This window comes from Aeromonas sp. FDAARGOS 1404 (assembly GCF_019047085.1).
In the GTDB taxonomy this organism is placed as follows: Bacteria; Pseudomonadota; Gammaproteobacteria; order Enterobacterales; family Aeromonadaceae; genus Aeromonas; species Aeromonas veronii.
The window spans coordinates 2,960,075-3,015,366 of record NZ_CP077237.1; the positions used below are offsets into that span (position 1 = coordinate 2,960,075).

At 57.2% G+C, this 55,292-nt stretch carries 61 protein-coding genes (2 of these 61 running past the window's edge); 46 read left to right on the forward strand and 15 right to left on the reverse strand.

Going from position 1 to position 55,292, the window contains the following annotated elements:
* On the reverse strand, window positions 1–50 hold the 5' end (the start) of the coding sequence (locus tag I6L34_RS13755; RefSeq protein ID WP_005363043.1) for a D-2-hydroxyacid dehydrogenase. Its footprint begins 895 nt before the window's first position; the window shows 50 of its 945 coding nt (coding positions 1–50); its start codon is at window positions 48–50; its stop codon lies beyond the left edge, outside the window.
* Window positions 51–212: 162 nt separating this feature from the next.
* On the opposite strand from I6L34_RS13755, the gene I6L34_RS13760 reads away from it, so the two are divergent.
* The 5 genes from I6L34_RS13760 to I6L34_RS13780 all read left to right on the forward strand — a co-directional run bounded on the left by I6L34_RS13760 (window position 213) and on the right by I6L34_RS13780 (window position 4,489).
* Window positions 213–794 (forward strand): YjaG family protein, encoded by a 582-nt coding sequence (locus I6L34_RS13760; RefSeq protein WP_005335839.1) that lies wholly within the window; start codon window positions 213–215, stop codon window positions 792–794.
* Between the two features lie 139 nt (window positions 795–933).
* Complete coding sequence (locus I6L34_RS13765; RefSeq protein ID WP_042084306.1) at window positions 934–1,497, forward strand: NnrU family protein; 564 nt, start codon at window positions 934–936, stop codon at window positions 1,495–1,497.
* Between the two features lie 58 nt (window positions 1,498–1,555).
* Complete coding sequence (locus tag I6L34_RS13770; RefSeq protein WP_058057964.1) at window positions 1,556–2,092, forward strand: glutathione peroxidase; 537 nt, start codon at window positions 1,556–1,558, stop codon at window positions 2,090–2,092.
* Between the two features lie 82 nt (window positions 2,093–2,174).
* The gene (locus I6L34_RS13775; RefSeq protein ID WP_005340335.1) at window positions 2,175–3,110 is read left to right on the forward strand and encodes a LysR family transcriptional regulator; all 936 of its coding nucleotides are present in this window, start codon (window positions 2,175–2,177) and stop codon (window positions 3,108–3,110) included.
* Between the two features lie 182 nt (window positions 3,111–3,292).
* On the forward strand, window positions 3,293–4,489 hold the full coding sequence (locus I6L34_RS13780) for a NupC/NupG family nucleoside CNT transporter (RefSeq protein WP_216954852.1): 1,197 nt from the start codon (window positions 3,293–3,295) through the stop codon (window positions 4,487–4,489).
* Window positions 4,490–4,590: 101 nt separating this feature from the next.
* Here I6L34_RS13780 and I6L34_RS13785 read toward each other — a convergent pair whose 3' ends face one another.
* The 5 genes from I6L34_RS13785 to I6L34_RS13805 form a co-directional block, all read right to left on the reverse strand.
* Window positions 4,591–5,010 carry a DUF4426 domain-containing protein gene (locus I6L34_RS13785; protein WP_113740088.1) on the reverse strand — a complete coding sequence of 140 codons (420 nt, stop codon included), beginning with the start codon at window positions 5,008–5,010 and terminating at the stop codon, window positions 4,591–4,593.
* A 43-nt stretch (window positions 5,011–5,053) separates the two neighbouring features.
* A complete protein-coding gene (gene yggU / locus I6L34_RS13790; RefSeq protein WP_021230942.1) occupies window positions 5,054–5,356 on the reverse strand; it encodes a DUF167 family protein YggU in 303 nt (100 codons plus the stop codon).
* Window positions 5,356–5,907 carry a YggT family protein gene (locus I6L34_RS13795; RefSeq protein ID WP_005341416.1) on the reverse strand — a complete coding sequence of 184 codons (552 nt, stop codon included), beginning with the start codon at window positions 5,905–5,907 and terminating at the stop codon, window positions 5,356–5,358. Before I6L34_RS13795 ends, yggU begins: the two co-directional genes overlap by 1 nt.
* Before the next feature lie 11 nt (window positions 5,908–5,918).
* On the reverse strand, window positions 5,919–6,743 hold the full coding sequence (gene proC, locus I6L34_RS13800; RefSeq protein ID WP_216954853.1) for a pyrroline-5-carboxylate reductase: 825 nt from the start codon (window positions 6,741–6,743) through the stop codon (window positions 5,919–5,921).
* 142 nt (window positions 6,744–6,885) lie between these two features.
* A complete protein-coding gene (locus tag I6L34_RS13805) occupies window positions 6,886–7,587 on the reverse strand; it encodes a YggS family pyridoxal phosphate-dependent enzyme (RefSeq protein ID WP_216954854.1) in 702 nt (233 codons plus the stop codon).
* Between the two features lie 39 nt (window positions 7,588–7,626).
* On the opposite strand from I6L34_RS13805, the gene tapT reads away from it, so the two are divergent.
* From tapT to I6L34_RS13825, 4 genes are all read left to right on the forward strand, one after another.
* Window positions 7,627–8,661, forward strand: coding sequence for a type IVa pilus ATPase TapT (gene tapT / locus I6L34_RS13810; protein ID WP_005340354.1), 1,035 nt, complete (start codon window positions 7,627–7,629; stop codon window positions 8,659–8,661).
* 28 nt (window positions 8,662–8,689) lie between these two features.
* Complete coding sequence (gene tapU / locus I6L34_RS13815) at window positions 8,690–9,799, forward strand: type IVa pilus ATPase TapU (RefSeq protein WP_058057996.1); 1,110 nt, start codon at window positions 8,690–8,692, stop codon at window positions 9,797–9,799.
* Between the two features lie 47 nt (window positions 9,800–9,846).
* Window positions 9,847–10,620: a peroxide stress protein YaaA gene (yaaA, locus tag I6L34_RS13820; RefSeq protein WP_058057969.1), complete on the forward strand. Its 774-nt coding sequence runs from the start codon at window positions 9,847–9,849 to the stop codon at window positions 10,618–10,620.
* Between the two features lie 194 nt (window positions 10,621–10,814).
* Window positions 10,815–11,240, forward strand: coding sequence for a hypothetical protein (locus I6L34_RS13825; RefSeq protein WP_005340360.1), 426 nt, complete (start codon window positions 10,815–10,817; stop codon window positions 11,238–11,240).
* Between the two features lie 359 nt (window positions 11,241–11,599).
* Here the strand turns inward: I6L34_RS13825 and I6L34_RS13830 are convergent, their stop codons facing one another.
* Both I6L34_RS13830 and arfB read right to left on the reverse strand, forming a co-directional pair.
* Window positions 11,600–12,091 carry a methylated-DNA--[protein]-cysteine S-methyltransferase gene (locus I6L34_RS13830; RefSeq protein WP_058057970.1) on the reverse strand — a complete coding sequence of 164 codons (492 nt, stop codon included), beginning with the start codon at window positions 12,089–12,091 and terminating at the stop codon, window positions 11,600–11,602.
* Window positions 12,092–12,123: 32 nt separating this feature from the next.
* Window positions 12,124–12,540, reverse strand: coding sequence for an alternative ribosome rescue aminoacyl-tRNA hydrolase ArfB (gene arfB, locus I6L34_RS13835; RefSeq protein ID WP_021230947.1), 417 nt, complete (start codon window positions 12,538–12,540; stop codon window positions 12,124–12,126).
* Window positions 12,541–12,741: 201 nt separating this feature from the next.
* Between arfB and glnK the strand changes: the two genes are divergently transcribed.
* From glnK to I6L34_RS13860, 5 genes are all read left to right on the forward strand, one after another.
* Window positions 12,742–13,080 carry a P-II family nitrogen regulator gene (glnK, locus tag I6L34_RS13840; RefSeq protein WP_005341406.1) on the forward strand — a complete coding sequence of 113 codons (339 nt, stop codon included), beginning with the start codon at window positions 12,742–12,744 and terminating at the stop codon, window positions 13,078–13,080.
* Window positions 13,081–13,338: 258 nt separating this feature from the next.
* Window positions 13,339–14,346 (forward strand): Fe(3+) ABC transporter substrate-binding protein, encoded by a 1,008-nt coding sequence (locus I6L34_RS13845; protein ID WP_152985455.1) that lies wholly within the window; start codon window positions 13,339–13,341, stop codon window positions 14,344–14,346.
* A gap of 39 nt (window positions 14,347–14,385) precedes the next feature.
* Window positions 14,386–16,011, forward strand: a complete 1,626-nt coding sequence (locus I6L34_RS13850) for an iron ABC transporter permease (RefSeq protein WP_058057972.1) — start codon at window positions 14,386–14,388, stop codon at window positions 16,009–16,011.
* 81 nt (window positions 16,012–16,092) lie between these two features.
* Window positions 16,093–17,127 (forward strand): ABC transporter ATP-binding protein, encoded by a 1,035-nt coding sequence (locus tag I6L34_RS13855; protein WP_216954855.1) that lies wholly within the window; start codon window positions 16,093–16,095, stop codon window positions 17,125–17,127.
* 103 nt (window positions 17,128–17,230) lie between these two features.
* Window positions 17,231–18,136 (forward strand): Dyp-type peroxidase, encoded by a 906-nt coding sequence (locus I6L34_RS13860; protein WP_075116038.1) that lies wholly within the window; start codon window positions 17,231–17,233, stop codon window positions 18,134–18,136.
* Between the two features lie 90 nt (window positions 18,137–18,226).
* On the opposite strand, the gene argR is transcribed toward I6L34_RS13860, so the two are convergent.
* Window positions 18,227–18,697 carry a transcriptional regulator ArgR gene (argR, locus tag I6L34_RS13865; RefSeq protein WP_005340378.1) on the reverse strand — a complete coding sequence of 157 codons (471 nt, stop codon included), beginning with the start codon at window positions 18,695–18,697 and terminating at the stop codon, window positions 18,227–18,229.
* A 201-nt stretch (window positions 18,698–18,898) separates the two neighbouring features.
* Here argR and I6L34_RS13870 point away from each other — a divergent pair, with 201 nt between their 5' ends.
* From I6L34_RS13870 to I6L34_RS13895, 6 genes are all read left to right on the forward strand, one after another.
* Window positions 18,899–19,639: an ATP-binding cassette domain-containing protein gene (locus I6L34_RS13870; protein ID WP_043826109.1), complete on the forward strand. Its 741-nt coding sequence runs from the start codon at window positions 18,899–18,901 to the stop codon at window positions 19,637–19,639.
* A 24-nt stretch (window positions 19,640–19,663) separates the two neighbouring features.
* Complete coding sequence (locus tag I6L34_RS13875; RefSeq protein WP_058058358.1) at window positions 19,664–20,401, forward strand: transporter substrate-binding domain-containing protein; 738 nt, start codon at window positions 19,664–19,666, stop codon at window positions 20,399–20,401.
* Window positions 20,402–20,404: 3 nt separating this feature from the next.
* Window positions 20,405–21,055, forward strand: coding sequence for an arginine ABC transporter permease ArtQ (artQ, locus tag I6L34_RS13880; RefSeq protein WP_058058357.1), 651 nt, complete (start codon window positions 20,405–20,407; stop codon window positions 21,053–21,055).
* A gap of 3 nt (window positions 21,056–21,058) precedes the next feature.
* Window positions 21,059–21,721 (forward strand): arginine ABC transporter permease ArtM, encoded by a 663-nt coding sequence (gene artM / locus I6L34_RS13885; RefSeq protein WP_005348902.1) that lies wholly within the window; start codon window positions 21,059–21,061, stop codon window positions 21,719–21,721.
* A 221-nt stretch (window positions 21,722–21,942) separates the two neighbouring features.
* A complete protein-coding gene (gene mdh, locus I6L34_RS13890) occupies window positions 21,943–22,878 on the forward strand; it encodes a malate dehydrogenase (protein ID WP_005340384.1) in 936 nt (311 codons plus the stop codon).
* 395 nt (window positions 22,879–23,273) lie between these two features.
* On the forward strand, window positions 23,274–23,858 hold the full coding sequence (locus I6L34_RS13895) for a tetratricopeptide repeat protein (protein WP_058057997.1): 585 nt from the start codon (window positions 23,274–23,276) through the stop codon (window positions 23,856–23,858).
* A 100-nt stretch (window positions 23,859–23,958) separates the two neighbouring features.
* Here I6L34_RS13895 and hmpA read toward each other — a convergent pair whose 3' ends face one another.
* Window positions 23,959–25,152: an NO-inducible flavohemoprotein gene (hmpA, locus tag I6L34_RS13900; protein ID WP_058057977.1), complete on the reverse strand. Its 1,194-nt coding sequence runs from the start codon at window positions 25,150–25,152 to the stop codon at window positions 23,959–23,961.
* Between the two features lie 111 nt (window positions 25,153–25,263).
* On the opposite strand from hmpA, the gene I6L34_RS13905 reads away from it, so the two are divergent.
* Window positions 25,264–25,734: an Rrf2 family transcriptional regulator gene (locus I6L34_RS13905; RefSeq protein WP_058057978.1), complete on the forward strand. Its 471-nt coding sequence runs from the start codon at window positions 25,264–25,266 to the stop codon at window positions 25,732–25,734.
* A gap of 27 nt (window positions 25,735–25,761) precedes the next feature.
* On the opposite strand, the gene I6L34_RS13910 is transcribed toward I6L34_RS13905, so the two are convergent.
* Window positions 25,762–27,042: an HlyC/CorC family transporter gene (locus I6L34_RS13910; RefSeq protein ID WP_058058355.1), complete on the reverse strand. Its 1,281-nt coding sequence runs from the start codon at window positions 27,040–27,042 to the stop codon at window positions 25,762–25,764.
* 42 nt (window positions 27,043–27,084) lie between these two features.
* On the reverse strand, window positions 27,085–27,873 hold the full coding sequence (gene ccsA / locus I6L34_RS13915) for an inner membrane protein YpjD (RefSeq protein WP_005340390.1): 789 nt from the start codon (window positions 27,871–27,873) through the stop codon (window positions 27,085–27,087).
* Window positions 27,874–28,075: 202 nt separating this feature from the next.
* On the opposite strand from ccsA, the gene ffh reads away from it, so the two are divergent.
* From ffh to rplS, 5 genes are all read left to right on the forward strand, one after another.
* Window positions 28,076–29,452: a signal recognition particle protein gene (gene ffh, locus I6L34_RS13920; protein ID WP_216954856.1), complete on the forward strand. Its 1,377-nt coding sequence runs from the start codon at window positions 28,076–28,078 to the stop codon at window positions 29,450–29,452.
* 177 nt (window positions 29,453–29,629) lie between these two features.
* Entirely contained in the window at window positions 29,630–29,878 is a 249-nt protein-coding gene (rpsP, locus tag I6L34_RS13925; protein ID WP_005340392.1) for a 30S ribosomal protein S16, read from the forward strand.
* Window positions 29,879–29,902: 24 nt separating this feature from the next.
* Entirely contained in the window at window positions 29,903–30,424 is a 522-nt protein-coding gene (rimM, locus tag I6L34_RS13930) for a ribosome maturation factor RimM (protein ID WP_005340394.1), read from the forward strand.
* Window positions 30,425–30,458: 34 nt separating this feature from the next.
* Window positions 30,459–31,208, forward strand: a complete 750-nt coding sequence (gene trmD, locus I6L34_RS13935; protein ID WP_216954857.1) for a tRNA (guanosine(37)-N1)-methyltransferase TrmD — start codon at window positions 30,459–30,461, stop codon at window positions 31,206–31,208.
* Between the two features lie 32 nt (window positions 31,209–31,240).
* Window positions 31,241–31,588, forward strand: coding sequence for a 50S ribosomal protein L19 (rplS, locus tag I6L34_RS13940; RefSeq protein ID WP_005313505.1), 348 nt, complete (start codon window positions 31,241–31,243; stop codon window positions 31,586–31,588).
* Between the two features lie 108 nt (window positions 31,589–31,696).
* On the opposite strand, the gene I6L34_RS13945 is transcribed toward rplS, so the two are convergent.
* Together I6L34_RS13945 and mutH are read right to left on the reverse strand one after the other, a co-directional pair.
* The gene (locus tag I6L34_RS13945) at window positions 31,697–32,020 is read right to left on the reverse strand and encodes an isoamylase early set domain-containing protein (protein WP_005348910.1); all 324 of its coding nucleotides are present in this window, start codon (window positions 32,018–32,020) and stop codon (window positions 31,697–31,699) included.
* A gap of 80 nt (window positions 32,021–32,100) precedes the next feature.
* A complete protein-coding gene (gene mutH, locus I6L34_RS13950) occupies window positions 32,101–32,775 on the reverse strand; it encodes a DNA mismatch repair endonuclease MutH (RefSeq protein WP_042084339.1) in 675 nt (224 codons plus the stop codon).
* A gap of 733 nt (window positions 32,776–33,508) precedes the next feature.
* Between mutH and rppH the strand changes: the two genes are divergently transcribed.
* From rppH to I6L34_RS13990, 8 genes are all read left to right on the forward strand, one after another.
* On the forward strand, window positions 33,509–34,036 hold the full coding sequence (gene rppH, locus I6L34_RS13955) for an RNA pyrophosphohydrolase (protein ID WP_075116040.1): 528 nt from the start codon (window positions 33,509–33,511) through the stop codon (window positions 34,034–34,036).
* Window positions 34,037–34,050: 14 nt separating this feature from the next.
* Window positions 34,051–36,330: a phosphoenolpyruvate--protein phosphotransferase gene (gene ptsP / locus I6L34_RS13960; protein ID WP_075116041.1), complete on the forward strand. Its 2,280-nt coding sequence runs from the start codon at window positions 34,051–34,053 to the stop codon at window positions 36,328–36,330.
* Between the two features lie 67 nt (window positions 36,331–36,397).
* Window positions 36,398–37,222 carry a prolipoprotein diacylglyceryl transferase gene (lgt, locus tag I6L34_RS13965; RefSeq protein ID WP_058058352.1) on the forward strand — a complete coding sequence of 275 codons (825 nt, stop codon included), beginning with the start codon at window positions 36,398–36,400 and terminating at the stop codon, window positions 37,220–37,222.
* Window positions 37,222–38,016 carry a thymidylate synthase gene (gene thyA, locus I6L34_RS13970; RefSeq protein ID WP_019445582.1) on the forward strand — a complete coding sequence of 265 codons (795 nt, stop codon included), beginning with the start codon at window positions 37,222–37,224 and terminating at the stop codon, window positions 38,014–38,016. Before lgt ends, thyA begins: the two co-directional genes overlap by 1 nt.
* 223 nt (window positions 38,017–38,239) lie before the next feature.
* Window positions 38,240–39,430, forward strand: coding sequence for a Na+/H+ antiporter NhaA (gene nhaA, locus I6L34_RS13975; RefSeq protein ID WP_005348917.1), 1,191 nt, complete (start codon window positions 38,240–38,242; stop codon window positions 39,428–39,430).
* Window positions 39,427–39,834 (forward strand): hypothetical protein, encoded by a 408-nt coding sequence (locus tag I6L34_RS13980; RefSeq protein WP_021230961.1) that lies wholly within the window; start codon window positions 39,427–39,429, stop codon window positions 39,832–39,834. The genes nhaA and I6L34_RS13980 overlap by 4 nt, the downstream gene beginning before the upstream one ends.
* The gene (nhaR, locus tag I6L34_RS13985; RefSeq protein ID WP_005340434.1) at window positions 39,821–40,753 is read left to right on the forward strand and encodes a transcriptional activator NhaR; all 933 of its coding nucleotides are present in this window, start codon (window positions 39,821–39,823) and stop codon (window positions 40,751–40,753) included. Before I6L34_RS13980 ends, nhaR begins: the two co-directional genes overlap by 14 nt.
* 51 nt (window positions 40,754–40,804) lie before the next feature.
* Window positions 40,805–41,107, forward strand: coding sequence for a metalloregulator ArsR/SmtB family transcription factor (locus I6L34_RS13990; protein ID WP_013724128.1), 303 nt, complete (start codon window positions 40,805–40,807; stop codon window positions 41,105–41,107).
* A 49-nt stretch (window positions 41,108–41,156) separates the two neighbouring features.
* On the opposite strand, the gene rpsT is transcribed toward I6L34_RS13990, so the two are convergent.
* Window positions 41,157–41,420, reverse strand: a complete 264-nt coding sequence (gene rpsT / locus I6L34_RS13995) for a 30S ribosomal protein S20 (protein WP_005308808.1) — start codon at window positions 41,418–41,420, stop codon at window positions 41,157–41,159.
* Between the two features lie 191 nt (window positions 41,421–41,611).
* Here rpsT and murJ point away from each other — a divergent pair, with 191 nt between their 5' ends.
* From murJ to tapY2, 12 genes are all read left to right on the forward strand, one after another.
* Window positions 41,612–43,174: a murein biosynthesis integral membrane protein MurJ gene (murJ, locus tag I6L34_RS14000; protein ID WP_058057983.1), complete on the forward strand. Its 1,563-nt coding sequence runs from the start codon at window positions 41,612–41,614 to the stop codon at window positions 43,172–43,174.
* 155 nt (window positions 43,175–43,329) lie between these two features.
* Window positions 43,330–44,304 carry a bifunctional riboflavin kinase/FAD synthetase gene (gene ribF / locus I6L34_RS14005; RefSeq protein ID WP_058057984.1) on the forward strand — a complete coding sequence of 325 codons (975 nt, stop codon included), beginning with the start codon at window positions 43,330–43,332 and terminating at the stop codon, window positions 44,302–44,304.
* Complete coding sequence (ileS, locus tag I6L34_RS14010) at window positions 44,304–47,165, forward strand: isoleucine--tRNA ligase (RefSeq protein ID WP_058057985.1); 2,862 nt, start codon at window positions 44,304–44,306, stop codon at window positions 47,163–47,165. Before ribF ends, ileS begins: the two co-directional genes overlap by 1 nt.
* Window positions 47,165–47,662, forward strand: coding sequence for a signal peptidase II (gene lspA / locus I6L34_RS14015; protein ID WP_005340447.1), 498 nt, complete (start codon window positions 47,165–47,167; stop codon window positions 47,660–47,662). The genes ileS and lspA overlap by 1 nt, the downstream gene beginning before the upstream one ends.
* Window positions 47,659–48,111, forward strand: coding sequence for an FKBP-type peptidyl-prolyl cis-trans isomerase (gene fkpB, locus I6L34_RS14020; protein WP_042059691.1), 453 nt, complete (start codon window positions 47,659–47,661; stop codon window positions 48,109–48,111). Before lspA ends, fkpB begins: the two co-directional genes overlap by 4 nt.
* Window positions 48,111–49,046 (forward strand): 4-hydroxy-3-methylbut-2-enyl diphosphate reductase, encoded by a 936-nt coding sequence (ispH, locus tag I6L34_RS14025; protein ID WP_058057986.1) that lies wholly within the window; start codon window positions 48,111–48,113, stop codon window positions 49,044–49,046. The genes fkpB and ispH overlap by 1 nt, the downstream gene beginning before the upstream one ends.
* Window positions 49,047–49,156: 110 nt before the next feature.
* Window positions 49,157–49,561 carry a type IV pilin protein gene (locus I6L34_RS14030; RefSeq protein ID WP_019445575.1) on the forward strand — a complete coding sequence of 135 codons (405 nt, stop codon included), beginning with the start codon at window positions 49,157–49,159 and terminating at the stop codon, window positions 49,559–49,561.
* 3 nt (window positions 49,562–49,564) lie between these two features.
* Window positions 49,565–50,134, forward strand: coding sequence for a type IV pilus modification protein PilV (gene pilV / locus I6L34_RS14035; RefSeq protein ID WP_058057987.1), 570 nt, complete (start codon window positions 49,565–49,567; stop codon window positions 50,132–50,134).
* Entirely contained in the window at window positions 50,131–51,126 is a 996-nt protein-coding gene (locus I6L34_RS14040; protein WP_075114797.1) for a PilW family protein, read from the forward strand. The genes pilV and I6L34_RS14040 overlap by 4 nt, the downstream gene beginning before the upstream one ends.
* A complete protein-coding gene (gene tppD / locus I6L34_RS14045; RefSeq protein WP_074042661.1) occupies window positions 51,123–51,560 on the forward strand; it encodes a type IVa pilus pseudopilin TppD in 438 nt (145 codons plus the stop codon). The genes I6L34_RS14040 and tppD overlap by 4 nt, the downstream gene beginning before the upstream one ends.
* A gap of 10 nt (window positions 51,561–51,570) precedes the next feature.
* Window positions 51,571–55,233 (forward strand): pilus assembly protein, encoded by a 3,663-nt coding sequence (locus I6L34_RS14050; RefSeq protein WP_216954858.1) that lies wholly within the window; start codon window positions 51,571–51,573, stop codon window positions 55,231–55,233.
* On the forward strand, window positions 55,230–55,292 hold the beginning of the coding sequence (gene tapY2, locus I6L34_RS14055; RefSeq protein WP_019445572.1) for a type IVa secretion system protein TapY2. 219 nt of this gene lie beyond the right edge of the window; the window shows 63 of its 282 coding nt (coding positions 1–63); it begins with the start codon at window positions 55,230–55,232; its stop codon lies beyond the right edge, outside the window. The genes I6L34_RS14050 and tapY2 overlap by 4 nt, the downstream gene beginning before the upstream one ends.

Genomic DNA, 55,292 nt, shown 5'->3' on the forward strand with positions numbered 1-55,292 from the left:
TCGTAGTGAGCATTATCCTGGCTGAGCAAAAGAAGGGTACGTTGGCTCATACTCTTGTTCCTTATCAGAATTTGCGGCGCAACAAGATGCCGCTCTCGACCCATCTTACCTGACTTCATATCGCAACATAGCCGACCAGGGCGCTTTTTCGTTTTCGCCGCGCGCCTCGTGGGCTACAATCTGCCCCACATTTTGCAAAGGATCCGACTCCAGTGTTTGGTGACAAGTTTTATAAGCGACTGGCCGAGCTACAGCCTTGGCAACAGACCGTCTACACCCTGGCGCTGGCAGAGCGCATGTACCCCAACTATGCCCTGTTCTGTCAGGCCTCCGGCTTTGGCAATGCAGGCGCTTTCCGGCATGCGCTGGATCAGATGTGGGTCTACCTCACCGTCAAGGGATCCCGGGTCAATCTGGGGGCCATTCTCGAAGAGTTCGAGTCTCACATTCCGGATCCCCGCAAGTTTGAATCCTACGGTGCCTATCCGGCGCTTGATGCCTGTGTTGCGCTGGGCTGCGCCTATAACTCGGTGATCTGCCGGGTTGGCGAAGAGGCCAACGATGCCAGCCATGCGTCAGTCGGTACCGTGGCCGGGTTTATCGAGCTGCTGGAAGAGCGGGATCTGACCGAAGAGGAGCTCTACGAGCACGAGTACATGGAAGCCGAGCTGGAGTTCCAGGTTGAACTGCTCAAGCGGGTCGCCCATGAACGCGACAGCGATCGTATCCTGGCCATCAGAGTATTCGCCTCTCAGGATGGCGTCTCCAATATCGGGATCAGCCTGGAAGAGTAATTCTCTGCGGCCCCTGATCGAAAAAAGCTCCCGTTCGGGAGCTTTTTCATATGAGCTGCAGCTCTGCCTGTCATTGGTTTTTATAGGCGCAAATCTCCCTTTACGGCATAGTGGTCGTACCAAGTACAAGGAGAGACTCATGTTCCTGCTGACTCTGGGGGTTGCGCTGTTTACCCTGATCCATCTCTACCCCTGTTTTGCGGTGGCCCATCGGGCGCGGTTACGCGAGCGGCTGGGTGAGAATCGCTACAAGGGGCTCTTCTCCCTGCTGGTGTTTGTCGCCATCGCCTGCATCATTGCCGGTTGGCGCTCGGCCAGCTCGCTGCCGCTCTACTTCCTGCCGGAGTGGGGGCCGATGACCATGACGGTGATGATGCCCTTTGCGCTGATCCTCTTCTTCTCCGGCCAGGGGCCCAACCATCTGCGCCGCTGGTTGGTGCATCCCCAACTGCTCGGTACCCTGCTCTGGGCGGTGGCCCATCTGCTGGTCAATAGCGAAGCGAGATCTCTGGTGCTGTTTGGCGGCATCGGGCTGTGGGCGCTGGTGAGCATGGTCTGGATTTCGGTGCGGGACTGGCAGCGATATCCCCGCCCGGCGGCTAACTGGACGGGCACTGGCATCAGCGTCGGGGCGGGCCTGGCTGCCACCGCGCTGCTGGTGTTCTGGGGCCACGGCTGGCTGACCGGCATTCCATTGCATTGAGAGTGAACTGCGGCTCTGGTAACCGCGTATGATGGACAAAACAAAAGGAGTCTTGGCGATGAAATGGTTCACTCTGTTGCTGTTATTGGGGGCTGGCGCGGCCTCTGCGGCGTGCCCCGATTATTTCAATGTGGAGATGCGGGAACTCAACAATGCCCAGCGCCACAACCTCTGTCAGCTGACCGAGGGCAAGGTGGTACTGGTGGTCAATACCGCCTCCTACTGCGGCTACAGCGGTCAGTTCCGCGATCTGGAGCAGCTCTACCAGAGCTACAAGGATAAAGGGCTGATTATTCTGGGTTTCCCCTCCAACGATTTCTGGCAGGAGGCGGGCAACGAGACCAAGACCGCCGAGGTATGCCGCCGCGACTATGGCGTGACCTTCCCCATGTTCAATCGGGTGGCGGTGCGGGGTTCCGATGCGGTACCGCTGTTCAAGGGGCTGGCGGCGGCCGCTGACGGAGATGAGCCGAACTGGAACTTCCACAAGTATTTGGTGGGGCGCGATGGCAAGCTGATCGCCAGCTACGGCGCCAACCAGAATCCGGCTGACGACCCCCTCAAACTGCAGATCACCCGGGCGCTGGGGTTCTGACCCTACCCCTTGGCGGGCGGCTCTGGAATAATGGGCTCCCGCCACTCAATCCGGTTATCTTGTGCTGCAACGTCTTCCTCAAATGGTGATCTTCGATGCGCTGGTGCGCGAGCAGGGGATCTCTGCCGCCGCCCGTCGTCTCGGGGTCTCCAAATCCCATATCAGCAAGCAGCTGGCGCTGCTGGAGACCACCCTTGGCGCCCAGCTGGTCCAGCGCACCACCCGCCGCTTCGTCCTGACCGAGCTGGGTCAGGAGTATGCCCGTCACTGTCATGCGCTGGTGGCGGTGGCGCAGGAGGCGGACTCGATGATCGCCGAGCGGCGTGGCAAGGTGAGCGGCGTGCTCCATCTCGGGGTGGGCCAATCCTTCGGCCGTCTGCACGTCATTCCTCATCTCAAGGCGTTTCAGGATCGCTATCCCGAGCTGGAGCTGGAGGTCTCGCTGTTTGACCACAGAACCAATCTGGTGGATGAAGGGCTGGATCTCTGGCTGACCACCTATGAGGACAAGCCGGAAGGGCTGGTGGGACAGCGGCTGGCCGACATCGGCTTCGTGGTGGCGGCTTCGCCGGATTATCTGCTGAGCCACGGCACGCCTCTTCATCCCAAGGATCTGGCCCAACACAACTGCATCACTTACCAGAGTCGGGAGCGGCGCTATCACCAGTGGTCGTTTCGCCAGGGCAAGGAGCGCCAGACGGTGCAGGTGGCGGGCAACTATCGGGTGGATATGGCGGAGGCGGTGCGCGATGCGGCACTGGCCGGGCTCGGTATCGCCTATATTGCCAACTACTTGCTGGACAAGGAGTTACAGAGCGGCAAGCTGATCCCTGTGTTGCCAGGGTGGCGACCGAACCAGCAGATGGCGGTACACGCCGTTTATGCCCGTCGCGAACATCTGGATCCCAAAATCCGTCTCTTCATCGATTTCCTCAAGGCCCGCTTTGGCCCCGAACCCTATTGGGAGCAGCGACTGGCCCCCTGGCTCGGGGGTAAATTGTCCGGTGGTGAGGAATGATTGTTTCCATTTAAGAACTCTCGATTTCTCCTGATACTAAAACCGAACCAAATCAGCCAGTTGGCGCAACCGATATCGTGCAAACGTTTTTTCTAACAGGGTTGTAACCAAGCGGACTTGCAGTGACGGGGTGAGAGGCGCAGAATCCGCGCCCATCTTTTGCCCCACCTGATGGAGTCCCTATGATTGCCCTGCTCGGCATCCTGAGTATCCTGGCGCTTGCCGTCATCTGCTCTGATAATCGTCGTCGTATCCCGTTGCGAACAGTTGGCCTTGCCCTCTGTCTGCAAGTCATGTTTGCCGGTCTGGTGCTCTGGCTGCCTGCCGGTCAGCATGTGCTGAACGGGGTCAGCGAGAGCGTAAGCAGCGTGATCGGTTATGGTCAGGAGGGGATCGCCTTCCTGTTCGGCGATCTGGCCAAGTTCAAGCTGGGCTTCATCTTTGCCTTCAACGTGTTGCCGGTCATCATCTTCTTCTCCGCGGTGATCGCCATCCTCTACCACATCGGCATCATGCCTCGGGTGATCGCCCTGCTGGGTGGTGGCTTGCAGAAATTGCTGGGCACCGGCCGCGCCGAGAGCCTCTCCGCGACCGCCAACATCTTCGTCGGCATGGTGGAAGCGCCGCTGGTGGTCAAACCCTACCTCTCCAAGATGTCCGATTCCCAGTTCTTCGCGGTGATGAGCTGTGGTCTCGCTTCCGTCGCCGGTGGCACCCTGGTGGGCTATGCCAGCCTCGGGGTTGAGTTGAAATACCTGATCGCTGCCGCCTTCATGTCAGCCCCTGCCGGTCTGGCGATGGCCAAGATCCTGGTTCCGCCGAGTGTTGAAGAGGTGGATCACCATCAGGATGTCGAGATCCCCCGCGCTACCAACGTGATCGAAGCGGCGGCCGATGGCGCCATGTCCGGCCTCAATATCGCGGTGGCGGTCGGTGCCACCCTGCTGGCCTTCGTTGGCGTGATCGCCATGCTCAATGGTCTGCTCGGTTGGGCTGGTGGTCTGGTGGGGCTGGATCTGAGCTTCCAAATCATTCTGGGCTGGCTGTTTGCCCCCGTCTCCTGGCTGATCGGTGTGCCCTGGGATCAGGCGCAAGCCGCTGGCGCCCTGATCGGTACCAAGATCGTGGTCAACGAGTTCGTCGCCTTCATCGGTCTGGTGCAGGATCAGACCCTGAGCGAGTCGAGCAAGGCCATCGTGACCTTCGCCCTGTGCGGCTTTGCCAACATCTCCTCCATGGCGATCCTGATCGGTGGTCTGGGCTCCATGGTGCCGGAGCGCAAATCCTTCATCGCCCGTTACGGCATGCGCGCCATTCTCTCCGGCGTGCTGGCGAACCTGATGAGCGCCTGTCTGGCCGGTCTGTTTCTCGCCCTGTAACCGCTGCGGTACGGAATAGATGCAACAAGGGCGCCCTGATGGCGCCCTTGTCATATGGATAAAATGAAGCCCCGGCCTTGTTCGGGGCTTCTTGTTGCTGCTCAGTCGACGTAGAAGGTCTGCTGGAAGCTGAGGTTCTGTTGCTGCCCACCGCCCATGATCTTCAGGGTGAACTGATAGGTATCTTCGTTGCGGTAGGGGAGGGTCGCCAGATAGTAGATGGCATCGCCCTCTTTTACCTCCTGGAAGCTGAGGTTGCGGATGGTGCCGGTCAGGTTTTTGGCCTCACCGGTGATCCCCACGGCTTGCGCCACTTTCTGCTTGTCCTGTACCGCAATATTGATGATGGCGTTGTAGCGGCTGCGCTCCAGTCCATACGCCTTGGCGACCTCTGGTGTAAGGAAGCTGGAGTTGAAGGCGTTGTAGTGCACCAGCCAGGGCCCCAGCTCCTTCATCTGTTCTGCCTTGAGCGGCAGGGTCATCAGCAGTGCCAGCAGGCCACTCATCCAGGCTGTTTTCATCTGTCATCCCTCTCATATATACGGTTGGCGCAGGCCGATTCATTCAGCCTTGCGTGTCATTCAGCAGTGCACTCACTTCTTGCGGCAACTGTTTGGGGCTGTCGATGGCGACGGTTTTGTGCCGCCCCAGCTCGCCCCGCACTATGGTGACCTGTCCCTTGGCCACCTTGAACTGCTTGGCCAGAAACTTGATCAGATGGCTGTTGGCCTGGCCATCGACGGGCGGCGCCGTGATGGCCACTTTCAGCTCTTCGCCATGCAATCCGATGATCTGATCCCGACTCGCCTTGGGCTGGATCACCAGATGCAGTACCAGTTCATCCCCTTGTTGCAGGACGGCTGGCATCAAATCATCCACCACAGCTGGCCAAACAGGTCACCCAGCAGGTAGTTGATGGCTTGCAGGCCGATAAAGGCGACCAGCACCGAGAGATCCAGCCCGCCCAGTGCCGGCAGTACGCGGCGGATAGGGGCGAGGAACGGTTCGGTCAACTGATGCATCACGTATTCGATGGGGTTGCGGCCCTGGCTGACCCAGCTCAGGATGGCGCGGATCAGCAGTACCCAGAAGATCATCGAGCCCGCTTTCTTCAGCACGGTCAGCGCGGCAAACAGGCTGATGCTGAGCCAGTCCGCCAGCAGCACGTTCATGCTCTTGAGCAGGGCCAGCTTGGCGAAGGCGATGGCCAGCGCCAGCACCACGGAAGCGAGATCGATGCCGCCAAAGCCCGGGATAACGCGGCGCAGCGGGATCACCAGCGGATTGGTCAGCTTGACCACCATCTGGCTCATCGGGTTGTAGAAGTCGGCACGGGCCCACTGCAGCCAGACGCGCAGCAGGATCACCATCAGGTAGAGATCGAAAACGGTGTTAATCAGAAAGTAAGCAGTGTTCATCTGGGCTCCTGTTAGAAGAGGGTTTCCATTTCGGTGGCGCGAGCAACGGCCGCCTGCATGGCTTGCGCAGTCAGCGGCATCAGCCCCTGCTGCTGGAATGTCTTGATGGCTTCGGCTGTGGTGCCGCCCTTGCTGGTGACCTGCTCACGCAGGGTTTGCAGCGACAGCTCCGGGTTTTGCTCCACCATGGCGGCTGCGCCCAGCGCGGTTTGCTGCACCAGCAGGCGTGCCTGATCGGGCGAGAAGCCCAGTGCCTCCGCCTCTTCGGCGATCGCCTGCATAAAGAGGAAGAAGTAGGCCGGAGCACTGCCCGCAGCAGCGATGACGCCGTTGATGCCAGACTCCTGCTCCACCCAGAGGGTCTTGCCGACCGCCTGCATCATCTGCTCGGCAAAGTTGCGATCACTGGCTCCAATATGCTCGGGCGCGTAGAGACCGGTCATGCCCAGACCCAGCAGGGCCGGGGTATTGGGCATGGTGCGGATGATGCGGTCGTGGCCACCGGCCATCTCGCCAAGGCGCGCCACCTTGATGCCAGCCGCGATGGATATGAGCTGCTTGCCTTCAAGGGAGCCCAGCTCTTCAACCAGTGCTGCCAGCATGCCGGCCATCAACTGCGGCTTGACCGCCAGCACGATCACTTCGGCGTCACGGGCCGCCTCGGCATTACTCTGGGTGATGCGAATGCCATGTTCGCTCGCCAGCGCCTCCAGCTTGGGCAGACTGGGGTTGGCAGCAGTGATCTGCCCGGCGGGATAACCCGCCTTGACCAATCCGGCGATGATGCTGCGGCTCATGTTGCCCGCGCCGATAAAGGCCAGCGTTCTATGCTGCATCCGATGCTCCTGTTGCACATGGGGTCGCGGCGGGGTGGGTGCTGCCTGCACCAACTGACGCCAGAATTTGGTGTTCCATCAAACGCTCCTGTTGATGAAGTCGCGGCAAGAGGCGGACGTATGGGTTATCCGCTGGCCTTGCCTATGAGTAGTCACGGGCGCCGAAGATGGCGGTGCCGACCCGCACCATGGTGCTGCCGTGGGCTATCGCCAGTTCAAGATCCTCGGTCATCCCCATCGAGAGGGTATCGACGCTCGGGTATTGTCGCGCAAGCTCGGTGAACAGAGTCTGCATACGGGTCATTTGGGCGGCCAGTACGCGCTCGTCACTGGTGTGCTCGGGAATGGCCATCAGCCCCCGCAGCACCAGTCGCTCACTTTGAGAGACCAGCTCGGCAAGGCGGAAAATCTCTTGTTCCGACGTACCGGATTTGCTGCTCTCTCCGCTAATATTGATTTGCAGACAAACATTTAGCGGTGCCATTGTAGTTGGGCGCTGGTTGTTGAGGCGGTCGATCAGCTTGTCCCGATCCACGCTCTGCACCCAGTCAAACCGTTCGGCGACCAGTTTGGATTTGTTCGATTGCAAAGGGCCGATAAAGTGCCACTCTATGTCGCTATATTCCGGCTGCTGGCGCAAGGTATCGATCTTGGCCGCTGCTTCCTGAGCGTAGGATTCGCCAAAGCAGCGCTGACCTGCGGCATGGGCAGCCATGATGGCCTCGACAGGTTTGGTCTTGCTCACGGCCAGCAGGCGGATCTGCTGCAGGTTGCGGCTCGCCCGTTCGGCGGCCTGGGCAATACGTTCCTTTACCTGAAACAGGTGCTGGGCAATCTGGTTCATATTTCGTTAGTGATCTTGTGATGGGAGAATGACAAGTCTATGGATATCACAGAGTTATTGGCTTTCAGTGTAAAGCATAAAGCCTCGGATCTACACCTCTCGGCCGGGGTTCCCCCGATGATCAGGGTTGATGGTGAGGTTCGCAAGATCAATTTGCCCGCCCTGGAACATCGGGAAGTGCATGCCCTCATTTACGACATCATGAACGATCACCAGCGCAAGGAGCTGGAGGAGAACTTCGAGGTCGACTTCTCGTTCGAGGTGCCCAATCTGGCCCGTTTCCGGGTCAACGCCTTCCAGCAGGCGCGCGGCTCGGGCGCGGTATTTCGTACCATCCCCAGCACGGTGCTGAGCCTCGAAGATCTCGATGCGCCGGAGATCTTCCGCAAGATCGCCGAGTTCCCGCGGGGTCTGGTGTTGGTGACCGGCCCGACCGGTTCCGGTAAGTCGACCACCCTGGCGGCCATGGTCAACTACATCAACGAGAACTTCCATCACCATATCCTCACCATCGAAGACCCCATCGAATTCGTCCACGAAAACAAGCGCTGTCTGGTGAACCAGCGGGAAGTGCACCGCGATACCAAGAGCTTCAGCAACGCTCTGCGCTCGGCCCTGCGGGAAGACCCGGACATCATTCTGGTGGGCGAGATGCGCGACCTTGAGACCATTCGTCTGGCCATGACCGCCGCCGAAACTGGCCATCTGGTGTTTGGCACCCTGCACACCTCGTCGGCGGCCAAGACCATAGACCGTATCATCGACGTCTTCCCCGGTGCGGAGAAGGACATGGTGCGTTCCATGCTCTCCGAATCCCTGCGGGCAGTTATCTCCCAGACCCTGCTCAAGCGTATTGGCGGTGGCCGGGTTGCGGCCCACGAGATCATGATGGGCATTCCGGCGGTGCGTAACCTCATTCGGGAGGACAAGATTGCCCAGCTCTACTCGGTGATCCAGACCGGGATGACCCACGGCATGCAGACCATGGATCAGAGCCTCAAGCAGCTGGTGAGTCGTGGCGTGGTGGCATCCCTCGATGCCAAGGCCAAGGCCGTCGATCCCAACAGCATTTAAGAGACTCGCACCCAGGGAGGGATAGATGATGAATCTGGATGATCTGCTGAGCGAGCTGGTCGAGCGAAAGGGATCGGATCTGTTTGTGACGGTGGGCTCGCCGCCCACCCTCAAGGTGAATGGCCATCTTGTGTCGCTGGGGGGGGAGGCGCTCGACAAGAAGGGGGCACTGACGCTGGTCAGGGATACCCTCAGCAGCGATCACTTCGAGCGCTATATCCGCACCAAGGAGGCCAACTACGCGATCTATCGCGAAGCGCTTGGCCGTTTTCGGGTCAGTGCCTTCTGGCAGCAGGAGCTGCCCGGCATGGTGGTGCGGCGTATCGAGACCCGCATTCCCACCTTTGAAGATCTGCAGCTACCCAAGATCCTGCAAGAGGTGGCGATGGCCAAGCGGGGGCTGGTGCTGTTTGTCGGCGCCACCGGGGCGGGCAAATCGACTACTCAGGCGGCGATGATCGGCTATCGCAACCAGCATGCCGATGGTCACATTCTGACGGTGGAAGATCCGGTGGAGTTCGTCCATCAGCATGGTCGCAGTCTGGTGACCCAGCGAGAGGTGGGGATCGACACCGAGTCATTCGATGTGGCGCTAAAAAGCTCGCTGCGTCAGGCGCCGGACGTGATCCTGATCGGCGAGATCCGAAGTCAGGAGACCATGGAGTTTGCCCTGCAGTTTGCCGAGACGGGCCATCTTTGTCTCGCTACTTTGCATGCCAACAATGCCAACCAGGCGCTGGATCGCATTCTCCATCTGGTGCCGCAAGACAAACACCGCCAGTTCCTGTTCGATCTCTCTTTCAACCTCAAGGCCATCGTCGCCCAGCAGTTGGTGCCGAGTATGGATGGCAAGCGGCGCTGCGCCGCGTTCGAGATCCTGCTCAATACCCCGCTCATCACCGACATCATCCGCAAGGGAGAGATGCATCGCCTCAAGGAGGTGATGACCAAATCCACCGAGCTGGGTATGCAGACATTCGATCAGGCGCTCTTCAGCCTGTTCTGCGCCGGCCAGATTGGCTACAGTGAGGCACTCGCCAACGCTGACTCGGCCAACGACCTGCGACTGCTGATCAAGCTCTCCGGTCGCGAGCGGCTCGGTACCGGCACGCTGGACAATGTGACGCTGGATGAATGAATCATGGGGCCGCTCTGCCGTTCGGCCCCTCGCCATAAAGGAACGTTATGCTGATTGTGGTTTCCCCGGCCAAGACGCTGGATTACGAGTCACCGCTGGTGACCCCCCGTTTCACCCAACCCGAGCTGCTGGATCACTCTGCCGAACTGATTAGTCGTGCCCGCCAACTGAGCCCTGACCAGATCGCCACACTGATGAAGATCAGTGACAAGCTGGCCGGTCTCAATGCCGCCCGGTTTGCCGAGTGGCAGCCAGATTTCACCCCCGCCAATGCCCGTCAGGCGCTGCTGGCCTTCAAGGGGGATGTCTACACCGGTTTGGCGGTGGAGGATTTCAGCGAGGCCGATTTTGACTTCGCTCAGGCACACCTGCGGATGCTCTCCGGCCTCTATGGCGTGCTGCGTCCGCTCGATCTCATGATGCCCTATCGGCTGGAGATGGGGACCAGGCTCGACAATGATCGCGGCAAGGATCTCTACCAGTTCTGGGGGGAGGTGATCACTCACCATCTCAACGACGCGCTGGCAGCGCAGGGGGATGAAGTGCTGATCAATCTGGCCTCCGACGAGTATTTCAAGTCGGTACGACCCAAGAGCTTGAAAGGGCGGATTGTCACACCGGTGTTCAAGGATGAGAAGAACGGCCAGTTCAAGATCATCAGCTTCTACGCCAAGAAGGCGCGCGGCATGATGGCTCGCCACATCATCAAGCACCGTCTGACCGAGGTGGAGCAGCTGACCGGTTTCAACGCCGAGGGCTACTACTTCGCACCGGAAGAGTCGGACTCCAATACCCTGATGTTTAAACGCGCCGAAAATTAATTACAAAAAGAGGGAACCAATCTTTCGACCCGTGGGTCTGAATATGTGAATCCTCTGTTGTAAGCACTTTTTATTCGCCGACGTTTGATACGTCGGCTTTTTTATTGCCGTTTTTATTGTCCATCGATTGCCTTCGCCGGGACTATGTGGTTCAGATAGACTCAAGACAGGGAGCGAGTCGTTGCGAGGTGAATATGGAACAGAAAAATGCCATTCGGCAGGTTGCCGTCCCTTGGGCTCCGTCCCGCCAGCTACCGCCCGGTCTGGTTGTGGCCGAGCTGCATCAGGATCTTTGGAGCGACTCTCTGACCATCATGCTGGGGCGGGCACGCAGCATCGATCTGCCCCCGCAAATCCTCTGCCGGGTCTATTTTCGCCATATCTATGCCCTGCGGGTCATCGAGGATTGCGATCTGGCCGAGGGGAAGGATAGCCACGCCATCGAAGAGCAGATCCAGCTCATCACCCCATCCCGTTTTGCCAGCTGGTTTCATCAGGAGTCGGACGGCCTGCATCTGGATGAAGATCTGCAGCACTATCGCATCTCGACCTGGGATTATTGTGCCGATGTGCTGACCTCCTCGGCGCCGGAACTGCAGTTCCTGCCCCAGAGCGAGTAGCCAGCTGTTACGTCAGAGGCGGAGGATGATCCTTCGCCTCTTGGTTTTTGGGCTGGTGCAGATTTTGTGGCGTTCAGGCCATTCAGCTTGGGGGTGGCCTGTTGTGTCGGCACAAAAAAAGCGCCTCAGAGGAGGCGCGGGGAAAAAGACAGATTGGAAGCGTCACATGGGTGCTACTTGAATCAGCGAATGAGCCGTGCCATTCAAGTATGGAGCCATCATGCCAAGCTCAATCTGAAGTAGTTCTGAGGCGATTCTTCATTTTCTGTTCATCTTGTCAGCAAAGCGTGGCCACTGATTGAAAGCCTTTTCATTCTGGTCGCGATATTGTCCCGCCCTCTCCAGGGACGCTCATAGTGTCATGGGGCCAGCTCGAATGTTGTGCCTGCCTGTTCCAGTGCCAGCAACCAGCGCTTGATGGGAATGCCGCCAGCATAGCCGGTCAGCTCGCCGCTGCGTCCGATCACCCGATGGCAGGGTACTATGATGCTGAGCGGATTGCGGCCGTTGGCGGCGCCCACCGCCCGCACTGCCTTGGGATTGCCTATCGCCTGGGCAATCTCGAGATAGCTCACGGTCTCGCCATAGGGGATATCACACAAAGCGTTCCACACCGTTTGCTGGAACGGGGTGCCCTTCGCTGCCATGGGCAGATCGAACTGCTGTAATTTTCCGGTGAAATAGGCGGTGAACTGCTCGACGAAAGGAGCAAGAGCCAGGTCATCACGCTGCCACTCATCGGTCGGAGTTACCGGCTGCTCCCCCCGCACGAACTCCACATAGCGCAGACCATCCTGATTGATGGCAATGAGCAGGGGGCCGCGGGCGCTGTCGCAAAAACTGTATCTCATCGGCTGACATCCTTTGGGGGCTGGGGGTTGGCTCAGTCCAGAACCGGTTTGCCGCGGGCGGACTTGATATCCCCCTTGCGTTTCTTGGCATCGACCCGTTTGCGCTGGGAGCTGCGGGTTGGCTTGGTGGCATGGCGGGCCTTGGGGCGCCAGGCTGCTTTTTTCAGCAACTCCACCAGACGGCTCATCGCCTCCTTGCGGTTCATGTCCTGGCTGCGATGGCTCTCGACCCGGATCAGGATAAAGCCGTCGTGTACCCGGCTGTCGCTCAGCTTGTCGAGACCCTCCTTGTAGAGGGGCGTCAGGCTGGGAGAGTTGCGGTAATCGAAGCGCAACCAGACGGCGGAGTCGGTCTTGTTGACGTGCTGTCCACCGTTGCCCTGTGCCCGCATGGTCTGAAATTGCAGCTCATGCCAGGGAATCGTGACGCTGTTGGAGATAACTAACATGCTGTTTTGCTCTTGTTTGGTGCATACCCGCTGACCGCTGCAGCATGGTGCCTCATTATGGGGCGTGCTGGCCAGTTATGGGGATGTACCTGGCGAATGGCGCCGACATTAAACTCTATCTATATGAAATAAAACAATAAAAATACTTGGCATAAGAATTGAAACCCGATTCATGACACACCATGGATTGGGAGCAACCAGATGAAGCTGATTAGTGCGATTATCAAACCGTTCAAGTTGGACGATGTCCGCGAGGCTATTGCCAACCTGGGGGTGGAAGGGCTGACCGTGTCCGAGGTCAAGGGATTTGGCCGCCAGAAGGGACACACCGAATTATACCGGGGAGCCGAGTATCAGGTCGACTTCCTGCCCAAGGTGAAGCTGGAGATTGCTACCGCTGATGATAACGTGGAAGGGGTGATCGAGGCGATCTGCAAGGCGGCCTATACCGGCAAGATCGGCGACGGCAAGATCTTTGTCTACGACTTGCTGCAGGCGGTGCGCATCCGCACCGGCGAGAGTGACGACGAGGCGCTGTGATGAACCGCATCCGTGACGTACAGATTTGTTGACCTCCCGATGTCGGGAATTCCCGATGGCGTGAGCGCTTATTGAAGCCTGATCAACATAACGTTTTGCTCAGAAGAGGCCGAATGGGATTCCATCCGGCCCTTTTCATTTATGGGCGATTAAATATGTGATGTGGCGACGGCGAGCTTTCTTGATCCGCTTATAAGATGTATGCAGAATGCAAACGGAAATCGTTATCACTCTGTATAGCTAATCAAGGAATGGATGATGAAAATGAAGATGTTGGCACTGGCTTTCTCTGCGTTGGCAGCTCAGTCGGCATTGGCGGCCGGGGAAGTGAATGTCTACTCCAACCGGCAGGATGAGCTGATCAAGCCCATCATCCAGCAGTTCGAGAAGGAATCTGGCATCAAGGTGAACGTGGTGTTCGCCAAAGAGGGGTTGAACGAGCGTCTGGAGCGGGAAGGCAAGCTCTCTCCGGCCGACCTGATGCTGACCGTCGACATCAGCCGTCTGACCGATCTGGTGGACAAGGGGCTGGTGCAGCCGGTGGACAGCAAGATCCTGCAGAAGAACATCCCCGCCATCTATCGTGATCCGGAGAATCGCTGGTTCGCCCTGACCACCCGGGTTCGCGCCATCTACTCCAGCAAGGATCGCCTCGGCAAGCTCGATACCATCAGCTACGAAGATCTGGCCAAACCGGAATTCAAAGGGAAAATCTGCACCCGCAGCGGCAAGCATGAGTACAATGTGGCGCTGGTCTCCTCCATGATTGCCCATCACGGCATGGCCGAGACCAAAACCTGGCTGGAAGGGGTCAAGGCCAACCTGGCGCGCAAGCCGCAGGGCAACGACCGGGATCAGGTCAAGGCGATCAAGGATGGTATCTGTGACGTGTCACTCGGCAACAGCTACTATCTGGGCGCCATGTTGAAAGATCCTGCTCAGAAGTCCTGGGCGGATGCGGTCTATATCAACTTCCCGAACCAGGCTGACCGCGGTGCCCACGTCAACGTGAGTGGCGTGGCCATGACCAAGTATGCCAAGAACAAGGCCGAGGCCCAGAAGCTGATGGAGTTTCTGGCTGGCGACACCGCCCAGCACATGTATGCGGACGTGAACGCCGAATATCCGGTCAAGGCCGGAGTCGAGCCTTCCGCCATGGTCAAGTCCTGGGGCAGTTTCAAGTCTGACGCGCTACCGGTCAGCGATTACGCCAAGCACCGCAAGGACGCCTTGCAGTTGCTGGATGAAGTGAAGTTCGATTTGTAATCAGATGGGGCCAACGGCCCCATCAACATCTGTGGTCTCATGAAAAATTTTGGATGGATGACCGGCAGCTGGGCCATCGCCCTGCTGCTGGGTTTACCGGTGATTGCCCTGCTTTTCTCTGCCTTCTCGGCTGAGGGGGAGCTGTTTCGCCACCTCGCCGATACCGTGCTGTTCGACTATCTGGGCAATACTCTGGGGCTGGTGGTCGGTGTGGTACTGCTCAGCCTGCTGTTCGGGGTGCCTACCGCCTGGCTGGTGGCCATGTGCCAGGTGCCGGGGCGCCGTGCTCTGCAGTGGGCCTTGATGCTGCCGATGGCCATGCCATCCTATATCGTCGCCTACGTCTATACCGACCTGCTCGACTACTCGGGTCCGCTGCAGGCCGGGTTGCGAGCACTCTTTGGCTGGAACAGTCCGGCCGATTACTGGTTTCCGGCCATTCGCTCCCTTGGCGGCGCCGCCTGGGTGCTGGCGCTGGTGCTGTTCCCCTATGTCTATCTGCTGACCCGCGCCTCTTTTCTCGAGCAGTCAGTCAGCTTGATCCACTCCAGCCGCCTGCTCGGCTGCACCCCGTGGCAGAGCTTTCGTCGTCTCAGTCTGCCGCTGGCGCGCCCCGCCATCATGGTGGCTGTATCGCTGGTGGCCATGGAGACGCTGGCCGATTTCGCCACCGTCCACTTCTTTGCCATCAACACCCTGACCACGGCGGTCTACGATACCTGGCTCGGCTACGGCAGTCTCGCCACCGCGGCGAAACTCTCCTGCCTGATGCTGCTGGCTGTGGTACTGCTGATCGCGCTGGAGCGTCGCTCGCGCAGTCGACAGCAGGTGTTCCAGAAGTCCATGGGCCATGAGCAGCCGCTGCGCTATCCGCTCAAGGGGATGAGTCGCTGGCTGGCCGCTTTTTGGTGCTGGGGGCTAGTGCTGGCCGGTTTCGCTCTGCCGTTCATCATCCTGCTCGATTACGGGGTGCGCTACTTCGAGTTGTCGTGGACGCCGGAGTTTGTCCGCTTTGCCGGCAACAGCTTGGCTATCTCGGCGCTGACCGCCCTGCTGGCGATGGGCATCGCCCTGCTGCTCGGCTTCTTCCGCCGTCTCGATGGCGGGATCAAGAGTCTGCTGCCGCTGCGCATCGCCGCCATGGGCTACGCCATGCCGGGCACCGTGCTCGCCATCGGGGTGCTGGTGCCGCTCACCGCCCTCGATTTTGCCATCAACGATCTGGCCGAGTGGCTGGGGCGTCAGGGGCCGGGGCTGCTGCTGACCGGCACTATTACCGCCATCGTGTTCGGCTATCTGGTGCGCTTCGTGGCCATTGCCATCGGCTCGGTGGAGAGCAGCATGGGCAAGATCTCCCCCAGCCTCGACATGGCTGCCCGCTCTCTTGGGCAAGGGGATGGCGGCATGCTGCGGCGTGTCCATCTGCCGCTGGTGCGCCGTGGTCTGTTTGCCGGTGCCATGCTGGTATTCATCGAATCCATGAAGGAGCTGCCCGCCGCCCTGCTGCTGCGGCCGTTCAACTTCGATACCCTGGCGACCCACGTCTATCAGTTTGTCTCGGACGAGATGCTGGAGCGCGGCGCGCTCGGCGCCATCGTCATCGTGCTGGTGGGGCTGTTGCCGCTGATCTGGGTCAACCGCAGTCTGGATAGTCCGGGCCACTGAGTCGCCGCGTCGGTCAATGAAATTGCATGCGGTGTGCTGAACCGAAGGCAGCGCGCCGCCAGAAACGAGAGGAAGTCAGCCTTGTCCTGTTTGCAGGTTGAAAATGTCAGCTGCCGTTACAACGGCCGCAATGTGCTGGAGCAGCTCTCCCTGACGGTGGCAGACAACGAGATCGTCTGCCTGCTGGGAGCCAGTGGCTGCGGCAAAACCACGCTGCTCAAGGCCATCGCAGGGCTGCTGCCGTTGGCAGAGGGCACGATTCGCCTCGGCGATAACCTGCTCGACGGGCCCGGTGCCAGTGTGCCGCCCGAGGCGCGCAATATCGGGATGATCTTTCAGGATTACGCCCTCTTCCCCCACCTGACGGTAGCTGACAACGTCGGCTTTGGCCTGACCAAACTCGATCGCCGCGCCCGCCAGCAGCAGGTGGACGAGGCGCTGGCGCTGGTCAATCTGCAGGGGCTGGGGGATCGCTATCCGCACCAGCTCTCCGGTGGTCAGCAGCAGCGGGTAGCCATCGCCCGGGCGCTGGTGTGCAAGCCGCGGCTGATGCTGCTGGATGAGCCCTTCTCCAACATCGATACCCAGGTGCGGATGAAGTTGATCCTCGAGATCCGCGCCCTGCTCAAGCAGCAGGGGATCGGCGCCATCTTCGTCAGCCACAGCAAGGAGGAGGCGTTTGCCTTCGCCGATCGGCTAGCGCTGTTTCGAGCCGGTCATATCGAGCAGGTGGGTCAGCCGGAGCAGCTCTATCGCCGTCCGCAAAACCGCTTCGTGGCGGAGTTTCTCGGCGGGGTCAACTATCTGGCTGCCGAGGTGGTGGACAGCCACTGCGTGCAGACGGCGCTCGGGGTCATTTGTGGCAGCGAGCCTCATGGCCGCGCGGTGGGTGAGCAGTTGCAGCTGATGCTCAGACCCCAGCAGTTGTTGCTGGAGAGCGCCACAGATGGCGAGCTCAAGGTGGTGGAGCAGCAGTTCCTCGGCCACCACTGTCGGGTGCTGTTCGAGTGTGGCGATCTGCAGCTGGAGGCGAGCATTGGCGAGCCCCTTGAGGGAATGCGGGCACGGATCAAGGTTGCCCCCCATGGGCTGGTGTTGTTTGACCCTTTGCCCTGAACGCGTGATATCGTCGTGAAATCAAAGAACTGGATCCACTCTGGTTTATAATCGCGCAACGCAAATAGCCCGTAACGCTAACGCCTACTCAGGGGAGAGATATATGAAAGCCCAAGCCGGGATCTGCGCAGAGCCGAATCTGCACGCCCTCTATCTGATGTTCAATCGCACCGGCGATGCCGCCGAACTGGTCGGCCGTCTGGCCAAACTGCCCGCCCTGTGGCAGGCGGTCGCCGCCGATTTCCCCGATGCCGGTTTCAGCGGTCTGGTTGCTGTTGGCGCCGACGCCTGGGATGGTCTCTACCCTGCCGCCCGTCCGCCCCAGTTCCGCAGCTTTATGGCGCAATCCGCCAACGGTCAGGAGGCCCCCAACACCCCGTTTGATCTCTTTATTCAGCTGCGCGCCGATCGGGTGGATGTGCTGCACCACGCCGGTCACCGAGTGATGGCACTGCTGGCCGGACTGGTCGAGCTGGCCGAAGAGGTGCGCGGTTTCCGCAATCTGGATTGCCGTGACCTGACCGGTTTCGTTGATGGCACCGAGAACCCGCAGGATGAACACCGTGCCGAAGTGGCGCTGCTGGCGGAAGGCGAGTTTGCCGGTGGCTCCTATATTCATGTCCAGCGCTGGGTACACGCCATGAGCGACTGGGAGAAGCTGGCGCAGAAAGAGCAGGAAGACATTATCGGTCGCACCAAGCCTGACAACATCGAGTATGAGTCTGCCGCCAAACCGCTGACCGCCCACATCAAGCGGGTCAACCTCAAGACGCCGAAAGGGGAGTCCATGGAGATCCTGCGCCAGAGCATGCCCTGGGGCACCATGACCGAGCAGGGGCTCTACTTCATCTCCTGCTGCCGCACTCCGCAGCACTTCAACGCCATGCTGGCCAGCATGTACAAGGGGGAGGGCAGCCACTTCGACCATCTGCTGCGCTTCACCAAGGCAGTGACTGGCGCGGCTTTCTTCGCACCATCGGAAGGTTTTCTGATGGCGCAGGGCAAATAAGCCCGCCTGACGAAGCTGCAGAAAACAAAAATCCCGGCCTTGGCCGGGATTTTTCGTTCTGGCGTGACCGCTATGACGCGGTAGCGGCCATTACGGCGTCTGTTCGAACAACTCGAGGGCGGAGAGGTAGAGCTCTTCGATATCGGTGTCGCTGGTCGGGGTGATGAAGATGGTGTCATCACCGGCGATGGTGCCGAGGATCCCCTCTGCCTTGCCGAGGGAGTCGAGCAGGCGGGCAATCAGCTGGGCTGCGCCCGGGCTGGTGTGGATCACTACCAGTGCGCCGTTGTGATCGACGTCCAGTACCAGATTCTTGAGCGGGCTGGAGGTGGTGGGCACGCCCAGTTCCACCGGCAGGCAGTAGACCATCTCCATCTTGGCATTGCGAGTGCGAACGGCGCCGAAGCGGCTCAGCATGCGCGATACCTTGGACTGGTTGATGTTCTCGAAGCCCAGCTCTTGCAGGGCGGTGACGATTTCTGCCTGGGAGCCAAAGCGCTCTTCTTTCAGCAAGGCTTTAAAGGCCTTGGCCAGTTTTTCTTGCTTGTCGTTGTGTTTCATCTTGGTCTCACGAATGAGGAGGTGTGGCGGCCTGTGCGATACAGGCGGCAGATACGAACAGCGGGGCCATTTTGCATTCATATGCCGTTTTTTGCAAGGAAGCGGCGCTTGTTCTGCATATTGATTCAAAAATGGCTTGCATCAACCTTTATTAGGGATAGAATCGGGATGAAATTTTGAAAACTTATTCAATTGGGCTGTATGGGTATTGAATTAATAGGTATCGAGAAGTCCTGGCACAAGGTGCCGGTTCTGCAACAGGTCAGCTTTCGGACATCTCCCGGTGAAACCTTGGTGTTGCTGGGCCCGAGCGGTGCTGGCAAGAGTTCCCTGCTACGGATGATGAACCTGCTGGATACCCCGGATGCGGGTGTTCTGCGGATTGGCGAAAGTGAATTTTCTTTCCCGAACTCCCTCTCTGCTGCCGAATTCAACCGCCAGTCCCAACTGCTGCGTCGCAAGGTGGGGATGGTGTTCCAGCAGTACAATCTCTGGCCACATCTCACTGTGATGGAGAATCTTATTGAAGCGCCGGTCAAGGTGCTCGGCATGAGCAAGGAGTCCGCCATCGAGAAGGGGGCCTTCCTGCTGGCCCAGCTGCAACTGGCCGACAAGCGCGATGCCTGGCCGGCACGTCTTTCCGGCGGTCAGCAGCAGCGGGTGGCCATTGCCCGTACCCTGATGATGGACCCGGAAGTGTTGCTGTTTGACGAACCGACTGCCGCTCTCGATCCCGAGATCACCAAGGAGGTGGCCGAGATCATCCGTAACCTCAGCCAGACCGGCATTACCCAGGTGGTGGTGACCCACGAGGTCGACTTTGCCCGCAAGGTGGCCAGCCAGGTGATTTATCTGGAGAAGGGGCGGATCATCGAGTCCGGCACCGCCGCCATTTTCCAATCCCCGCAAACCAGCCGGTTTGCCGAATTCTTGATGCATTGATACTGAATCGATAAGGAAGCTGTCATGAAAAAGAGTCTGTTGTTGGTTGCTGCCATGGGCCTGTTGAGTACCTCCGTCATGGCCAAAGAGATCAAGTTCGCCACCGAGGCCACCTACGCGCCATTCGAATACCTGGATGACAAGAACGAGTTTCAGGGTTTTGACATCGATCTGGCCCGCGCCATCTGCGAGCAGGCCAAGCTGGAGTGCAGCTTCCACAACCAGGCCTTTGACAGCCTGATCCCCAGCCTCAAATTCCGTCGCTACGATGCTGCCATCGCCGCCATGGACGTAACCCCTGAGCGCTCCGCTCAGGTCGATTTCTCCGACATCTACTACGAGAACTCGGCAGTATTCGTCGCCAAGAAAGGTGCCTTCAAGGGGCCGGAAGAGATGGTCGACAAGACAGTCGGTGTGCAGAACGGTACCTCTCACCAGTCCTATCTGGTGGATAACTGGGTGAGCAAGGGTCTGCTGACCGTGCCGTACGCCAGCTACCAGAGCGCCTTCCTCGACATGATGAATGGCCGTACCGACGGTGTCTTTGCCGATACCGCCGTTGCTGCCGATTGGCTGAAGCAGCACAAGGAGTATGCGGTGGTGGGTGCGCCGGTGACCGATGCCAAGTACTTCGGTACCGGCTTTGGCATCGCGGTCGCCAAGGGCAATCAGGATCTGCTGACCCAGCTGAACAAGGGGCTGGCCGAAATCAAGGCCAACGGCACCTATCAGAAAATCTTTGACAAATACTTCGCGCAGTAAGCCATGTTGAGCCTGTTGTTGGATGCAGCCTGGATGACCCTCGGGCTGGCCTTGGCATCACTGGTCGGGGGCATGGTATTGGCACTGGCGTTCAGTGCCGCCGAGCTCAGCAAGCAGCGTGCATTGGTGTGGCCGGTGGCCACCCTGACCACGCTGATCCGTGGCCTGCCCGAGTTGCTGGTGGTGCTGTTCATCTACTTCGGCTCGACCCAGGTGTTGTTCCTCATCACTGGCGAATATGTGGAGTTCAGCCCGTTTGCCTGTGGCGTGCTGGCGCTCTCCCTGCTGTTCGCCAGCTATGCGACCCAGACCCTGCGGGCGGCGCTCAATGCGGTGCCCGCAGGGCAACGGTTGGCGGCGATGGCGCTGGGTCTTGGCAAGAGCCACATCTTCTTTCGCATCGTGTTGCCGCAGGCGTGGCGTCACGCGTTGCCGGGCCTCGGCAACCAGTGGCTGGTATTGCTGAAAGATACCGCGCTGGTGTCGCTTATCGGGGTGAACGAGATGATGCGTCAGGCGCAGATGGCCTCGGCCAGTACCTATGAACCTTTTACCTGGTATGCCGCCGCCGCCCTCATCTATCTGGCCATCAGTCTGGTGAGTGAATATTGCCTCGGGCTGGCTGCCCGCTACACCCGCCGCTACGGAGGCTAACTGATGCAAGAGTATCTCGTTACGTTGCTGGGCGGTCTGGTCACCACGCTGGAGCTGACCCTGTTCAGCCTGCTGCTGGGGATTGTGCTGGCGGCCCTGATGACCTGGGTGCTGGAGCTGCGCCTGCCGGTGGCGACCCAACTGGTGCAACTGTGGGTGCTGCTCTTTACCGGTACGCCGCTGCTCATTCAGATCTTCCTGATTTACTACGGGCCGGGCCAGTTCGAGTGGCTGAAAGCCAGCCCGCTCTGGCCGCTGCTCAAGCAGCCTTGGTTCTGCGCCGTGCTGGCGCTGGGTCTCAACACCGCGGCCTACTCCACCCGGTTGTTCAAGGGGGCGCTTGATGCCATCCCGGCCGGTGAAGTAGAGGCGTGTCGTGCGCTTGGCTTTAACGGCCGCCAGACCTTGTGGATGAAGGTGCGCCATGCCGCCCGTCATCTGGTGCCTGCCTACTCCAATGAGGTGATCCTGGTGCTCAAGGGGAGCTCCCTCGCCAGTACCATCACCATCATGGACATCATGGGGCTGGCGCAGGGGTTGAACGCCCAGACCTACGATACCCTGGCGGTGTTCGGGGTGGCTGGCGGGCTTTATCTGGCGATGAACGGATTGTTAACAATTGGTTTTCGCTGGTGTGAAAAACGGGCGCTGGCATTCCAATCCTGAGACCCTCAGATCTACCTCTTTATGGTAAGGAGAAGTGCAGAAAAACTGTGCTTCTCCTCCAACTTTTTGTATTTCCCTCCAATTTTTGCTCCCGCATGTTTCGTGGCTCACAGAACCCGTGACTGCAACTGTTATCAGATTGTTTTTTATGGGGGGATCCATTAAGGTTGGGCGCACAACAACAAACAACCTTAAACCTACGCTTAAACATGGAGTTGATCATGAAAGTTGCCGTTCTGGGTGCCGCTGGTGGCATCGGTCAAGCCCTCGCTCTGCTGTTGAAAAACCGTCTGCCGGCTGGCTCCGAGCTGAGCCTGTATGACATCGCCCCGGTTACCCCGGGTGTGGCCGTTGACCTCAGTCATATTCCTACCGACGTCGCCATCAAGGGCTTCTGCGGTGAAGATCCGACTCCTGCGCTGGTTGGGGCCGATGTGGTGCTGATCTCCGCCGGTGTGGCACGCAAGCCGGGGATGGATCGCTCCGACCTGTTCAATATCAACGCCGGTATCGTCAAGAATCTGGTCGAGAAGTGCGCGGCCACTTGCCCGAAAGCACTGATTGGCATCATCACCAACCCGGTCAACACCACTGTGGCTATCGCCGCCGAAGTGCTGAAGAAAGCCGGTGTCTATGACAAGCGTCGCCTGTTCGGTGTAACCACCCTGGACGTGATCCGCGCCGAGACCTTCGTGGCCGCTGCCAAAGGGTTGAACATCGACAAAGTACGCGTCAACGTGATCGGTGGTCACAGTGGCGTCACCATCCTGCCGCTGCTCTCCCAGATTGAAGGTGCCTCCTTCACTGCTGAAGAAGTGGCAGCCATGACCAAGCGCATCCAGAATGCCGGTACCGAAGTGGTGGAAGCCAAAGCCGGTGGCGGTTCTGCGACCCTCTCCATGGGTCAGGCGGCTTGCCGTTTCGGTCTCTCCCTCATCAAGGGTCTGCAGGGCGAAGCCAACGTTGTTGAGTGCGCCTACGTGGAAGGCAACGGCGAGCACGCCACCTTCTTCGCACAGCCGGTACTGCTGGGCAAGAACGGCGTCGAAACCGTACTGGATTACGGCAAGCTGAGCGCGTTCGAGCAGGAAGCGATGGAAGGCATGCTGGCTACCCTGAAAGCCGATATCCAGCTGGGTGTCGATTTCGTCAAGTAAGCGGGTCAACCGTGCCAACAAGGGAGCTTCGGCTCCCTTTTGTATTGATGAGATCCGCCCGGAAGGCTAAGGGGATGGGGCTTAGTGCCGATAACAGAGTGCAGCAGGAGATCCTTATGATGAAACCCCTTACCCTACTCATTCTTGTCGGTGCATTCACCGCGCCCCTCTATGGTGCCGAGGCGGTATCGGCTGCTGTATCGAGCGATGCGCCTGCAGCAAGTGCATCGGCACCGACAGTAAGCAGTGCTGCGGTGGCAACGGCCCCTGTCTCTGCTGCTACGCCAGCGCCCTCTGAGGCAGTCCCCGTCTTGCTTCCGGCCGAGCCGGTCACGCCCGTTGCCAGCAGTGGTGAGGGGGCCGCGCCGCTGCCAAAACCGGCGGAGTCTGCCGCTGTGGTGGCGCCTCCCGCACCTCTGGCCGCTGGCGAGTTGCAGGCGGTGCCGCTCTATCGTCAGGACGAGCTGCTCAACTGGATTGAGCAGGGGCGCCACCTCACTCAGGTTAAACAGGATCGCTGTCAGCTGACTCAGGATATCGAAGCGCGCGCCTCGGTGATGAAGATCCCGGCCTATCAATTCCTCTGGGGGGATATGCTGGCGTGGGGTGTCTGTACCAAACCCAATGCCGAGATCGGGGTGCAATATATGTGGGAGGCGGCCAATCAGGGGTTGGCTCCGGCGCTGGAGCAACTGGGCCGCTACTACTGGAAAGGAACTTTGGTGCAGAAGGATCTGGTGCGAGCCGAGACCCTGATGCGCGAGGCGGCCAGCCTCGGTTTTCTGCGGGCCCGCATCGAGTGGGTCGAGATGCTGTTGCAGGGTATGGGCAGTCCGCTCGATTATGAGGACGCCTATCGCTGGCTCCATGGCTCTGTCATCGGTGACAAGGCGCAGCACCAGAAGGCGGCGAGTTTGCTCAACCGTCTTGGCAACCGGATGCCGGCCAACGTGGTGGCCCGCGCCAAGGCGATGCACTGATCCAAAAAAAATGACCCACAGATCTGCACCTGTGGGTCCGGTTCCAGCCGCCGTGCCATGACAGGCCGGAACCTCCCTCTGTTATATGGCTGCCCGCGCCTTAGAGATCTTGATGGGGGCCAAAAACTTCGTAATGGAGCTGCCCGGCTGGTACTCCAGCCGCCAGCAGCTGCCGCTTGATCTCTTGCATGAAGCCGACAGGGCCACAGAAGTAGTAGTGGGCCTCAGGCGTGATGCGCTCCTTCACGGCAGTCAGATCCATGGTGCCGGCCAGATCGTAATCTTGACCCTGCACATCACTGGCCTCCGGCTCCCGATACCAGATCCGGCTCAGCAAGTTGGGATGCTGGCGGGATTTTTGCTGAATATCCTCCCGGAAGGCGTGTACAGAGCCCTGTTCGCAGGCGTGCAGCCAGGTGACATCAGCCTGATGGCCGTTCGCCAGCAGCTGGTTGAGCATGCTCATCATCGGCGTCACGCCGACACCGCCGGAGAGCAGTACGACCGGGGTCTGGCTGTTGGCTTTGAGGTAGAAATCGCCGGTAGGGGGCATCACCTCGATCTTGTCACCCGCCTGCAGGTGATCGTGCAGCAGGTTGGAGACCTGGCCCTGCGGCTCACGCTTGACGCTGATGCGGTAATCCTGCCCGTTGGGGGCATCGGAGAGGGAGTATTGGCGGATCTCCTGATATTCCAGCTCGGGGTGAACCAGCTTGATGCTGAGGTATTGGCCCGGTTTGAAGGTCAGTACCGGCTTGCCATCTTCCGGCGCCAGCAGGAAGGAGGTGATGAGGTCGCTCTCGGCTCGCTTCTCCTTGATGATGAAGGTGCGGGTACCTTGCCAGCCGCCATCCTGATTGGCCTTCTCCTGATAGATCTCTCGCTCGCGGCCGATGAAGATGTCGGCCAGCACGCCATACGCCTTGCCCCATGCCTCCAGCACCTCGTCGGTGACCGCACTTCCGCCCAATTCTTTGAGCGTGGCCAAGAGATGACTACCTACAATGTGATATTGTTCCGGCTGGATCAGGAATCCGGTATGTTTGTGCGCAATCCGCTCGACCGCACCGGCAAGTGCCCCCAGATTGTCAATATTCTTGGCATACGCGGCGACTGCATTGAACAGGGCCAGCGGCTGGCCGCCACTGCGTTGGTGGGCCAGGTTGAAGATATCTTTCAGCTCCGGGTTATGGCTGAACATCCGCTGGTAGAAGTGCTGGGTGAGGGCAGGGCCTGCCGATTCGAGCAGCGGAATAGTGCTTTTGATGACGGCAACGGTGGTTTGATCTAGCATAGGGGCCTCGTTCTAATTGAACATATAAAATGTCATTTAATAAGTGGCATCCTAGATGTTTATTTGATTTGAATCAATACTCCACTTTTCGCATCGCGCTAATCAGGTTTTATGAGACTAACCAGTTATACAGATTTTGGATTGAGAGCCCTGCTCTATCTTGCCACCCTGCCGGAAGGGGAGTTGTCGAGCGTTGCCAAGGTATCGGCCCTGTATGGCGTTTCCCGCAACCACATGGTGAAGGTGGTCAATCAGCTGGTGAAGCTGGGCTATCTGCAATCCCAGCGGGGCAAGAATGGCGGTATTCGTATGGCTTGCGATCCCGCCACCATCAATATCGGGCAGGTGATCAGGGCGCTGGAAGGCAATCTGGACGGCATTGACTGCGGTTCGCCCGCTTGTCACATCGTCTCTGTCTGTCTGCTCAAGAGTGCGCTGAAAGAGGCGATGGATGCGTTTCTGGCGGTGATGGACAGCTATACGCTGCAAGACCTGCTGGCCAACCGTGACGAGCTGCAACGGGTGTTTGGTGAGTTGATCCCGACGCTGGTGCTGGAGCCGGATGATGACGATGAGCAATAGAAAAGGGCTGCCACTGGCAGCCCTTTTTCAATCTTGTGAATCCGACTCCGCCCGGTACGATGCCGGCATGATCCGCGCCATCTTGACCATGTTGTTCTCCACATCGAGGATCTCGATAGGATAACCGGCCAACCGGATCCCGATGTTGGGCTGGGGGATCTCCTCCAGATATTCGAGGATCAGGCCGTTGAGGGTACGCGGGCCGTCGATGGGCAGGTGCCAGTTCATCTCCTTGTTCAGCTCACGAATATTGGCTGAGCCTTCGACCAGATAAGAACCATCTGACTGTGGATGGATCTCGTCGCTCGGCGCTGGCGTCATGGAGGTGGTGAAGTCGCCCACGATCTCTTCCAGAATGTCGTCCAGAGTGATTAGCCCCTGAATATCGCCGTATTCGTCGACGATCAGGCCAATTCGCTCCTTGTTGCGCTGGAATTTGGCCAGTTGCACGTTGAGCGGCGTTCCTTCCGGAATGAAGTAGATCTCGTCCACTTCCCGCAACAGGCTCGATTTGTTGAACTGATCCCTGGCTACCAGTCGCAGGGCATCGCGCGCGTGCAAAAAGCCGACAACGTCGTCGATATTGTCGCGATAGAGCAGGATCTTGGTGTGAGCGCAGTGGGCCAGCTGGCGCTGGATACTCTTCCAGTCATCGTTGATGTCGATGGCGTAGATATCGCTGCGTGGCACCATGATGTCCTCGACCAGCATCTTGTCGAGATCCAGAATGCTCAACAGCATCTCCTGATGACGCTGGGGGATCAGGTTACCCGCCTCATTGACTATGGTGCGCAGCTCCTCGGTGTTGAGGGAGTCATCCTTGTTGGGATTGATTTTCAGCATCTTGAGCAGGCCGCTGGTGATGCCGTTGATCAGCCAGACCAGCGGCGAGAGCGGCACCATCAGCCCCTTGAGGATCCAGGAGGCGGGATAGGCGATCTTCTCCGGAAACATGGCTGCCAGGGTCTTTGGCGTCACTTCACCGAATACCAGTACCACCAGGGTCAGGCCGAAGGTGGCGATGGCGACCCCTAGATCACCAAACAGCCGGATACAGACGATGGTGGCGATGGCGGAGGCGAGGATATTGACCAGATTGTTGCCGATCAGGATCAGCCCCAGCAGGCGATCGGGGCGGGCGAGCAGTTGCTCGACGCGACGTGCGGCTTTGTGTTTGGTCTGTGCCAGATGCCGCAGTTTGTAGCGGTTGATGGACATCAGGCCGGTTTCGGAACTGGAGAAAAAGGCGGAAAGAAGGATCAAGATAACGAGAACAATCAGTAATGTACTCGTTGAGATGCTGTCCAAAAAGGGCTCCTGTTGGATGGTATGGCTAAAAGAGTATAGGTGTCAGCTCAACAGCACTTCTTTGACGAAGCGACTGCCAAAGTAGGCAAGAGTCAGGATGAAGCTGCCGATCAGACTGAGAGTGATGACTTTACGGCCGCGCCAACCATAGGTGTGATGACCCCACAGCAGCAGCACGTAGACACACCATGCCAGGATGGAGAGCACTGCCTTGTGAGACTTGCCCTGGGCGAACATATCTTCGAGGAAGAAGAGGCCGGAGGCGATGGAAAGTGTCAGTAGCAGCACCCCTGCAGAGATCAACTGAAACAGTCGTTTTTCCACCGTCATCAGTGGCGGCATGGCTGGCAGATTACTGATTTTTCGAGATTTTAGTTGCTTGTCCAGACAGGCGAGCTGCAGCGCAAACAGACAGGCGATCATCAATACCGAGTAGGCCATCAGGGCGAGGCCGATGTGCAGCAACAGCTGGGGGTGGGCCTCCAGATGGGTTATGTAGCGACCCGGGATCAAGGCGCTGGCAGCCAGCAACAGGGCCGAGAAGCTGTAGACCACCGGCAGCAGGATCCAGCCGTTGAAGCGGCGGGTCACGCAGGTCATGAAGCAACTGATGATGAGGCTGACCAGCGAGGCAACGTTGAGCATGCTCAGGTTCTGGCCGTAACTCTGCAATACCTCTGAACCGAGGGCGCTGGCGTGGGCGATCAGGGCCAATCCGATACAGGCAAACAGGGAGCGCTGTCCCACCGGCTTGGCGCTCAGTAACAGATGCAGGGAGGCGATGATGGCCAGCAGATAAAACGCCAGGGCCAGAACAGAGATTACGATCATAACCAGGTCGTTGTTGCACAAGCTTTTGAGGGTAAGAGGGGCAGTATACCTTGCACGAGAAGTGCTCGCCAGTTGTGCAACGGCCGATCTGCCCATATATAGGGAGAAGCTCCCTGCTGCTGCGGTGCGGTGAATAATCGTCCTCGCGCCCGCTCTGGGTTATAATGCCCCCAATTTATTACGCCAAGAACCGGAATCCGTCATGTTTGAGAATTTGACTGAACGACTCTCGCGCACCTTGCGCAATGTCAGTGGCCGTGGTCGCCTGACCGAAGACAATATCAAGGAAACCCTGCGCGAAGTCCGCATGGCGCTGCTCGAGGCGGATGTCGCCCTGCCGGTCGTGCGTGATTTCGTGGCGCGTGTCAAAGAGCGCGCAGTCGGGCAGGAAGTGGCCAAATCCCTGAGCCCGGGCCAGGCATTCATCAAGATTGTGCACGGTGAACTGGTCACCGTGATGGGGGAGGCCAACGAACAGCTCAACCTGGCTGCCCAGCCGCCAGCGATCATCCTGATGGCCGGTCTGCAGGGTGCCGGTAAGACCACCACAGTTGGCAAACTGGCCAAGCTGCTCAAAGAGCGCAGCAAGAAGAAGGTGCTGGTAGTCAGTGCCGACGTCTATCGTCCGGCGGCGATCAAGCAGCTGGAGACCCTGGCCAGCGACATCGGCGTCGACTTCTTCCCGAGTGATGCCAGCCAGAAACCGGTTGACATCGCCACTGCCGCCATCGATCAGGCGCGCAAGAAATTCTATGACGTGGTGATCGTCGATACCGCCGGTCGTCTGCACGTCGATAGCGAGATGATGGCCGAGATCCAGGATCTGCATGCCACCATCAAGCCGGTCGAGACCCTGTTCGTGGTGGATGCCATGACCGGTCAGGATGCCGCCAACACCGCCAAGGCGTTCAACGAAGCGCTGCCGCTCACCGGTGTCATCCTTACCAAGGCGGACGGCGATGCCCGTGGTGGTGCTGCCCTGTCGGTGCGCCACATCACCGGCAAGCCGGTCAAGTTTATCGGTATGGGTGAAAAGACCGATGCGCTGGAGCCGTTCCACCCAGATCGTCTCGCCTCCCGCATCCTCGGTATGGGCGATGTGCTCTCTCTTATCGAAGAGGTCGAGCGCAACGTCGATAAAGAGAAAGCGGCCAAGCTGGCCAGCAAGGTCAAGAGTGGCAAGGGGTTCGATCTGGAAGATTTCCGCGAGCAGCTGGCCCAGATGCGCAACATGGGTGGCATGATGGGGATGCTCGACAAGCTGCCCGGCATGTCCAGGCTGCCGGATAACGTTAAAGATCAGATGGATGACAAGCTCACTGTGCGAATGGAGGCGATCATCAGCTCCATGACGCCCAAGGAGCGCGCCCATCCCGATCTCATCAAGGGGTCCCGTAAACGCCGTATCGCAGCAGGTTCCGGCATGCAGGTGCAGGATGTGAACAAGCTGCTCAAGCAGTTCACCGAGATGCAGCGCATGATGAAGAAAATGTCCGGTAAAGGCGGCATGCGCAAGATGATGAGCCAGATGAAGAACATGATGCCCCCCGGTTTCGGTGGCGGTCGCGGCCCGTTCTGATCCGGCCTGCGTGTTGATGGGGGTCTGCTGCGGCAGGCCCCTTTTCATTGCCGCTCTGCGCAAAAAATGGCTGGCTTGGTTGCAATTATTACGAATCCAAGTAGAATTACGCGGCTTATTTTAAGCTAGGGTCCGCGTGTTTGCGGGCCTTGTTCATTAGATGTTAATGAGGACGATATGGTAACCATTCGTTTACAACGTGGTGGCGCGAAAAAGCGTCCGTTCTACCAGGTAGTAGTTTCTGACAGCCGTTGCGCCCGTGACGGTCGCTTCATCGAGCGCGTTGGTTTCTTCAACCCGGTTGCTGCTGGTCAAGCTGAAAAGCTGAACCTGGACCTGGCTCGTATCGAGCATTGGGTTGCTACTGGTGCCGCTGTTTCTGACCGCGTTGCCAAGCTGATCAAAGACGCTAAAAAAGCTGCTTAATCAGCCCAACGGTAAGGAGTTAAGGTGGAAAAACCTGTAGTTCTGGGCACCCTGGGTACCGTTTATGGCATCAAGGGCTGGCTTAAAGTGAACTCCTTCACCGATGTTGCCGAAGCGATTTTCGATTACAACCCCTGGCTGATTAATCAGAACGGGGCGTGGCGTGAAATTCGGGTTTCATCCTGGAAACGTCACAACAAGGGTCTGATCTGCAAACTCGATGGTATCGATGTGCGCGAAGATGCCCTGGCATTGACCAATGTCGAGATTGGCGTACCCGCCGATCTGTTGCCTGCGTTGCCTGAAGGTGAGTTCTACTGGCGTGACCTGATTGGTTGCTCCGTGGTGACCACCAAGGGATACGACCTGGGCAAGGTGACCGAATTGATGGAAACCGGCTCCAACGATGTGTTGGTGGTTGAGGCCAATGTAAAAGATGCCTTTGGTGCAAAGGAGCGGTTGATTCCGTTCCTGGAAGAGCAGGTGATCAAGAATATTGATCTGACTGCTCGAACAATCGAAGTTGATTGGGATCCTGGTTTCTAGTTTCCCGCGCTAACACGGGTGCCGGAGGTTTCTTATGTGGATTGGGGTTATTAGCCTCTTCCCTGAAATGTTCCGAGCCATTACCGAGCACGGGGTAACGGGTCGGGCCGTCAAGAGTGGCCTGCTGCAGATTGAGTGCTGGAACCCCCGGGAGTTTACCCACGACAAACACCGTACGGTCGATGATCGTCCTTATGGTGGTGGGCCCGGCATGTTAATGATGGTTCAGCCGCTGCGTGACGCGATTCATGCAGCCAAGCAAGCAGCGGGAGACGGGGCGAAAGTCATCTATCTCTCTCCTCAGGGACGCAAGCTGACTCAAGCGGGCGTAACCGAGTTGGCGACGAATCAGAAACTGATTCTGGTAGCCGGTCGATACGAAGGTATCGATGAACGCGTGATACAAACCGAAGTCGACGAAGAGTGGTCTATCGGGGATTACGTGTTAAGTGGTGGCGAGTTGCCTGCCATGACCCTGATCGATGCGGTTTCGCGTCTGGTCCCCGGGGTTTTGGGTGATCAGGCCAGTGCCGAGCAAGACTCCTTTACGGATGGCTTGCTGGATCATCCCCACTACACTCGGCCGGAGGTGTTGGATGGATTGGCGGTGCCCGAGGCGCTGACAAGCGGCAATCACGAAGTGATTCGACGCTGGCGTCTCAAGCAGTCGCTCGGACGAACCTGGCAAAGAAGGCCGGAACTTATTAACAACCTAGCTCTGACTGACGAGCAAGAATCACTTCTTGCCGAGTATGTCCGCGAAGTGCGTGACGGCGTTAAGTAGAGTTTTCAGTTTATCCTAGGTAAGGAAAGACAATGAGCAAGATTATTCAGCAGCTTGAACAAGAGCAACTGCGTACCGACATCCCGGCTTTTGCCCAGGGCGACACTGTACGTGTTCAAGTTCGTGTTAAAGAAGGTGGTAAAGAGCGTCTGCAGGCTTTCGAAGGCATCGTTATTGCCAAGCGTAACCGCGGTCTGCACTCTGCTTTCACCGTTCGCAAGATCTCCAACGGCGAAGGTGTTGAGCGTGTATTCCAGACTCACTCTCCGCTGATCCACAGTGTAGAACTGAAGCGTCGTGGTGATGTTCGCCGCGCCAAACTGTACTACCTGCGCAACCTGTCCGGCAAAGCTGCTCGTATCAAAGAGAAGCTCAACTAATTCGATTCGAATTGGTGTCGGTATGTCGGCAAATAGCTCGACAGGTAGTGAAAAGGCTCGCCAATGGCGAGCCTTTTTTGTATCCGTCTATTGGCTATCTGGGAGCCGTTACTGGATGACCCGAACTACCGAGTTGTCTCGCCCGAAGGGGCCTGGCACATAGTCATCCGCTGCCCAGTCATTCTCGTAGAGGGTTTCCCCTGCCGGTGTGATGAGCTGGTAGCAATATTCAAAGTACCCCGGGCCGTCGGTCGGCAGATTGAGGGTGGCTTTGAATTCGCCGCTCTTCATGCGTTTCAGCTCGACCGGTTGCCACTGGGTGAACTCGCCGATCAGCATCACCTGTTCCGCCCCTGCAGCCGCCTCTTTCTCTACGGCAAAGGTCACCTTGACCTCGGGCTTGGACTTCAAAAACTGTTTGATCAGTGGCATGACGCCTCCTTGTCTGTGAGTTAAAAATGGCTCCTGTCTATTTTTATACCACCATATGACAAAGATGTTGATAAGGCAGATCAAGTCGGCAAGGCAAAATAGCGTTGCAGCAAACTGTGGGTGAAGTCGATCTTGAGATAGAAGCCGCGGGGCAGGGTCATTATGGGTTGACCATCGCGGCCGATAGCGCGAGTCAGCGCCTTGTTGTTGGCCGCCTTGGGCCGCAGTTGCATCACCTGGCCGTGGCGCGCGCTGATCTGCTCCACTTCTCCCAGCACTATCATGTCCATCAGCTCCTCCCAGTCCTGACGCAGTAGCCGATCTTCCTCTTCATTCGGGCTCCACATCAGCGGCATGCCGACCCGCCGCTCGCCAACCGGGATCTCGCGACTGCCTTCCACCGGGATCCAGAGCACCCGGGATAGCTTGTTGCGCACGTTGGACTCCTCCCAGCGCTGGCCGCTGACACCGATCAGCGGGGCGACGCAGACGAAGGTGGTCTCCAGCGGTTTGCCTTGAGGATCCACGGGGATCGTCTTGAGTTCGATCCCCAGCTCCGGGAAGTCCTGTTCCGGCTTGCTCCCTGCGCTGGCCCCGAGTTGCAGCTCGATCAACTGACCGACCCACCCCTTGTCACGGCGCAGGTCTTTGGGCACCGCGACGCCAGCCTCGGCGGCCAGCTGCGCCAGCGTGAAGCCAGCCATGGCATAGGCGCGGCTCAATAACTCCTGCTCGGATTGGGGATTGCTTGGCATGTTTGGCTCCATCTTGCTCGCCATATTCTAACAGGGGAGGATCCCGAGAAGGATCGCTGTTTTTATAACCGATCCTGAGTGGATAAGATCAAATGCAGAGAATTTGGGGGCTATCAGCTCATCATTATGATTTTAAAGGGTTTTGTCTGTTTTATCGAGCAGTAATCCAGGTCTGGTTTGACCTCGAAATAGTTGTCCAAGGGTTTGTGCATGATGTTACACACAGTTATCCACAGAAATCTTGGATAAGTGGATGAAAGTGGTTGGAGTCGCTGATATGTTACAAAAAATTGTGAATGCCACCCCATTTTTACAGGGTAAACGGGGTAGATATTGTGCCACTCCTGTGGATAATTTCGCCGCGGTGGATCTTTGAGCAGTTGAACTTGTTCACAATCCGGATCATGGATCTGACTCTTGGGGTAACATGGATCTAGATCCAGTTGTTTTATCCCAAGTTTATAAAAAATAATGATTTTTTATATTTTATGTCGCGTGATGAGACGGAGAGGCACTTTTCGCGTACAGTTAAAAAGTACTGTATATACCCGTTTGCTAACAGCTTTATGCACAGCCTGGGTGGGCAACTTGGGGGCGCGGATCCTTGGATTTGTTTATAAGTATGTTTGAAATCGAAAGTTATTCATGAAACAGGGGATTCACTCCTTGTTTGCTGCCACGGAGTGAATGTGGAACAATCTCCTTATAGATTCAGCCTTTATAAGGTGATCACGTGATTGATGGCGACGGATTTCGTCCCAATGTCGGTATCGTGATCTGTAACCGTGAAGGACAAGTGTTGTGGGCTAAACGCTATGGGCAGCACTCCTGGCAGTTTCCGCAGGGGGGGGTTGATGATGGTGAAACGCCAGAGCAGGCCATGTATCGAGAGCTGTATGAGGAGATTGGCCTCAAGCCCGAAGATGTGACCATCATGGCCACCAGTCGTAACTGGCTAAAGTACCGTTTACCCAAACGTCTTGTCCGCTGGGACAGTTCACCGGTCTGTATTGGCCAAAAACAAAAATGGTTCCTGTTACAGCTGAATTCGGGCAAGGAGTCGCGGATCCAGTTCGGCTGTCATGGCCATCCCGAATTTGACGACTGGCGTTGGGTCAGCTTCTGGTATCCGGTGCGTCAGGTCGTTTCGTTCAAGCGGGAGGTTTACCGCCGGGTCATGAAAGAGTTTGCCCCGCTGGCGATGCCAGTGCCGGCAGTGCAGGTCAACAAGAAGGATGTGCGGCGCAACCGCGCCCGTTAAGGAGCACAGATTAGTTGTTAACGGAACTGAGACGTATCGTCGAGAGCATGGCCGAGGCCAATACCCTCGAGCAGGCCTTGCAAGCATTGGTGAGCCAGACCCGGCACGCCATGGCAGTGGACTGCTGCTCCGTCTATGTCTCGGAACCCGAGGTGCGCCGCTATCGCCTGGCGGCTACCGACGGCTTGGCACCGTCCGCGGTCGGCAAGGTGACCCTGCCCTACGAGCAGGGCATCGTCGGTCTGGTGGGTCAGCGGGAAGAGCTGATCAACCTGGCTGATGCCCCCGCGCACCCCAGTTTCAAATTCCTGCCCGATGTTGCCGAAGAGGCGTTCCGCTCCTTCCTCGGCGCTCCCATCATGCATCAGCGTCAGGTGGTCGGCATTCTGGTGGTGCAGCAGAAGGAGAGTCGCCGCTTCGACGAGGGGGAAGAGTCCTTCATGGTCACCCTGGCGGCCCAGCTGGCGGCGCGGATCGCTCAGGCGCAGGCCAAGGGGTGGTTGCAGAAGACCGACTGGAGCAAGCCGCTGCGCGGTATTGCCGGTGCCAGCGGCATCGCCATGGCCAAGGCCTGGGTGTGGCGGCCCCGCAAGGCGCTCTCGTCCATTACCCCGCGCAAGGATGAAGACCATGCCAGCCAGCTGGCGCGGCTGGAGCTGGCGGTTGAGGAAGTGCGGCACGACTTGGAGAGTCTGGCGCTGCGCTTTCGCGAGAGCTACAGCCAGGATTCGGTGGCGATTTTCGATATCTACCTCCATCTGCTGAACGATCCCGGCTACATCAAGCCCATTCGCAACAAGGTGAGCAAGGAGCACTGGACTGCGGTCTCTGCGGTCAAGCTGATCAGCGATCGTTTGATCGAGCAGTTCAAGGGGATGAAGGATCCCTACTTGCAGGAGCGCTCCACCGACGTGAAGGATATTGCCCAGCGGCTGATCAGCCGACTGGTGCAGAATGAACCGGAACATATCTCCATCGGCGAGCCGGTGGTGCTGGTTGCCGACGAGGTGACTGCTACCATTCTGGCGGAAGTGCCCCGCGAGTATCTGACCGGCGTGGTCTCGCTCAAGGGGGGGACCAACTCCCACGCGGCCATTCTGGCCCGCGCCATGGGGGTGGCTGCCATCATGGGGGTTGATCTGCCCCTTGGTGACATCGGTGGTCGCATGCTGGTCGTCGATGGCTACAGCGGCGATCTCTTCATCGAACCCAATCAGGTGATCCTGACCGAGTATCGTCAGCTGCTGAGCGAAGAGCGGGCGCTCGATACCCTGGTGCGCAGCGTCGACAACCTGTCATCCGAGACGGCCGACGGCACCAAGGTCTCACTGCTGCTCAACGCCGGGCTCAGTGCCGATACCGAGATCTCCCTCAATCAGCTGGCGGACGGGGTCGGTCTCTATCGCACCGAGATCCCCTTTATGCTGCAGGAGAGCTTCCCCTCCGAGTGGGAGCAGACTGCCCGCTATCGCGGCATTCTGGAGACCTACCGCAACCGGCCGGTCTGCATGCGGACGCTGGATGTGGGCGGCGACAAGCCGTTACCCTATTTCCCCATCGTCGAGGAAAACCCCTTCCTTGGCTGGCGGGGGATCCGGATCACCCTGGATCACCCCGAACTGTTTCTGGTGCAGCTCAAGGCGATGCTGAGGGCCAGTGAAGGGCTGGACAATCTGGCCATCATGCTGCCGATGATCAGCAGCGTCAGCGAAATCAAAGCCTCCCGTCGTCTGCTGGATCAAGCGTGGCGAGAGGTGTCGGAAGAGGCGGCGAGCCGCGATGCGGTGATCCGCTACCCCAGTCTCGGGGTGATGATCGAGGTGCCCTCAGCCCTCTTTATCTTGCCGGAGATGGCGCCGCTCATCGACTTCTGGTCGGTGGGCAGTAACGACCTGACCCAGTACCTGCTGGCGGTAGATCGCAACAACTCTCGGGTTGCCAACATCTACGATGCCTTCCATCCTGCGGTGATCCGCGCCCTGCAACAGCTGGTTGATGCCTCCCATCGCTACCAGAAGCCGGTGTCGGTGTGTGGCGAGCTGGCCGGTGATCCGGTCGGTGTATTGCTGCTGCTGGCCATGGGTTATCGCCGCTTCAGTATGAATACCCACAACATCGCCCGGATCAAGTACGTGCTGCGTCAATCCACCCTGAGCGAGTTGACCGAACTGATGGCCGATGGCCTCAAACATGACAACCCCCACGTACTGCGCGGCCTGTTTGCTCGCTATCTGGAGGAGCATGGTTTGGGCGGTTTGCTGCGAGCCGGTCATAAATCGAAACAGAGTGATTGATAATCATGCCTTGTCCCTGCTGACGAATGATCGGAAAATGCGGCTTTTATTTTGACTGGGGCCGCATATGCAGCACGATGGATATTGGGTTTTCTCGCAGATTGATCCCGTAGCATTCAGTTTGGGACCACTATCGGTACGCTGGTATGGTCTCATGTACCTGTTCGGTTTTGCGTTTGCCATGTGGCTGGCTGGCCGTCGCGCCGATGCACCGAACAGCGGCTGGACCCGCAACGAGGTGTCGGATCTGCTGTTCTACGGTTTCCTCGGGGTGATCCTCGGTGGCCGTGTCGGTTATGTGCTGTTCTACAACTTCGATCTCTTCCTCGCGGATCCCACCTATCTGTTCAAGATCTGGACCGGCGGTATGTCGTTCCACGGTGGTCTGATCGGGGTGATCACCGCGATGATCTGGTTTGCCCACAAGACCAAGCGCCACTTCTTCACCGTGGCCGATTTTGTGGCACCGCTCATTCCGTTTGGTCTCGGCGTCGGCCGGATCGGCAACTTCCTCAACGGCGAGCTGTGGGGCCGGGTCACCGATGTGCCCTGGGCCATCATCTTCCCGGAGGCCGGCCCCGAGCCGCGTCATCCCTCCCAGCTTTACCAGTTCGCACTGGAAGGGGTGGTGCTGTTCATCATCCTCAACCTGTTCTGGCGCAAGAATCCGCCGCGCGGTGCCATCTCCGGCATGTTCCTGCTGTTCTACGGCCTGTTCCGCTTCCTGGTGGAGTTTGTGCGCCAGCCGGACAGCCAGCTCGGTCTCTACTTCCAGGAGATCAGCATGGGCCAGATCCTCTCCACCCCGATGATTATCGCCGGTGCCCTGATGATCTGGGTCGCCTACAAGCGTCCGCAGTTGTTCGGTAATGCCGTGAAGGAGGCGAAATAATGCGAGCTTATCTCGACCTGATGCAGAAAATCCTCGATGAGGGAACCGTCAAGTCAGACCGTACCGGCACCGGTACTGTCTCCCTGTTCGGCCATCAGATGCGCTTCAATCTGGCGGAGGGGTTCCCGCTGGTGACCACCAAGAAGTGCCACCTGCGCTCCATCATTCACGAGCTGCTCTGGTTCCTAAATGGCGATACCAATACCGCCTATCTGAAGGAAAACGGCGTCAGCATCTGGGATGAGTGGGCCGACGAGAATGGCGATCTGGGGCCGGTTTACGGTGCTCAGTGGCGCTCCTGGCCTGCGGCTGACGGGTCTGTCATCGACCAGATCCAGAAGGCGGTGGATGACATCAAGCACAACCCTGATTCGCGCCGCATCATCGTATCCGCCTGGAACGTGGGCGAGCTGGACAAGATGGCGCTGGCTCCCTGCCACGCCTTCTTCCAGTTCTATGTGGCGGACGGCAAGCTCTCCTGCCAGCTCTACCAGCGCAGCTGTGATGTGTTCCTCGGCCTGCCGTTCAACATCGCCAGCTATGCCCTGCTGACCCACATGATGGCCCAGCAGTGCGATCTGGAAGTGGGTGACTTCGTCTGGACCGGCGGTGATGTGCATCTCTACTCCAACCACATGGAGCAGACTGCGCTGCAGCTATCCCGCGAGCCGCGCCCGCTGCCGACCCTGGTGATCAAGCGCAAACCTGACTCCATCTTCGATTACAAGTTCGAGGATTTCGAGATCGAGGGTTATGACCCCCATCCCGGCATCAAGGCGCCCGTCGCCATCTGATAGCAAGGCGCCTCAGGGCGCCTTTTTTATGCAGTTAAATAATTGAAAATTCATTTTATTGATTAATAAGACGGTAGCCAGAGACGAGGGAAAACCTGCTTATAGCAGGTATGTTCTATTTTGCCTTCGGTTTTTTCGTTGTATTGAGCAGCAAGAAACGATTTTCCATTGGTTGTTGCAGGAGATAGACTCAAACCAAAGCAATACGGTGGAAAATTTAACCATGAGTGACGTAATCAAAAAGTTCCTGAAGCTGGAGGCCGCCTCCGGAATTATTCTGATCATGGCTGCCATGCTGGCAATGATTTTAGCCAATACCGCGCTGGCTGGCGGGTATCAGGCGTTTCTCGACACGCCGGTGCAGGTGCGCATCGCGGCTCTCGACATCAACAAGCCGCTGCTGCTCTGGATCAACGATGGCTTTATGGCGATCTTCTTCCTGCTGGTTGGTCTGGAAGTGAAGCGTGAAATGCTGGAGGGGGCGCTCTCGACCCGGGTTCAGGCGACCTTCCCGGCTATCGCTGCGGTGGGCGGCATGCTGGCCCCGGCCTTGATCTACGCCTTTTTCAACTATTCGGATGAAGTGGCGCGTGCTGGCTGGGCGATCCCGGCTGCGACCGACATCGCCTTTGCCCTCGGGGTGATGGCGCTGCTCGGCAAGCGGGTGCCGGTGAGCCTCAAGGTATTCCTGTTGGCGCTGGCCATCATGGATGACCTGGGCGTCATCATCATCATCGCGCTCTTCTATACCCAGCAGTTGTCGCTGGAGGCGCTGGCCATCGGTATTCTGGCAACCCTCACTCTGCTTTGGATGAATCGCCGTGGTGAGGACAGGATCAGCCTCTACATGCTGGTTGGTCTGGTGCTCTGGGTTGCGGTGCTGAAGTCTGGCGTCCATGCGACCTTGGCAGGCGTGGTAGTGGGCTTTATGGTTCCGCTTAACGGCAAGCGTTACGCCTCGCCGCTCAAGTATCTGGAGCATCAGCTGCACCCCTGGAGTGCCTATCTGATCCTGCCGCTGTTTGCCTTTGCCAACGCCGGGGTATCGCTGGAAGGGATTGGTCTCTCCTCCCTGCTGAGTCCGGTACCTATGGGGATCATGCTGGGGCTGTTTATCGGCAAGCCGCTCGGGGTGTTCACCATCAGCTGGCTGTCGGTCAAGCTGGGCATCGCCCAGTTGCCGCCCGGGGTCAACTTCAAGCAGATTTTTGCGGTCAGCATCCTCTGTGGCATCGGGTTCACCATGTCGATGTTTATCGCGTCGCTCGCCTTCGAGCACGGTGGGCTGGATTACGGCAGCTACTCTCGCCTCGGGATCCTGGTGGGCTCCACCATGGCGGCGGTAGTCGGCTATCTGGCCTTGCGCATGGCCCTTCCCAAGGGTGAAGGGGAACAGAGTACGGAGGGACTATGAAGCTGCATACAGGGTTGTTGATGCTGTTGTTGAGCCCCGCGGCCTGGGCCGGCGGGCTGGAGGATTGCAAGCAGGACGCCGCTTCGGCGAACTGCTCTGCCTATCTGAACGGGGTGGTAGACAGTGCCCTGCTGCTGGGGGACAAGCAGGCCAAGGCGCGCTTTGGCGAAACCTTCTCCGAGCGGGCGCTAAGCAGCCGGGCTGGCGAGATGGTCAAGCGCTCCAACAAGCGTTATTGCGCTGACCGGATGCCGGACAAGGCACGCCTCAAGGCCACTCTGATGGAGCAGTTTGGCGCGAACAAGGTTGACTCGGTCAGCGACATGTATGACATTCTGGCGGTTGAACTCAGCTGCTACCGGAGTCCGCGTCAAGCGGGAACCCCATCGGATGTCACACCTTAACTACAACCATCTCTACTATTTCTGGATGACTCAGAAGAAGGGCTCCGTTACCCAGGCAGCGGAAGCCCTTTTTTTGACCCCGCAAACCGTCACCGGTCAGATCAAGTTGCTGGAGCAGCGCCTCGGTGGCAAGCTGCTCAAACGCAAGGGGCGCTCCCTTGAGGCGACCGAGCTGGGTCAACTGGTGTTTCGTTATGCCGACAAGATGTTCAGCCTCTCCTACGAGATGCTCGATATCGTCAACTACCGCAAGGAGAGCCAGATCCTGTTCGACGTCGGCATCGCCGATGCCCTCTCCAAGCGCCTTGCCAGCCGCGTGCTGCTCTCCGTCATCCCTAATGATGGCTCCATCCATCTGCGTTGCTTCGAGTCAACCCACGAACTGCTGCTGGAGCAGCTGAGCGAGCACAAGCTCGACATGATCCTCTCCGACTGTCCGGTGGACTCCAGCCAGCATGCGGGGCTGCTCTCCAAGCGGTTGGGCGGCTGTGGCGTCAGCTTCTTCTGCAAGGCTCCGCTGCCTGAAAAGCCCTTTCCCGCCTGTCTGGAGGAGCGCAAGCTGCTGATCCCCGGTCGCCGTACCGCCATGGGGCGTCAGCTGACCCAGTGGTTCGAGCAGCAGGGTGTCTCCCCCAGCATTCTTGGCGAGTTTGATGATGCCGCCTTGATGAAGGCGTTTGGCTTCTTCAATCAGGGCATCTTCATGGCTCCCACCATCTATCGGGAGGAGATCCTTGAGGGGGAGGGGGTGATGCTGATCGGGGAAACTCAGGATCTGATGGAGGAGTATTACGTCATCTTCGCCGAGCGGATGATCCAGCATCCGGCGGTGAAGCGGGTCTGCGAGAGCGATTTTACCTTTCTCTTTTCCGGGCAGGAGAACTTCTCCGCCATCCAGCCGGCCACCCTGTCGTTTTAAAACGACCCGTCACCACGTATCATCGGCGATGAGTGGTAGAGGAGAGATGTGATGCAACTTGAAGAGATGGAAGCCAATGCGAGTAAAGCGGTGGCCTTGCTCAAGGCGCTGGCCAATGAGCGGCGGCTGTTTATTCTGTGCCAGTTGCTGGAGCGCGAACTGTCGGTGGGGGAGCTCAACGAGCGATTGGGATTGAGTCAGTCGGCCTTGTCACAGCATCTTGCGCTGCTGCGGCGGGATGAGCTGGTGACGACGCGCAAAGAGGCCCAGACGGTCTACTATTCGCTGCGCAGCCATGAGGTGCGTGAAATGATCAGTTTGCTGCATCGACTTTATTGCAGCGCAGATAAATAAAAAACCGGCACTAAGGCCGGTTTTTTCAGCTTTGATCAGCAGACGCTGATTAAGCCATAGCTTTGATCTGGGCAGACAGGCGGCTCTTGTGACGAGCTGCTTTGTTCTTGTGGATCAGGCCTTTGGTCGCCATACGATCCATGATCGGCTGAGCAACAGCGAAAGCGGCAGTCGCAGCAGCTTTGTCGCCAGAGGCGATAGCAGCAATGACTTTCTTCAGGTAGGTACGGGTCATGGAACGACGGCTGGCGTTGTGCTGACGGCGTTTTTCTGACTGAAGAGCGCGCTTCTTAGCAGATTTGATGTTAGCCAAGGTAAAACTCCTAAAACTGTCTTAGCGAGTGTATTGAAAAGGCCCGGAAATATGCCCTTCCAACCACATATTGTCAAATGATTTGTGCAAATAAACACCGCCTCCCGGTGGTGTGTCAGTAGGGAGACGGTTAAACTGTCGGCCGATTCTAGCAGCATTCTTTTCATTCTGACAGTTCCAGAGGCCTCGTCTTGAGTAAGAAATTGATCAAATCCGGCATGATAGTGTCCGGAATGACGCTGGCATCCCGCGTAATGGGCTTGGTTCGCGATGTGGTTATCGCAAATCTGCTTGGTGCCGGGGTGGCCGCCGACGTCTTCTTTTTTGCCAATCGCATTCCCAACTTTCTGCGTCGTCTGTTCGCCGAAGGTGCCTTCAACCAGGCCTTTGTTCCCGTGATGACGGAGTACAAGAAAAATGGCGACGAGGGGGAAGTGCGTGAATTGCTGGCGGCGGTGGCGGGCACGCTGGGGGGGATAGTGACGGTGGTCACCCTGCTCGGGGTGCTGGGGTCGGGAGTGCTGACCGCGCTGTTTGGTTGGGGCTGGTTCTGGGACTGGCTGCACGGCGGCCCCGCGGCCGAGAAGTTCGAGCTCGCCAGTCTGATGCTCAAAATCACCTTCCCTTACCTCTGGTTCATCACCTTTACCGCCATGGCGGGGGCTATCCTCAACACCTTCGGCCGCTTTGCGGTCTCGTCGTTTACGCCGGTGTTTCTCAACATCACCATGATTGCGGCGGCCTGGTGGATTGCGCCACTGATGGACAAACCTGAGATCTCGCTGGCGATTGGTGTCTTTTTGGGCGGTTTGGTGCAGTTTTTGTTCCAGTACCCCTTTTTGCGCCAAATCAACATGCTGGTATGGCCCAAGTGGGGATGGAATCACCCTGGGGTGGTGAAGATCCGCACGCTGATGATCCCCGCCCTGTTCGGGGTTTCGGTCAGCCAGATCAATCTGCTGGTCAACACCATGCTGGCTTCGTTCCTGGCGACCGGTGCCATCAGTTACCTCTACTACTCGGATCGCCTGCTGGAGTTCCCCCTCGGGCTGTTTGCAGTGGCCATCAGTACCGTGATCCTGCCTGCGTTGGCTAAGAAGCATGTGGATGCCGATCCGGCGGACTTCTCCCGCACCATGGATTGGGGGGTGCGGATGGTGATGCTGCTCGGCATGCCCGCCATGATAGGCATTGCGGTCATGCGTGAGCCCATTTTGCGAGTGCTGTTCATGCGCGGCGAATTTGGCCTGCATGAAGTGAGCATGTCGAGCGCCAGCTTGCTGGCCTCCACTACCGGTCTGCTCTCCCTGATGCTGATCAAGGTACTGGCACCCGGTTACTACGCCCGTCAGGACACCAAAACGCCGGTGCGGATCGGGGTGATGTCGATGATTGCCAACATGGTCTGCAACCTCATCTTCATCTACCCGCTCGGTTACGTGGGTCTGGCGCTCTCGACCGCCTGCTCGGGCACTCTGAATGCGGCCTTGCTGTTCAAGGGGTTGTACCAGCAGAGCGTCTATCGTCCCTCCCGTCATACCGGCGTGTTCTGCCTCAAGCTGCTGGTCGCCAGCGTGCTGATGGGGGGCGTGCTCGCCTATCTGTCGCCAGATTTGGCCCAGTGGGGCGTATGGAGCATGGGCAAGGCCAGTTTGCAGCTGACCATGCTGCTGTCGCTGGGGGCTGCGGTCTATGCCGTGGTGTTGCTACTGCTGGGCATTCGGCCGCGTCACCTTAAATCGGGGCAGCAGTAGTCGTGATCCTGCGGTGCCATGGGGATAGTGCCTCATGGCGCCGCAGATGGGCGGGCTTGGGCCCGGATAGTTGAAATCAGGCTATGAGGGCTGACCCTGCCTGCTGCCTGATATATAATCCGCCGATTTCCATGGCAGCAACGCACAAGGCACTGATGGAGCTTATTCGCGGCATTCACAATCTCAAGCCCCGTCACCGGGGATGTGTATTAACCATTGGCAACTTTGATGGGGTTCATCAGGGTCACCATGCGGTATTGGCACGTCTCAAGGAGAAAGCGGCCCAGCTGGGATTGCCCGCCTGCGTCATGCTGTTCGAACCGCAGCCGCTGGAGCTGTTTGCCGGCACGGCAGCGCCCGCCCGGCTGAGCCGGTTGCGGGAAAAGTACGAAGCGCTGCAGGGGCTGCATATCGACCGTATGCTCTGCGTACGCTTCAGCCACCGCTTTGCCGAGCAGGCGGCCTCGACCTTCATCAAGCAGTTGCTGGTGGAGAAGCTCGGGGTGCGCTATCTGGTGGTCGGCGATGATTTTCGCTTCGGCAAGGGGCGGGAAGGTGACTTCCACCTGCTGGAGGAGGCGGGTCATCGCTTCGGCTTCGAGGTGATCAGCACCCAGAGCTTCCAGCTCGAACGGCAGCGGGTCAGCAGCACCCTGGTGCGTGAAGCACTTAAGGCGGGCCGGATGGCGGAGGTGGAGCTGATGCTTGGCCGCCCCTACACCATCAGCGGCCGGGTGGCTCACGGCGACAAGCTGGGGCGCACCATAGGTTTTCCCACCGCCAATCTGGCCCTCAAGCGCCAGGTGATCCCGGTCGGTGGCGTGTTTGCGGTGGAAGTGATATGTTCCGGCAAGACCTTCCCCGGTGTAGCCAATGTGGGTGTACGGCCGACCTTGAGCGGTACACAAGCCAGATTGGAAGTACATCTATTTGATTTTTCTGGTGATCTATATGGTCAGCAGGTCAAGGTGCTGCTTCGCCACAAGCTGCGCGAAGAGCAGAAGTTTGCCTCTTTCACTGCCTTGAAAGAGCAGATCGAACGAGATGCCCTGGCGGCCCGAGCCTGGTTCGGGCTGCCACAATTCAATTTACCCAGCACTCTTTTAGAAAAGAAGGGAACCCAGGACTGATGAGCGACTATAAACACACCCTGAATCTTCCGGAAACCGAGTTTCCGATGCGTGGCGATCTGGCCAAGCGCGAACCCAACATGCTGAAACGTTGGTACGATCAGGATCTCTACGGCGCTATTCGCCGCGCCAAAGCGGGCAAGCCTTCTTTCATTCTGCATGATGGCCCCCCCTATGCGAACGGCAACATTCACATCGGTCACTCGGTCAACAAGATCCTCAAAGACATCATCATCAAGTCCAAGGGCCTCTCCGGTTTCGATTCCCCCTATGTGCCGGGTTGGGATTGCCACGGTCTGCCTATCGAACTGAAAGTGGAAGGCATGGTCGGCAAGCCGGGCGAGAAGGTTTCCGCTGCCGAATTCCGTGCCGAGTGCCGCAAATACGCCAAGACCCAGATCGAAGCGCAGAAGACCGATTTCATCCGTCTGGGTGTGCTGGGTGACTGGGAACACCCCTACCTGACCATGGATTTTGGCACCGAAGCCAACATCATCCGCTCCATGGCCAAGATCGTTGAAAACGGCCACCTGCACAAAGGCTCCAAGCCGGTGCACTGGTGTACCGATTGCGGCTCCGCGCTGGCTGAAGCCGAGGTTGAGTACTACGACAAGAACTCCCCCTCCATCGATGTGCGCTTCAAGGCTGTTGATGAGGCGACCGTTGCCGCCAAGTTTGACTGCGCCGAAGGCCACACCGGCAAGGGCCCGCTCTCTGCGGTGATCTGGACCACTACCCCGTGGACCCTGCCAGCCAACCGCGCCATCGCCATGCACGCCGATCTGGATTACGCACTGGTGCAGGTTGAAGGTGAGCACCCCGAGCGTCTGATCCTGGCCGCAGAGCTGGTCAAGGACGTCATGGATCGCGCCGGTATCGAGAAGTTCCACAATCTGGGTTACGCCAAGGGCGCCGCGCTCGAGCTGCTGCGCTTCAACCATCCCTTCTACAGCTTCGACGTGCCTGTGGTACTGGGTGACCACGTCACCCTGGATGCCGGTACCGGCGCTGTACACACCGCCCCTGGCCACGGTCAGGAAGACTTCGTGGTCGGCCAGAAGTACGGTCTGGAAGTGGCCAACCCGGTTGGCAGCAACGGCGTTTACCTGCCGGATACCGAACTGTTTGCCGGCCAGCATGTGTTCAAGGCCAATGCCTCCGTGATCGAAGTGCTGACCGAGCGCGGCGCTTTGCTGCATCACAAGGTGTTCAACCACTCCTATCCGCACTGCTGGCGTCACAAGACCCCGATCATCTTCCGTGCCACCCCGCAGTGGTTCATCAGCATGGAGCAGAAGGGTCTGCGCAAGCGCGCGCTGGAAGAGATCGAGCGCATCGAGAAGGACGGTATTGCCCAGCAAGGCCAGAGCGGCTGGGTACCGGCTTGGGGTAAAAACCGCATTCAGGCGATGGTCGAGAACCGTCCTGACTGGTGTATCTCCCGTCAGCGCACCTGGGGTGTGCCCATCTCCCTGTTCGTCCACAAAGAGACCCAGGAACTGCACCCGGAATCCGTGCGCCTGATGCATGAAGTAGCCAAGCGGGTCGAGCAGTCCGGCATTCAGGCATGGTGGGATCTGGACAAGGCGGAGCTGCTGGGTGCCGATGCCGACATGTATGACAAGGTGCCTGACACTCTGGACGTCTGGTTTGACTCCGGTTCTACCCACGCTTCCGTGGTTGATGCCCGTCCCGAGTTCAACGGCAAGCCAGCCGACATGTATCTGGAAGGTTCTGACCAGCACCGTGGCTGGTTCATGTCGTCGCTCATGATCGGTGTGGCCATGAAAGACAAGGCTCCCTACAACCAGGTGCTGACTCACGGCTTCACCGTGGATGGTCAGGGTCGCAAGATGTCCAAATCCATCGGCAACGTGGTCAGCCCGCAGGACGTAATGAACAAGCTGGGTGCCGACATCCTGCGTCTGTGGGTAGCGAGCACTGACTACACCGGCGAGATGACTGTCTCCGACGAGATCCTCAAGCGCTCTGCCGATGCTTATCGTCGTATTCGCAACACTGCCCGCTTCCTGCTGGCCAACCTGAACGGCTTCAATCCGGCGACCGACATGGTGGCACCTGCCGACATGGTAGTGGTGGATCGCTGGGCTGTCGGTCGTGCCAAAGCGGTACAGGCCGAGATCATGGCTGCATTCGACGAGTACAACTTCCACGGTGTAACCCAGAAGCTGATGCAGTTCTGTTCCATCGAGATGGGCTCCTTCTATCTGGATGTCATCAAGGATCGCCAGTACACCGCCAAGGCTGACAGCCTGGCCCGTCGCTCCTGCCAGACCGCCCTCTATCACATCGCCGAGGCCATGGTGCGCTGGATGGCGCCGATTATGAGCTTCACCGCTGATGAAATCTGGGCCCTGCTGCCGGGTGAGCGCGGCGAGTTCGTCTTCACCGAAGAGTGGTACGACGGCCTGTTCGGGCTGGAAGCGGGTGAAACCCTCAACGACGAGTTCTGGGCCGAGATCCTCACCGTGCGCGGTGAAGTGAACAAGGCGCTGGAAGTGGCTCGTGGTGAGAAGCGCATCGGCGGCTCCCTGCAGGCCGAGCTGACCCTGTTCGCCAAGCCGGAGCTGGCTGCACGCCTGAATGCCCTGGCTGATGAGCTGCGCTTTGTGCTGCTCACCTCCAAAGCCAAGGTTGTGGAGACTGACACTGCGCCGGAAGGCTCTGTGGCGACCGAGCGTGATGACCTGTGGTTGAGCGTGGCCCAGTCTGCTGCCGCCAAGTGCGACCGCTGCTGGCACCATGTCGAAGATGTGGGCACCATCGCGGGTCACGAAGAGATCTGTGGTCGCTGTGTGACCAACGTTGAGGGTGACGGCGAAACGCGTCAATTTGCCTGATGAACATGACTCAACATAAAAGCGGCCTGCGTTGGCTGTGGCTGGCAGTGCTGGCCTTTGTACTGGACCAGGCGAGCAAGCTCGCCGTGGTCAAGTTGCTGCCATTTGGTTACCCGGGGGTGGAGATCACCCCCTTCTTCAATCTGGTTCACGTCTACAACAAGGGCGCCGCATTCAGCTTCCTGGCTGATCAGGGGGGCTGGCAGCGCTGGTTCTTCGCGGTGCTGGCTTTTGCCATCTGTGGATTGCTGATCCACTGGCTGCGCAAGCAGTCGGTGACCCAGCGTTGGAGCGGTATCGCCTATTCACTCATCATTGGCGGCGCCCTCGGCAACGTCTTTGATCGACTGGTGCTGGGCCATGTGGTCGATTTTCTCGACTTCTACTGGCAGCGTGCGCATTGGCCGGCATTCAATCTGGCCGACAGCTTTATCTTTATCGGGGCCGCCATGATTGTGCTGGACGGTTTCCGTGGTGAGAAAAAGGAGCAGGCATGAGCCAGCAGATCACCGCTAACAGCAGTGTGCTGTTCCACTTCTCCATCAAGCTGGAAGATGGCTCGGTTGCCGACAGCACGGCGCTGCACGGCAAACCTGCCCGCCTGCGGATGGGCGATGGCAGCCTGACCCCCACCTTCGAGCAGTGTCTGCTGGGCCTGTGCGAAGGGGAGAGCAAGAGTTTTACTCTGGCGCCGGAAGAGGCCTTTGGTCTCTCCAATCCCGACAACATCTACCATCTCGACCGTGCCAAATTTGGCGCCGATGTGGAGCCAAAAGTCGGCACCATCATCCTGTTCGATCAGCCCAATGGCAGCGAGCTGCCGGGCATCATCCGGGCGGTAGCCGGGATGTCGGTCACGGTCGATTTCAACCACCCGCTGGCCGGTCATACAGTCACCTTCGAGGTGGAGATCCTGGGCGTTGATGATGAGGAGAAGGTGCATTAATGGATATTCTGCTCGCTAACCCTCGCGGTTTTTGCGCCGGTGTCGATCGTGCCATCAGCATTGTCGAGAGCGCGCTGGAGAAGTTCGGTGCCCCCATCTATGTCCGCCACGAAGTGGTGCATAACCGGTATGTGGTGAACAAGTTGAAAGAGGCGGGCGCTGTCTTCGTCGAGGAGCTGGACGAGGTGCCGGATGACAGCATCGTCATCTTCTCTGCTCACGGCGTGGCCAAAACAGTGCGTGAGATGGCCAAGTCCCGCGCCCTCAAGGTATTTGATGCCACCTGTCCGCTGGTGACCAAGGTGCACATGGAGGTGCATCGCGCCAGCCGTAAGGGCTCTGAGGCTGTGCTCATCGGCCACGCCGGTCACCCCGAGGTGATCGGGACCATGGGGCAATACGAGAATCGCGAAGGTGGCATGTATCTGGTGGAGACACCGGAAGATGTGGCCAAGCTCAAGGTGAAGAATCCGGATGACCTCTGCTTCGTCACCCAGACCACCCTGAGCGTGGATGAGACCTCTGACGTCATCGATGCGCTGCGCAAGCACTTTCCCAAGATCCAGGGGCCGCGCAAGGACGATATCTGCTACGCCACCCAGAACCGTCAAGATGCGGTGCGGGAGATGGCGGGGCTGGTGGACGCCATGCTGGTGGTGGGGTCTCGCAACTCCTCCAACTCCAACCGTCTGCGCGAGCTGGCCGAGAAGGTGGGCGCCAGAGCCTATCTTATCGACGATGCGTCGATGATCGAGGCGAGCTGGCTGGAAGGGGTGAAGGCGATCGGCGTCACTGCTGGCGCATCCGCCCCCGAGGTGCTGGTGCAAAACGTGATTGCCCGCCTGCGGGAGCTGGGTGGCAAGGTGGTTGCCGAGCATCCGGGCCGTGAAGAGAACGTAGTCTTTGAGGTTCCTCCCGAACTTAGAATAATTTGAGTGCAGCCAGGAAGGCTTAAGAATAAAGTGTGTTGATAATGACGCCGGGTTTGTTCAAGAGACAGGCTCGGCGTTAAACTTATGAAGCAGTCTGTCACCAAGGATGGGATATGATTGGATACTTTCGTGGCTTTTCTCTTATTGAGTTGATGATTGTCATCGCCATCGTGGCGATTCTTGGCACCATCGCTTATCCCGCCTATCAGCAATATGTGCTGACCAGTCATCGTGTCGAAGCCAAGAGCATGCTGTTGAATGCGGCCAATCGGCAAGAAACCTATTTTATGGATTTCAATCAGTACGCATCCTCTGCTGCTGCTCTTGGTATCAGTAGTGCATCTGAGAATGGCCTGTATCAATTATCCATTGCCGTATCAGGCAACACCTACACCTTGTCAGCCAGTGCTGGCGCGACGACAGCCCAAGCCAAAGATACCGATTGCACAGTGTTTTCCATTAATCAGTTGGGCGTCAAAAGTGCTTCTGGTGCAGCTAGCAATAGCTGTTGGGAATAGCCCATGGTCATTCATGTTTCACCACATGAGAGAGGATTCAGCCTGCTGGAGGTGATGATCACCGCAGTCATCCTGTCGTTGGGGCTGCTTGGTCTGGTTGCTTTGCAAACCCATTCAAAATTTGCCAGTTATGAAGCTCGTCAGCGCACTATTGCCAGCTGGTTGGCTAACGATATGGTTGAACGAGTACGAATAAATCGCGATAGCTGGACCGCATCCGGTGCTGTGACCGTCAATCTTGCCGCCAACTTGCCACGTCCGACATGCGCCGCCGCAGATGGCACAATCAGCGCGTGCAGTGCTGCAGATTTACGTAATGCCGACCTTCACTACTGGCAACAAGCCCTGCTTGGGGCCAGTGTTTCGGGGGCTGCATCCTCCCTGAATTCACCGATAGGCTGCGTGGTGCGGCGGGCCAATAATGTATTGGCTGTCGGGATATTCTGGGCTGGCAAGCAAGAGATATCTGATGGGGGGGCTGTTGCCGCCGCAGCAACGCTGATCAATGAGTGTCAACTCTCGACAGCAAATAATCTTTCGAGGCGCCAGTTTATTCTGACGACGACTTTATGAATTCTCGCGGTTTCACGCTGGTAGAGTGGCTGGTCGCTATGCTGCTCGGTCTATTTTTGTTGGCGGGGGTATTCACTGTTTTTGTGATATCTCGCTCCAGCTCTCAAGATGCCTTTGATCAAAGTGAATTACAGGAAAATGGTCGATTGGCCATTCGGTTGATTAGCCAGGATATCAAATGGGCTGGCTTTTTTGGAGCTTATACTGGTCAGTCAACACAAGTTGGTTCTTCTCTGAGCCTCAGTGCTGACAGCATTGTTCCTGCCAGTAGCGATTGTCTGGATGAGCGCTCTGTCGGTAGTTTGCCATCACCTCTTGGGCCAATTCGCGGGCTTTGGGTTTCACGGGTCTCCGCAAGCAAAGGATTGAGTGGTTTTACTTGTATTGATGCCAACGATCGAGTGGCAAACTCCGATGTAATCAGTATCAAGCGACTGGTAGGGCGTCCTATGCCAGCATCAGAGGGATTGGATACAAACCGCTTTTATATGGCAACCAATAGTCAGGAGGCGAGAGTCATCAAGGGAAGCGAAACCAGACCACTCTTTGGTGCCAATAATGAGAGCCAGATCTGGGAATACCAGCACTACATTTATTACCTATCACAAGAAGATGGTATTCCTGTTTTACGCAAGCGCTATTTGACCGTCAATGGTGGCTCTGCTCTGATTGGTGGCGCTATGGCTGAGGGCGTTGAACATATGGTGCTGATGTATGGTGTTGACGATTCCTTGATCCCTGATGGACGCATAGACAGATATATGTCAACGGACCAAATGACAACACAGCGCTGGAATGAGGGGCGAGTATTGGGGGCTCGGCTTTTCTTACTGATTAGAGCCGCTCGGGAATCCAGTCGCTATAAGAATAACAATAGCTATCAACTCGGTAATATTACGGTTAATGGTGGTGGTGATGGTTATCGCCGTCTGCTCTTGGAAAGCAGTATTGCATTACGCAATCAACAAATAACCACCCGAGGTGGAACATGAGATTGGTTAAAAAAAACCAGGGTGTAGCATTGATTGTTGCACTGGTTATTCTGGTTCCCTTGACTCTGATTGCGGTAGTCGTCATGCAATCCAGTGGTATGAGTCTGAAGATGGCGGGTTCTAGTGCCAGTTTGCAACGAGCGGAGCACGAAGTTGAAGGTACTCTGGAGTCTGCATTGAGCGATACTTCTCTCTCAACACAAATTGCAACGCAGGCAATTGGTACTTCGGCGGCAATAGGCACTACCACTCCTGCTACTACTTTGACAGTCAATACAGAAAGTGTATGCAAACGAAAATTTGAAGCCAGTAGCCAGAATGTAACGCCAGCTTGTCGTTATGCTGAAGCCACCACATCCAGTGCTTATGGCAAGGTGAATAGCCAAATGACCTTTACTGCCGGGGTAGAACAACCCTTGCTCAGTGCCAATTAGGGAGCGGGTGATGAACATAAGGAACTGTTTGTTTACAAGCTTGCTGGTATTGTGTTGCGGAATATCAGGGGGATCTTTGGCGGTAGGTACTGGTTATTCCGATGATACCGAGTTGTTTATTTATGACTTTGCCAAGGCGGGGGACTTCCGCCCTAAGGTGCTCTTTATTTTCGATAACTCGGGGAGTATGAAAAATACAACCGAAGTTGCTAAAGAGCCTTATGACTCATCGATAAGTTATCCATCATTGGCTAATGATCCAGATGTTAATAATAGTAATCGCTTCATCTATTTCTCCAGTGATGGAAAAGTTCCCACTATCAACAGTACCAAACGTTTTAGTGAGAATTTAAATGCATGTGCGACATCTAAAGGCCCTCTAAATAATGTGGGCCGATTTCAGTCACGAGTTTGGGGATATGAAATATATGATAAAAATAGAAAGGGGCGTTGGCGTTCTCTAAATGATTTTGATATTTACAGTATAATAATTGCAGATTGCCAGCAAGATATTGATGAGCAAAACGCAAACAATCAATATTCAGGTCCATATTCAACATATATTGTTGATGGTTATCCCGTTGACAAGCCAAATCGCACAACGGGAAGCTGGTTTTACACATCAAATGTAGCCAATGCTCTTGCTAGTGGTAGTTCTACCCAGATCTCATTATTTACGGCAAATTATGTCCGTTGGTATTACGGTAGTACAGGTGTGTCAACACAAACTCGATTGAAAGTTGCTCAGGATGCAGTCAAAGAACTGGTTTTGGCTACGCCAGCTGTCGATTTTGGTCTGGCTGTTTTTAACTACAATGATGGCAATGAACCAGGTAGTAGAAATGGCGGAAGAATAATCCGCAATATTGTAGGTAACGATGCCATCCTCACCACTGGTAAAAGCGGTGCGCAGGATTTGATTGACAAGGTAAATAGTTTGAGCTCTGACACTTGGACTCCCTTATGTGAAACACTATATGAATCATATAGATACTTTGGCGGTTTGGGGGTGTACTTTGGTGACGATGATGTAAATCGTACTCCCAAGCGGGATAGCAATGCTGAAGTAACATCGGGTATATATAAAACCCCCTATGATAAATGTTCCAATAATGGTTATATCATCTATATGACAGATGGTGAACCAACCAATGATAAAGCAGCAGATTCCCTTGTCGCCAACCTGATCAGCACGTTATCTACAGAGGATAAGGTTGCTTATGGCGGCTTGGTTAGTTATGGGTCTTCTGGTGAAAAAAGCTATCTTGCTGCACTTGCCGGATATATGAAAAACAATGATGTAAACACCTCGGCTATAGGCAAACAAACAGTCACAACATTCACCGTGGGTTTTGGAGATGAAGCAATTAAGGGGGCCGGTGCATTATTGGCAGAGACCGCTCGTCGTGGTGGGGGTAAATACTATCCAGCAACCGATGCAACCCAACTTAACGAAGCATTAAAATCATCATTACTAGCTATCTTGAAAATGAATACCTCGTTGGTCTCTCCCGCCATTGCCACTAATAACTTTGACCGTACTCGCAGTCTGAATAATATTTATTATGCAATGTTTGAGCCTGGTTCTGGTCCACGATGGAAGGGCAATCTTAAAAAGCTGGTTCTGAATCCAGATAAGGGTTATGTAGTCGATCAGAGTGGCTTACCTGCGATATCCAGTGATGGAACAATTCTTGAGTCAGCAAGAACCTATTGGTCATCCACCAGTGATGGTAACAAGGTTGCCGAGGGTGGGGTACAAGAGATGCTGGCAGCTAAAACCAATCGCAATCTTTATGTTATTCCTCCTTCCACTAATACATTAACTCCCTTTAGCAAGTCTGCTCTTGAGGGCATGGCAGGCGGGGCGACGCAGCTACGCACTGTCATGAAGCTTGATAGTGCTGATAGCATGGATGACCTGCTTAATTGGACCAAGGGGATTGATGCGTTTGATGAGAATCAGGATGGTGATAGAACAGATAATCGGGAGCATATTCTTGGTGACCCGTTGCATTCACGGCCATTAGTGATCAACTACGGTTGTACAACGTCGACAGGACAGACTACGTGTACACCTGACTTGCGCATTGTGATGGGAAGTAATGCCGGCTTCTTGCATATGTTTAAAGACAGCGGCACCACGGTTGATGAAAGCTGGGCCGTTATGCCTTATCAATTTATCGCGAATCAGAAAGCGCTGCGAGAGAACCTGGACTCATCAGTGCATCTCTATGGTGTGGATGCATCGCCTACAGTGCTGGTCAATGAGCAAGTAAAAGATGGTCATATCAAGTCGTCACAAGGTGACAAGGTGTGGTTATTTACCGGGCTGCGGGGTGGTGGCAAGGCCTATTATGCGTTGAATATATCTAATCCGGACTCCCCTTCGCTGATGTGGCGGTTGGATAAAAACAGCGCCGGTTTCAGCAAACTGGGTGAGACCTGGTCGATCCCCGAGGTTGCGTTTATTCCCGGTTATTACACAGAAACCAATGGTAAAAAAACCTATAAGCCAGTCCTGATATTCTCTGGAGGTTATGATCAGGCCAAGAGCTATTTGGGCCAGGGGGCTGAAGACAGTGAAGGGTTGGGTATTTATATCGTGGATGCTGAGGCCGGCACGCTGTTGTTCAGCTTTACCCCGGATGCGGCCAGTGCAACCAACAAACAAGTTGCAGGCATGGTTTATAGCATGCCTGGCTCTGTCTCCGTGCTGGATAGTGATGGAGATGGTATTTCAGACCGAATCTATGCAGGAGATACCGGTGGCCAGATCTGGCGCATCGACATGAAGGGGACAGAAAAATCCAAATGGACGGCCATCAAATTTGCCAGTTTGGGTAATGCCCATTTAAGTGAGGGTGATAAGAAACTGGCAGACGACCGTCGCTTCTTTACTCAGCCCGTATTGGTGCGCACCATCAATAAAGGTTGGAAGTATGATGGTACAAATTATCTTTACAGTGAGCGTCCGTTTGATGCCGTATTGATAGGCAGTGGTGATAGAAATCGTCCTTCCTCAGAAGCGACAACCCAAAATATGTATGTGATGCTACGTGACTACAATGTTAATCCAACCTTGTTTGGGGCAACGTCTGAACCAGCGGTGCCATCAAGTATCACACTGAACGATCTCTACGATGTTACCAGCGATCCCTTTACGGGTTTGAATGAAGAGCAGATTGTAAACACCACCAAGGCGTTGACCAGCAAGTTGGGATGGAAATTCTGGCTCAATGAAAGTGGTGAAAAATCAATGGGGGCTGGTTTGGTGTTGCAAGGCAAGCTCTATTTCACCTCCTTCTTACCTCAGGTACAGGACTTCCAACAATGTACGATTCAATCGATCGGTGCCATGCGCCAATATATGATTGATATGCACTATGGCACTTCGTTCAAATATGTACTGGATAGCAACAATCAGGAAGTTATTCAGCGTTACGTAGAGGTGCAAAATAAGGTTGCTGATGATCTGGTTATTCATGGTGGGGATGATGGCCGGATCAGGATTATAGGTGGTGCTCCGGGCAAGGAGGTCATCCTCAAAGATGATGGGAAGGGAGAGCCTGAGCGCTGTACCGGTGAAGGAGAATGCTCACAAGGTGCGGAAGAGGCAAAAATGGATATGTCCCCCAAGAAAATCTATCTCTATGAAGGAGAACAGGGATGAAACGCATGCTGCTCTGGTGTGTGGGCTTACCCTTGTTGGTTCATGCTCAAACGGAAGAC

Bases quoted from the DNA above. Each gene is read 5' to 3' on its own strand.
- arfB (WP_021230947.1), bottom strand. From the start codon at position 12,540: ATGTTAGTTATCTCCAACAGCGTCACGATTCCCTGGCATGAGCTGCAA.
- I6L34_RS13945 (WP_005348910.1), bottom strand. From the start codon at position 32,020: ATGCCACTGATCAAACAGTTTTTGAAGTCCAAGCCCGAGGTCAAGGTG.
- ispH (WP_058057986.1), top strand. From the start codon at position 48,111: ATGGATATTCTGCTCGCTAACCCTCGCGGTTTTTGCGCCGGTGTCGAT.
- artQ (WP_058058357.1), top strand. From the start codon at position 20,405: ATGTTGAGCCTGTTGTTGGATGCAGCCTGGATGACCCTCGGGCTGGCC.
- rpsP (WP_005340392.1), top strand. From the start codon at position 29,630: ATGGTAACCATTCGTTTACAACGTGGTGGCGCGAAAAAGCGTCCGTTC.
- hmpA (WP_058057977.1), bottom strand. From the start codon at position 25,152: ATGCTAGATCAAACCACCGTTGCCGTCATCAAAAGCACTATTCCGCTG.
- I6L34_RS13980 (WP_021230961.1), top strand. From the start codon at position 39,427: ATGAAGCTGCATACAGGGTTGTTGATGCTGTTGTTGAGCCCCGCGGCC.
- I6L34_RS13830 (WP_058057970.1), bottom strand. From the start codon at position 12,091: ATGAGATACAGTTTTTGCGACAGCGCCCGCGGCCCCCTGCTCATTGCC.
- rplS (WP_005313505.1), top strand. From the start codon at position 31,241: ATGAGCAAGATTATTCAGCAGCTTGAACAAGAGCAACTGCGTACCGAC.
- I6L34_RS13825 (WP_005340360.1), top strand. From the start codon at position 10,815: ATGGAACAGAAAAATGCCATTCGGCAGGTTGCCGTCCCTTGGGCTCCG.
- mutH (WP_042084339.1), bottom strand. From the start codon at position 32,775: ATGCCAAGCAATCCCCAATCCGAGCAGGAGTTATTGAGCCGCGCCTAT.
- thyA (WP_019445582.1), top strand. From the start codon at position 37,222: ATGCGAGCTTATCTCGACCTGATGCAGAAAATCCTCGATGAGGGAACC.
- I6L34_RS13765 (WP_042084306.1), top strand. From the start codon at position 934: ATGTTCCTGCTGACTCTGGGGGTTGCGCTGTTTACCCTGATCCATCTC.
- fkpB (WP_042059691.1), top strand. From the start codon at position 47,659: ATGAGCCAGCAGATCACCGCTAACAGCAGTGTGCTGTTCCACTTCTCC.
- I6L34_RS13860 (WP_075116038.1), top strand. From the start codon at position 17,231: ATGAAAGCCCAAGCCGGGATCTGCGCAGAGCCGAATCTGCACGCCCTC.
- nhaR (WP_005340434.1), top strand. From the start codon at position 39,821: ATGTCACACCTTAACTACAACCATCTCTACTATTTCTGGATGACTCAG.
- tppD (WP_074042661.1), top strand. From the start codon at position 51,123: ATGAGATTGGTTAAAAAAAACCAGGGTGTAGCATTGATTGTTGCACTG.
- I6L34_RS13845 (WP_152985455.1), top strand. From the start codon at position 13,339: ATGAAAATGAAGATGTTGGCACTGGCTTTCTCTGCGTTGGCAGCTCAG.
- I6L34_RS13905 (WP_058057978.1), top strand. From the start codon at position 25,264: ATGAGACTAACCAGTTATACAGATTTTGGATTGAGAGCCCTGCTCTAT.
- ileS (WP_058057985.1), top strand. From the start codon at position 44,304: ATGAGCGACTATAAACACACCCTGAATCTTCCGGAAACCGAGTTTCCG.
- pilV (WP_058057987.1), top strand. From the start codon at position 49,565: ATGGTCATTCATGTTTCACCACATGAGAGAGGATTCAGCCTGCTGGAG.
- I6L34_RS14050 (WP_216954858.1), top strand. From the start codon at position 51,571: ATGAACATAAGGAACTGTTTGTTTACAAGCTTGCTGGTATTGTGTTGC.
- tapT (WP_005340354.1), top strand. From the start codon at position 7,627: ATGGATATCACAGAGTTATTGGCTTTCAGTGTAAAGCATAAAGCCTCG.
- I6L34_RS13795 (WP_005341416.1), bottom strand. From the start codon at position 5,907: ATGAACACTGCTTACTTTCTGATTAACACCGTTTTCGATCTCTACCTG.
- I6L34_RS14030 (WP_019445575.1), top strand. From the start codon at position 49,157: ATGATTGGATACTTTCGTGGCTTTTCTCTTATTGAGTTGATGATTGTC.
- I6L34_RS13780 (WP_216954852.1), top strand. From the start codon at position 3,293: ATGATTGCCCTGCTCGGCATCCTGAGTATCCTGGCGCTTGCCGTCATC.
- I6L34_RS13850 (WP_058057972.1), top strand. From the start codon at position 14,386: ATGAAAAATTTTGGATGGATGACCGGCAGCTGGGCCATCGCCCTGCTG.
- I6L34_RS13870 (WP_043826109.1), top strand. From the start codon at position 18,899: ATGGGTATTGAATTAATAGGTATCGAGAAGTCCTGGCACAAGGTGCCG.
- I6L34_RS13875 (WP_058058358.1), top strand. From the start codon at position 19,664: ATGAAAAAGAGTCTGTTGTTGGTTGCTGCCATGGGCCTGTTGAGTACC.
- tapU (WP_058057996.1), top strand. From the start codon at position 8,690: ATGAATCTGGATGATCTGCTGAGCGAGCTGGTCGAGCGAAAGGGATCG.
- nhaA (WP_005348917.1), top strand. From the start codon at position 38,240: ATGAGTGACGTAATCAAAAAGTTCCTGAAGCTGGAGGCCGCCTCCGGA.
- trmD (WP_216954857.1), top strand. From the start codon at position 30,459: ATGTGGATTGGGGTTATTAGCCTCTTCCCTGAAATGTTCCGAGCCATT.
- I6L34_RS13770 (WP_058057964.1), top strand. From the start codon at position 1,556: ATGAAATGGTTCACTCTGTTGCTGTTATTGGGGGCTGGCGCGGCCTCT.
- ribF (WP_058057984.1), top strand. From the start codon at position 43,330: ATGGAGCTTATTCGCGGCATTCACAATCTCAAGCCCCGTCACCGGGGA.
- I6L34_RS13775 (WP_005340335.1), top strand. From the start codon at position 2,175: ATGGTGATCTTCGATGCGCTGGTGCGCGAGCAGGGGATCTCTGCCGCC.
- proC (WP_216954853.1), bottom strand. From the start codon at position 6,743: ATGCAGCATAGAACGCTGGCCTTTATCGGCGCGGGCAACATGAGCCGC.
- I6L34_RS13805 (WP_216954854.1), bottom strand. From the start codon at position 7,587: ATGAACCAGATTGCCCAGCACCTGTTTCAGGTAAAGGAACGTATTGCC.
- lgt (WP_058058352.1), top strand. From the start codon at position 36,398: ATGCAGCACGATGGATATTGGGTTTTCTCGCAGATTGATCCCGTAGCA.
- mdh (WP_005340384.1), top strand. From the start codon at position 21,943: ATGAAAGTTGCCGTTCTGGGTGCCGCTGGTGGCATCGGTCAAGCCCTC.
- ccsA (WP_005340390.1), bottom strand. From the start codon at position 27,873: ATGATCGTAATCTCTGTTCTGGCCCTGGCGTTTTATCTGCTGGCCATC.
- argR (WP_005340378.1), bottom strand. From the start codon at position 18,697: ATGAAACACAACGACAAGCAAGAAAAACTGGCCAAGGCCTTTAAAGCC.
- lspA (WP_005340447.1), top strand. From the start codon at position 47,165: ATGAACATGACTCAACATAAAAGCGGCCTGCGTTGGCTGTGGCTGGCA.
- I6L34_RS13785 (WP_113740088.1), bottom strand. From the start codon at position 5,010: ATGAAAACAGCCTGGATGAGTGGCCTGCTGGCACTGCTGATGACCCTG.
- yaaA (WP_058057969.1), top strand. From the start codon at position 9,847: ATGCTGATTGTGGTTTCCCCGGCCAAGACGCTGGATTACGAGTCACCG.
- I6L34_RS14040 (WP_075114797.1), top strand. From the start codon at position 50,131: ATGAATTCTCGCGGTTTCACGCTGGTAGAGTGGCTGGTCGCTATGCTG.
- yggU (WP_021230942.1), bottom strand. From the start codon at position 5,356: ATGCCAGCCGTCCTGCAACAAGGGGATGAACTGGTACTGCATCTGGTG.
- artM (WP_005348902.1), top strand. From the start codon at position 21,059: ATGCAAGAGTATCTCGTTACGTTGCTGGGCGGTCTGGTCACCACGCTG.
- glnK (WP_005341406.1), top strand. From the start codon at position 12,742: ATGAAGCTGATTAGTGCGATTATCAAACCGTTCAAGTTGGACGATGTC.
- ffh (WP_216954856.1), top strand. From the start codon at position 28,076: ATGTTTGAGAATTTGACTGAACGACTCTCGCGCACCTTGCGCAATGTC.
- I6L34_RS13990 (WP_013724128.1), top strand. From the start codon at position 40,805: ATGCAACTTGAAGAGATGGAAGCCAATGCGAGTAAAGCGGTGGCCTTG.